The sequence below is a fragment of the Glycomyces sp. L485 genome, assembly GCF_022548875.1.
GTDB lineage: Bacteria > Actinomycetota > Actinomycetes > Mycobacteriales > Micromonosporaceae > Glycomyces.
In genome coordinates this window covers 1-57671 of record NZ_JAKZEW010000012.1, presented here as the reverse complement: position 1 = coordinate 57671, position 57671 = coordinate 1, and the positions used below count along the sequence as shown (strand labels likewise).

Here is a 57671-nt window from a genome sequence, read left to right as displayed (position 1 = left end):
GTGTATGTGGGCCTGGTGCCGTTCCGCCTCCTGCGCGCCGGCGTCTTCAGCGGCGTGTGCGTGGCGGTCTCGGCACTGCTCCACTTGGCTGCCGGCGGTCATGTGCACAGCGGACTCGAACTGTCGGCGGCGACCGGCGCGCTCTCCGGACCGGCGTTCCTCATCGCCGCGCGGCAGCGCGGCCTCGCGTTCATCCTCGCCGCCTGTGCTGTCGCACAGGTCCTGCTGCACTGCCTGTACAACCTCCACTCCCTCGCTCCGCTCACATTCCATCCAGGACACGCGGCCCCCACACCCGGCATGATCCCGGCCGTCGCGACCTCTGCAGTGTGGCTGCACCGCGGCGAAGCGGCACTGGCGGCATTCTGCGACCTGGTGTACGCCGCATCCGCGACCCTGTTGCGACTCACGGTCCTCGGCGGCCCGCTGCCGGCCCCCCGGCACGCCGCCCGCCGGCCTTGGCGCGAAATCCCCGATCTCCGCTCCGCGGCCCTGGCCTGGACCCGTCCGCTCCGCGGCCCGCCCGAGCACGCTGCAACCGCCCCCTGACCCGGCCGACGCCGGGCCGTTCAGCCACGCTCGTTTTTCGAACCGCAAGGAGTGCCAATGTCTTTGGCGTTGCCCAGAATGTCCACCCGCGTCGCCCTCGCCGGCGTGAGCCTGACCGCGCTCGTCGCGGCCGGGTGCTCGTCCGTCGACTCCGCCGATGCCGCAGGCGACACCGCGCAGGACCAGACCCGCGAAGCCGTCCTCAAATCCCTCGACGCCGAGATGAACGCCGGCGCGTCCGGCGAAGCCGTCGTCACCGTCGACGACGGGACCGGCGTCGAGCTCGCCGTGAGCGGGCTGATGCCCGAGACCGACTACACTTCGCACCTGCACGACGGGACCTGCAAGACCGACCCGCCCGGAGGCGGCCACTGGATGGCCGACCCCGAGGGCGAGATGTCGGAGTCCAACGAGATCCACCTGCACTTCACCACCGACGCCGACGGCAGCGGTTCCGTCACGGTCGCCAGCGATCTGGTCGCCGACGACCGGGTGAAGGCGATCGTCGTCCACGTCGTCGAACTCGAAAGCGAAGGCCACGACCACATGGCCTCCGACCGCGTCCTCTGCGGAGACTTCGACTGACGACACGGGCGATGCGGGTCGATCCCGCACCGGCATCGCCCGTTCGACGAATCCTCATCGCCACCGACCCCCCGGTGTCGCAGCATTGGGTTATGATCAGGTGCACAAAGCATCGTTATCCCCCAACAAGATCGAGCCGTTGCCCCATTTATGCAGGCCCGCGAACGCGCCTCAGACTCGACTATGTGGACGTCATGCCCGACCCGACGGCGGCGACAACAGGAACCTTGCCATGCCTCGAACCGCAATATCGCCAAAAGGACCACGCCCCGTGCCCCGCAGGGCCGCGAGCGACCAGGTGAGGAGATATCTCAAAGCCCCCGATTCGAACGCCGAACGAGCGCCGATCCTCAACTTCATAGGACCGTCCGGATTCGGCAAGACCACCACCCTCCGCCAGCTGGACGAGCGGTTCGGCCACAACCAGGAGCCCCCGCGGGCGCTCGTCGACTGCGCGAAGTACACCGACGACCCGATACGGGACCTGCTGGGCGAGATCAAGTTCCAGCTCGGCCGCCGCTACCCCGGCTACGGACGGATCCCGTTCCGGCGGCTCGAACTCGCGCTGGCGGTGACCCGGCGACGCATCGACTTCGACGACCAGGGGCGCGCCTATCGTGCCCTCAGGAGCCTGCGACGCCAGGAGTCCCGGTCGCGCCGGAGGGCCGTCGCCGAAGTCGGCGGAGGCGTCCTCGGCGACCTGTTCACGATGGTGGCTCTGGCGCCGATCGCGTTGCTGCGGGCGCCGTTCGAATGGATCGCGACAACCGCGATCTCCTACTTCCTGAGCCGTCCGCTGGCGCGCAGCCGCTTCCAGAAATGGTTCGGCCACCGCGACCGGAACCTTCCCGACGACCCCGTCGACGGACTCGCCGAGCTGAACCGGTGGGCGCACGACCCGGACCTGCACCGGAACCGGGACCAGTTCTTGATCGACGCGTTCTTGGCCGACCTCCGCGACGCTTACGGCCACGGCCGTCTGTCCAACCCGGGCTGGCTCAGCTGCGTCCTCCTTCTCGACAACGCCGACAGCGAGGCCGGACAGGCCTTTCTGGAACACGTGGCCGAACTCCGCGGGCAGTACGAGATCGCCGGCCTCCCCGCCGAGGCCGTCACCGTCGTCGCGAGCAGCGCCGAGGAGATCCCCCAGCCGGCCGAACTCTACGAGGTCCCCGCCTTCACCGAAGCCGACGTGGTCTGGCTGTCCACCAACCTCCCCGAGTCCGTGGACCAGAAGCGGCTCCCCAAACTGATCCACCTCACCACCGGGTACCCTGCCGCGGCCGCCGCCCTGGTCGACACCGCCTGCAGGCGACCGGAGACGGCCACCGGCATCGACACGCTCCTGACCGCGCCCGCCGCCGACGGCGAAGCGGACCGGACGGTCGAGGACCGGATGCGCGCCGAGCTGGTCGAGATCCTGCTCAGCCAACCGGAGTCGTCCCGGTTCTCCCGCGAGGTGCTGGACGCCTTCATCACGTGCTCGGCCGCCCGCCGCCAGGCCGAGGCGGACTGGCTCGTCCATAGCTACGCCGACACCTCCTTGGTCGGGCCCGCACTGCTCCTGCAGTCGGGCCTGTGGTCGGAGGAACGGAAGACCGCGGCGCACGACCTGCTGCGCTGGCTACTGCTGCGGCGATTCGCCGCGCGCGAGGCCGACGAACCGGACTGGAAGCGCGTGCACGGCGAACTTCGCGACTGGAACCGCGAGGAGGACGACCTCGCCGGCGAGCTGTACCACGCGCTCGCCCTCGGCGACTTGCCGACAGTCGCCGAACGGCTCACCGAGCGGCTCGCCGACCACGGCTCCGAAACACCTTGGAAGGACGTGCTGGAGGCCGTTACCCGGGCGCCGCGACCGAACCTGGTCGACGATGCCGCCTCGCCCTATGAACTGCAGATCGACCTGGCGAGGTCCATCGAGGATCCGCTCATGCCCGAGCTCGCCCCGGTCGCCCGCCTGGTGGCGGGCCTGTGGCTCGCGAACTCGCCGACCACGGGCTTGGAGCGGCGAGCGCTGCACCGGCAGATAGCCCTGGACTACCAGCAGATAGCGCCGAGTTCGCATCGGGCGGCGGAGCTGTTCGAGGAATCGGAACGGCACGACAGACTGGCGCAGGACTGGCGCTAGCGCCCGCAAGGCACCGACGTTGTGAGGAGAGAACATGTCCGAGTACCGGGACGATGAATCCACGGGCCGGAGGCGGCAGAGGAAACGGGTGCGGATTCTGATCGGAACCGGAATCGCCCTGTTCTCGCTGCTGCTGGTCTACTTCGTGGTGGTCGCCGTCCCCCAGATCCGGTGCGGCGGCCCCTTCGACAGGGTCCGGTTCCAGGACGGCGAGTGCGTCGGCGTCACCGACGGCTCCTACGTCTTCGATTCGCGGCTGGCCGAGATCCAGGCGGACATCAAGTCGGAGAACGACTGGGCCGCGGCCGAAGCCGAGGCGCAGGGCACTCCCATGGTGAAGATCGGGCTGCTGATGCCGCTGACGACGACCGAGACCAGCGCTGTCAACGTCGACACGGTCCGCAGTTCCCTCGAAGGCGCCTACGTGGCGCTCCACCGGGCCAACCGGACCAGGGAACTGGGCGATCCGCAGCCGCTGGTCCAGCTCCACCTCGCCAACGAGGGCAGCAGGCAGCAGGGCTGGGAGTTCGCCGTCGCCCAATTGGAGGAGATGACCGACGACGACGTCCCGCTGGTCGCGGTCATGGGCCCGGCCATCGGCACCGTGAGCACGCGGGACGCGGCCGCGCGGCTCTCCGACCACGGCATCCCGGTGATCACCGGGGCGACCACCGCCGACGACCTCGACAACGCGCACATCGGGAACCTGCTGCGGACCGCCCCGAGCAACTCCGACTTCGTCACCGCCATGCGCCACTACCTCGACGGCCGGCCGGAGGGCGACCTCGAATCGGGAATCCTGGTGTACGACGACGTCGGGCAGGACACCTTCGTCACCTCGCTGCGGGACGCGTACGAGGCACAGCTCGGGGGCTACATCCAGTTCTCCGACCAGCCGTTCCACGGACGCTCGGTGGAGCAGGGGGGCTCGGACGTCTTCTACCCGATCACCCAGAACATCTGCTCGGCCGAGCCGGACATGGTCTTCTTCGCGGGCCGCGCCCCCGACGCCGAGGTCTTCATCGAGGCGCTGAGCGAACGGGTCTGCCGCGACAGCCACCTGACGGTCCTGTTCGTGGAGATCGGGCTCTACCCCCGCGGCGAGGAGGTCATGGAACTGCTGGACACCGGCAACATCACGCTCCTGCACGCCACCGGCTACGACCCGGGCTGGGCCCGCGGCGAGAAGGCGGCGCCGGAGGGATTCGCGGACTTCCACGAGCACTACAGGGACCTGGTGAACCTCGACGCGGCCGCGCTCGACAACGGCTACGCCGTCACCTACCACGACTCGCTCGCGATCGCGGTCAGGGCCGTCCGGATCACCCTGCCGCAGAACGACGGCGTGCCGTCGGCGGACGAAGTCACCGAGAACCTGCTGCTGCTGAACACCGAGAACGTCGTGCGCGGCGCGACAGGGACGCTCAGCTTCAACCGCAACCGGAACGGCAACCCCGGCGGCAAGTACGTTCCGGTGATCCCACTCCCCTACTCCGAGGACTTCGCGGAGAGCGAAACCTACGTGACGCCCAGCGAATGAACTAGGTACGGGCCTCGCGGGCGGTTCTGCCGCCGATCTCCATGAAGAACTGCGCGGCGGCCATCTGCACTCCATACGTCCACGTGGGATACGCGGCGGTGGCCTGGGCGAGCCGGCCTGTGAACATGCCGGTGGCCATCGCGAGCGCGGGCATTTGGATCATCTCGCCGGCGCGGGAGGCGACGATGGTGGCGCCCAGGACCTTGCCGCCGCCGCGGTGGCCGAGGCCGAGACGAGGCCCGGCTATGAGCTTCACGAAACCGTCGGTCGCCCCGGCCGCGATGGCCCGGTCCATCTCGGACATCGGCAGGTAGGCGACGCGGCCGTCGCGTTCGACGGCGTCGGCCTCGGTGATGCCGACGCGGGCGACCTCGGGGTCGGTGAACGTGACCCAGGGGGTCGCCTCGGGTCGGTAGCGCTTTCGACTGCCGAGTGCGTTGTCGGCGGCGATGCGGCCCTGTTCGAAGGCGGCGTGGGTGAACGGCATCATCCCGGTGACGTCGCCCGCGGCCCACACGCCCTTGGCGGTGGTCGCGAGACGGTCGTCGACGACGATGTCTCCGCGTTCGTCGACGGCCACTCCCGGCTCCTCCAGGTCGAGCCCGTCGGTGACGGGCCGACGCCCGAGCGACGCGAGGATGCATTCGGCGTCGACGGTGCTCCCATCGGACAGGTGGAGGCGGGATACGGCGATGCCGGGCTCGACCTTGTCGGCGGTGACGCCGGTTCGCACGTCGATGCCCTCGCGTTCGAAGACCTCCTCGATCACGGCCGACGCCTCGGGTTCTTCGCGCGGCAGCAGGCGGGGCGCGGCCTCGACTACGGTCACCTGGACGTCGAGTCGGGCGAAGGCCTGGGCGAGTTCGCAGCCGATGGCGCCGCCGCCGAGGACCACCATCGACTCGGGCTTGGCGGGGAGGTCGAAGACGGTCTCGTTGGTGTGGACGCCCGCCTCGCTCAGGCCGGGGATCGGCGGAACTGCAGGGGACGCGCCGGTGGCGATGACGACGCCTTTCGCGCTCACCTCCTCACCGTCGACGGCGACGCGGCCGAGCCGGGTGAAGGCGGCCCGGCCCTGCCTGGTCTCGATGCCCTCGGCGGCCAAGGAGTCGGCGTCTTCGGTGGCCGCGATGGTCTCGATGGCGGACTGGACGCGGCGCATCGCTTCCGCGAACGGGAGTCCGGCGTGGGCGGCCTCGATGAGCGTCTTGGAAGGCACGCACCCCGTCCAGGTGCAATCGCCGCCGAGAGGACCTTCGGAGATCATGAGCACGCTCGCGCCGCGACGCCTGGCGGTTCTTGCGGCGCCCAGTCCGGCCGCGCCGCCGCCGATGACGATCAGGTCGAAATCCATGGGTGCCTTACTCTCCGGTGTCGACGCGTTCGGCCACGATGAGGCCGTATCCGAGTATGCCGTCGTCTATCGCCCGCCGAGCGGCTTTGAGCACTCCGGGCGCCGCGCCGAAGTCGAGGCCGAGGACCTCGGCCCGGTCCGGAGCGGTCATCTCGACCAGTTGGAGGCGGGCCTCGATCTGGGAGAGCATCTTCCGGATCGCGTCGTCATGGTGCTCGGTGGTCAGGATCCCGAATCCGGCCAGGCGCAGGATCCGCGTGTACTCGCTCAGCGGGCGGGCGTCGGCGACGCAGGCGATCCAGGCGCCCAGGCCGGTGAGCTCCGGCGGGAGCCGGTCGCGGTCGGCGGTGACGTCGGTGATGCCGAGCCTCCCGCCCGGGGCGATGACGCGGGCGAACTCGCGGGCGGCGGTGGCCTTGTCCGGGAAGGTGCACAGCGCGCACTCGCAGACCACGGCGGCGAAGGCGCCGTCCGCGAACGGCAGCGCCTCGGCGTCGCCGACTCGGAAGTCGAACTCGCCCTCCACTGCAGAGGCCGCCTCCGCGGCCGCGGCGATGTTCGCCTGCGACAGGTCGACGCCGCTCACCGGGCAGCCGTGTTCGGCCGCGATCGCCAGCGCGCTCGCGCCTCTCCCGCAAGCCACGTCGAGGACCGGTCCGTCCTTTCGCAGCGCGAGTCTGGAGGTGAGCCGCCGGGTCAGCCGGAGGCCGCCGGGGTGGTAGGACTCCCCCAGGAGCATCGCGACCGCGTCGGAGGAGTAGGCGGTGGCGCAGCAGGCTTTGGTCTCGGTGCTGCGCCGCGCGGGGCCCGGGTCCACGGTGGTCATCGCTCGACCGCCTTGCGTCCGACGTTGGTCGCGTCCTTCGCGATCGGCTTCGGCTCCTCGGTGAGCTTGAGCTGTTTGGAGCCGTATGGGGATTCGGTGATGACATCTTGGAGGGTGGTGGCGTTGGGGACGACGTCGGCGACCTCGACTCCTGACTGCTCGGCTCTGACCTGCTCGCGGTAGCCGACGGAGTTGTAGGCGCAGAAGGGGATCATGCGCCCGTCGGGGGTGATCTCCTCGACGCAGCACTTCATGAGCTGCTTGACGTTGAGCGTGTATGGGTCCTGGAAGTCTTGGATGACGATCATGAACGCCCGCGCGCCGAGGTCGGCCAGGGCGTCGGGGAGGTTCACTCCGCAGGCGTCGGCGCAGTCGAGTGCTTCGGCGGCGGTGCGCAGCCGGTCCTCGGTCAGGTCGGTGCCCATGGTGGCCGAGGCGCTCCACAGTCGTTCGAGGGCGGTTTGGACGTCGAGGTCGGGGAGGACGCGGTTGGAGACGTAGTCGAGGTAGTTCTCGACGTCGAGCATGCGTGGGATGGGGAGCACGCCGCCGTCGAAGGTCATCCTCTCGGATCCGTCGACTTCGACCGGTTCGCCCGGGCGGCCTTCGGTGAGGAGGTAGGTGATCGACCGGCAGGTCGGGAAGCAGCACGGGACCGGGAAGTAGTCGTCCTTGACGAACCACTGCGGACGCTGCTCGGCGAGTGCGGCGATGATGTCGGAGTTGGTGAGGCGCTTCATGGGGTCGAATTCGACGTGGCGCCCGGAGTGGGTGACCGGTTGGAACGAGACGGAGCGGACGGCGGGGTGGGCGAGGCCGTGTTCGACGATGTCGCCGAGTTCGTGTTCGTTGAGGCCGGCTTCGACGGCGGCGACGAGGGTGACGGTGAGTCCGGCGTCGGCGCAGTTGTCGAGGGCGCGCTGTTTGATCTCGCGCAGGTCGCGGTTTCGGACTTGGAGGTGGGTGTCGCGCTCGAATCCGTCGAATTGCAGGTAGATGTGGATCCGCTTGCCGGGGGTCTGGTTGCGTTCGCCGAGGGCTGCGACGAAGCGTTTGTCGGAGGCGAGGCGGATGCCGTTGGAGTTGAGGTTGACGGCCGCGATCGGGCGTTCGAGGGCCATGTCGATGAATTCGAGGATGTGCTTGTGGATGGTCGGCTCGCCGCCGGAGAACATGACGACTTCGGGTTCGCCCTCGGCGGCGACGAACGTGTCGAGCATCAGCTCGCACTGCTCTTTCGTGATCGAGTAGCCGTCGCTTTGGTGTCCGGAGTCGGCGAAGCAGATGGGGCAGTCGAGGTTGCAGCCGGTGTTGACCTCGATGATGCCGAGGCAGGCGTGCTGCTTGTGTTCGGGGCACAGCCCGCAGTCCGAGGGGCAGCCGTCCTTGACCTCCGTCTGGAACTCCCGGGGGATCGTTCCGGGCTTGTTGAACCGAGCGGAGTCGAGGTAGGCCTTCGCGTCGCCGTAGACGCGGGCCTCGAACTCGCCGTGATCCTTGCAGCGCTTGCGCAGGAAGACTTGATCCTCGCGGATGTTCACCTGGGCGTCGAGCACGGTCTTGCACACCGGGCAGATCGACTTGGTGTATTCGATGAAGATCTCGTCGCGGTCGCGCCTGGCCGGTCGGATTTCGGTCACGGGGCTGGTTCCTCTCAATGGTCGGTGAGGGTGCTGTGCCGGGCGCGGTTGCCCGGCACAGCTGGAGGGCAATCGGAGCGTCAGTGTCCGGCGGCGGCCCGCTTGAGCATCTTGCGGGCGGTGGTCCCGAAGAAGACGCCGAGGATCAGGCCGTAGATGAGATGGCCCATCAGGGACTTCCACTGCATCGTCTCGATGACGAAGACCATCTCGTTCATGCCCAGGAACAGCGGCATGAGGACGAGCGCTCCGAGCATCCACCAGACGACGCCCCAGATCAAGCCGGTGGCCAGGCCGGTGCCTACGTTCTTGACCATCGGGCCGACGATGACCACGTAGCCCAGGCCCAGCCCGGCGGAGATGACCAGGTGTACCGCCCAGCCCATGACGATCGACGTCTGGCCGATCAGCATCGCGACCATCGGGAGCATGTCCTCGATCTGCATGAGGATGCCGAAGGCCACGCCGCCGATGAGGCCTCCGACGATGCCGGGCACGGCACGGGCCATGACGGCTTGCATGCCGCGGACCTCATGTGTTGTAGAAGCCGAAGCCATAGCGGATCAACTCGCTTTCATCTATTCCGCCGATGGCGGATGACTGCCTTGTCGCCCACGACGCTAAAGGGCCGGGCCGGGGTAGTTCGGTGATCGCGGGCACATAGGCCTATGCCAAATTCGGCGGGTGGGCACGCGGGCCTGCCCGGGCGGCGGAGATTTACCGGGAATGCAAGTTTTTAGAATGCATAGGGGCCGAATCGACCCCATGCGACGATCGCGGCGAGGATCAGGATCATCATGGTCATCATGATCATCGACGTCTCCTTGCGGCGGCCGTGCGCCATGGACGCGAGGATCATGAGCACGACGATGCCCACCGCCGCCAGCGGTGTGAGCACGACGGCCACGCCGGTCACCGCGGGCAGGATCAACCCCGCCGCGGCGGCCAGTTCGGCGATGCCGATCAAGCGGATGGCCCTCGCCGAATAGGGTTCGAACACCGGCATCATGCCGGCGATCTTCTCCTTGGGCTGGAAGAGCTTCATCATGCCGACCATGAGGAGAATCGCGGCCAGCAGTCCTTGCAGGATCCATAGGAACACGTTCATCGGTGACCTCCTTGACTGGTGCTCCTGCCTCAGTCCGAGAGTAAGTCTCGCCCCGGCCAACTCTCGGTGAACGAGTGCACACTGCCGGATTCGGTCGCGATAGGTCGTGGTGCGGCGCGTAGACGCAAGCTCGAGCGGACCATGATGACCGCGTAGACGAGGAGCAGGCCGTCCTCGAGCAGGACCCACCAGCGCAGCGGCTGGACCAGGTATACGCCGAAGCAGCCGCAGTTGGCGATGTCGAGCCCGCGCGCGAACGCCTGAACGGCCAGGATGGTCCAGACCATCGACACTCCCGCGTACATCCAGACCGGGGTGAGGGACGTCGATCGCGGTCGGGCCAGCAGCCAGAGTCCGGTTACAGCCTCGGCGGCGATGAGCACGACGACGAACGGGATGAGCAGCGGTCCCGGAACGACGTCATAGGCGCCGATGATGCCGGGCATGGCCGCCGCCGAAAGGGTCTGGCCGACGGCCATGCCGAGGTAGATGATGCCGAGGATCAGACGAAGCCACATACCTGTCGACGGTAGCGGCGAACCTTGCCGGGCTCTGTGTCGTGCGACACAGAAGGGCGAAGGGCCTGAGCGTGGTCGGCTGACCTGGGCAGGACTGCTCGGAACCGTGCGGCAGGCCGCCTCCTCGTGTTGACTGTGCGGTGATCAGGTTGGTCCGGCCGGATCGGCGAGCCGTGCGTGGAGGCCGATGCCACGATGACGTTGGCGCTGCCCAAGACCGGGCTGGTCGACAGCCCGGTCACCGGCGCGCTCTACCTCGCCGATATCTCGGTGCCTCCGCAGTTGTACCGGCGCATAGGCCTCGACGTCGGTGCGGTGTTCACGAACGCCGAACCTCGCCTGCTGCGCGGCCCGGTTTGACGGCGAGGACTCTGCGGATCGGGATCGGCACAGCGGCGTGGAACTTCGCCGCGAGCCGGAGCCAGGCCCGCGCCGCGCGGGCGCGGCGCTCCGGCAGTTCGGGAAGGTAGAGCGAGGAGAACAGCGCGTCGGCCTCGACGGCGTCGTCGAGGCGAAAGGCGAACCGGCGGGCGACGTCGTCGACGGCGGAGAGACCGGCCGAGGCGAGCAGCTCCCCGAGGTGGCGCAGTCCCTCGTCGTTGGGATAGCCGACCCTTCTCCCGAGGGACAGCGCCAGTCCGGCAACGAGCGGGTAGTCGCGGGCCAGGAGCGGACTCGCGCACGGAAAAGTGACGGCGAGGCGGCCGTCCGGTGCCAGCACCCGACTGATCTCGTCCAGCACCTGGGGAAGCGGCCGGAGGATCTGGAGGGCCATGGAGCACGCCACGGTGCGCACCGATCCGTCGGGGAAGGGCAGCGCCGTTGCCGAGCCCTGCACCAGGTGCGGCGCGCCCCTCTGCGCCGCGAGCGCGAGTTCGGCCGAGGAGGAATCCAACCCGATGTACAGCCCCGCGTCGACCAGATCGTAGATCGGGGCGCTGCCGCAGGCGAGGTCGAGAACGGTCCCGTCGCGCGGAACGGCTTCGGCCAGCCAGTGGTAGGGATTCGTCTCGCCGTGCCGCGCCCGGGCGAGCAGCCGTTCGGTGATACCGGGACGGCGCAGGTGGAACTCGTCGAGGTAGTCGTTCCAACGTCGTTCCATGGTCGGCACCTTAGCGCTGTCCGCCTGTTCAGCGGCAGCCAATCAGGAATCACCGCGTCGTTCTGCGAGGGCGGCCTACCGGCCGCTCAATCGGGAGTGATGCGCGTGTCGGGCTGGAACGCGGCCCAAGCGAACCAGAACGTGTCGAGATGCTCGACGGCCTCGAGTTCGGTTCCTTCGAGCGGCCCGGCGGTCGCCTCGCCGAGGATGTTCCACGTCGAGCCGGTCTGCGCGTCGGTGAAGCCATCGCCGGCGGGCGTGAACGTCAAGGCCTCGCCTTCGACGACCGGGTCGAAGACGCCGACGCTGCCGATGTCGGCGCCTTCGGCGATCTGTCCGGAGTCCAGCGCCGAGGACTGGCCGCCGCTGTGCAGCACCACCGCTTCTTGGGCTCCGACCGTCACCGACAGCACCCCCGACTCGGCGACCGCGCTGCGCACCACCGCGACCGCGTCATCGCCGGTGCCGATGCCGACGACCCGCGCCATCAGCGCCAACCGGTCGTCGTCGGTCGAAGCACCGAAGCCCGGGGCGTCGGCGGAGTCGTATCCGGTGTAGGGGTTGCTCCCGTAGGCGCGATCGAACCCGGTGTCTCGCGAGAGCACCCACGTGTCCGGGTGGGCCTCGCGGTAGTCGCCCCAGGACACCGTCCCCATCGGAATCGAGACCAGCTCGGTGCCCGTCAGGTGGCCGATCGAGGCGACCCCGGTCAATTGCGGCCACAACGACTCGGTCTGGCGGTCGTACATGACCAGATTGGACTCGAACAGCATCCCCGAGGTGCCGAAAGTGAACACCTCGCCGTCCACGGTGCGCTCGAACGCGACTCCGGAGTTGCACAGCGGGCAGTACGTCACCGCCACCGGCACGTCGCCGACCGTTTCGTTGACGATCTCGTGCCACATCATGATCTGCAGCGGATAGGCGCGGGTCTCGTCGCCGACGGTCAAGCTCAGCACCGGTTCGGAGTCGGCCAGCCAGTCCACCTCGCCGGTCTTGACGAACTTAGGCTCGTCGATCGGCGGGATGCCGTCCGGGGGCGGCCCGCCCGAGAGCACCTGGTCCGGGTCGATGAGCGGCTCGGGGAAGTCTGGATGGTGCATGTCGTCCAGCGCCGAAGGCACATCGCGGGTCTCGGCGGCGCCGTCCTGCGGCAGCGCAGTCCCCTCGTCGTCGGCTCCAGTGCCCGAAGAACAGGAAGCCAGCGTCACGAGGGCCGCAGCGGCGGCGGCGGCGATCCAGATTCGATGTCGTGCCCGCATGATCGGCTCCTCGCGGTGGCGATGGAAACGCCTCCAGCATCGCCCGGTTCCGGCCCTCGGTCTGTAACCACGGTCACGGAAGCGTGCGGAGATGATGGTGCATGCTTGGACCAGGACTTTCAACCGAGGGGGCACTTTGCGATTGCGACGCGGCTTGACCGGAGCGGCGGCCTGCGTGCTGTTCGCGTTGAGCGCCTGCGGGGCCGGCGGGGAAGGCTCCGGCGACGGTGACCCGGCCGGGGCCGGTCAGGCTCAACAGGTCGACCTGGACTTCACCTCCACCACCATCGACGCCGAGCCTTTCGACGGCGCCTCGCTCGAAGGCGAGCCGGCGGTGCTGTGGTTCTGGGCCCCGTGGTGCCCCACCTGCGCCGCACAGGCCTCGGGGGTCAATGCGGCCTTCGAGAGCTACGGCGATCAGGTCAACATCATCGGCGTCGGCGGCCTGGGCATCGAGCGGGAGATGGAGAAGTTCATCGACCGGACCGACACCGGCGCGATCCCCCACCTGGTCGACGAGTCCGGCGAGGTCTGGGGGCACTTCGAGGTCACCGAACAGAGCGCCTTCGTGCTCATCGACGCGGACGGCAGCCTCGTGTTCTCGGGCTACCTCGACAATGAGGGCCTGGACGAGCGGATCGCCGCCATGCTGACCTGATTCACGGTGGGGACGGCAGCGACTCCGCAGTGAAGGGCGGGGCCGCTGCCTTATGCGGCACGCTACCGGGGGCACCGGCATCGCCTGCAGGTTGCCCGTGGACCACCGCGGATCCGCCGTCGTCCCCGTGCGGCTGCGAAGCGTGGCGGCGACCGGGAGAATCATGGGCAGCGTCGGGGAACCGCTATCAGGTGTTCAACCGTTTCAGGCTGGTCGGCACAGCCGCGACTCCACGGCGTCCGGCCGCGGTGTCGCATTGCGTGACAGCCGATACAGAGCGCGTCCTCTGGACGGCGATACGGTTCGACCATGAGAAGGGAACAGTTCGATGAGACCGTCGACGGCGAGGTGGCGACCGCACCGTACTGCGATATCGACAGCGGCGCGACCCTGGAGCGGCTCGTCGACGGCCGACTCCGGTCGCACGTTCCCCGTCCCCGCCCCGAGGAGTCGACGGTGAGCGACAACCCGGCCGACCAGATCAAGAACCGCTACCTCGCCGAGGTCGACATCTTCCGCGACCTCACCGAGGACGAGCTGCACACCATCGCCCAGCAGGCGCCGATGCGCACCTTCGATCGCGGGGAGCTGCTGTTCTCGCCGCGTCAGCGGGTCGAGACGCTGTTCATCCTCAAGACCGGCACCGTGCGGATCTTCCGCGTCAGCGCCGACGGCCGGGCCCTGACGACCGCCCTGCTGGAGCCGGGCACCGTGTTCGGCGAGATGGTCCTGCTCGGCCAGCACATGTACGACCAGTACGCCGAGGCCGTCGAGGACGCCACCTTGTGCCTGATGGACCGCGCCGACGTGCACAAGTACCTGATCGGCAATCCGAAGATCGCCATGCGGGTCACGGAGCTCTTGGGCGAGCGGCTCATCGAGGCCGAGCGGCGTTTGAGCGACACGGTCCTCAAGACCGCCCCCGAACGCATCGCCAGCACTCTGCACACCTTGGCCGGCAGGGAATACCGCAAGGGCGGCCTGCGCGGCTCCGAGCTGACCGTGAAGATCACCCACGAGCAACTCGCCGACCTGGTTGGCACCTCCCGCGAGACCGCCACCAAGGCCCTCGGCGCGCTCGCCGACGACGGCGTCATCAAGCTCGGCCGCGGCAAGATCACCGTCAAGAAGCCGCTGGCCCTCCGGGACGCCACCGGTTTAGCGGTTCGTCGTGCCGTCGGGCCAGTGGTTCATCGGCGTCCCGTGCCAGGGCGGGCGACCATCCGCCCTGCTGGCACGGTCACGTCGTCTACTCGTAGAGCACCGCTTGGATCTCTTCGTCGTCGATGTTCGTCGCGTCGTACCAGTAGAAGCCGGTGTCGATGCTCTCTGGCAGCTCCTCGCCGTTGATCGCCATGACAGCGGCCTTCACGGTCTCGTAGCCGATGCCGACGGGGTTCTGGGTGATCGCGCCGGCCATCAGGCCGCTTCTGATCGCGTCCATCTGGGCCTGGCCCGAGTCGAAGCCGATGATCTGGATCTCGCCGTCGCGGCCGAGTTCCTGGACGGCGTTGACGATGCCGATCGCCGAGCCCTCGTTGGAGCCGTAGAAGCCCGCCAGGTCGGGATTGCCCTCGATGATGGCCGTGGCGAGGTTGGTCGACTCGAGTTGGTCGCCGCCGCCGTACTGGATGGAGACGATCTCGATGTCCGGAGCGTTCTGCTCTATGTACTCGACGAAGCCGTCCCTGCGCTGGACCCCCGTCACGCTGGTCTGGTCGTGGACGACCAGGGCGATCTTGCCCGAGCCGCCGATCAGCTCGACCATGTGCTCCGCCGCCAGCGCGGCCGCGGCGAGGTTGTCGGTGGAGGCGGTGGCGAGCGGCACTTCGCTGTCGACGCCGGAGTCGAACGCGATGACCGGGATCCCCCGGGTTTCTGCTTCGGTCATGAGCGGCACCGCCGCCTGGCTGTCCAGCGCGGCGAACCCGATCGCGTCCGGGTTGCGGTCCATCGCGGTCTGGAGCATGTCGATCTGCTGGGCGACTTCGGACTCGGAGTCGGGCCCTTCGAAGGTGATGTCGACGTCGAACTCGGCCGCGGCCTGTTCGGCGCCGTCGTTCACCGCCTGCCAGAACTGGTGCTGGAATCCTTTGGAGATGAGGGCAATGGACAGCTTTCCGCCGTCCGACGCCGCGGTGCCGCTGCACCCTGCCAGGAGGAGTATCGCTCCGGGGGTTCCGGCCAGAATGGTTCTACGGTCGATCATGAGGTTCTCCGAATCGTGTAGGGGTTGTGCGATGTGAAAGGGATGTTGTTGCGGGCGATCAAGTCTGCTTGCGGCGGCGGAGGATGTCGGTGTAGACGGCCGCCAGGATGACCAGGCCGATGACGACGGTCTGCCACTCCTGCGGGATGGACATGATGCGCAGGCCGTTGGTCACCGTTCCGACGATGAGCGCGCCGATGAGGGTGCCGATGATGCTTCCCTTGCCGCCCTGCAGCGACGTGCCGCCGATGACGACGGCCGCGATGGCCTGCAGCTCGTAGCCGATGCCGAGCGACGGCTGCGCGGAGTTCAAGCGGGCCGCCAGCACGACGCCGGCGATGCCCATGAAGCAGCCGGAGAGGGTGTAGATGGCGATCTTCCACTTTCCGGTGTTGATCCCGGACAGGCCGGCGGCCTCTTCGTTGCTGCCGATCGCGAACGAGTAGCGTCCGAGGATCGACTTGCTCAGGATCACCGCGGCGATCGCGGTCAGCAGGAAGAGGATGAGCACGGCGTTGGGCAGCTGCACGCCGGGGATCAGCGAACCCAGCGAGATGTCGGTGAACCCGGGGGCGTCGGTGAAGTAGATCGGCGCCGTTCCCGAGATGACCAGTGCCAGTCCTTGGGCGATGAGCATCATCGCGAGCGTCGCGATGAACGGCGGGATCTTCAAGACGGCGACGTTGAAGCCGTTGATGAAGCCGATCAGGGCCCCGGTCAGGATGCCGACGACCACGCCGACGAGCAGCGGCAGTCCCCAGCTGGTGAGGACCACGCCGGTCATCACCGCCGCCAGCGTCATGCCGGTGCCCAGCGACAGTTCGATGCCCGCGGTGATGATGACGAAGGTGGTGCCGAGCGCCAAGATCCCGATGACGGCCGTGGACAGCAGGATGCCGCTCATGTTCGACCAGGTCAGGAAGTTGGGGTTGGCCACCCCGAAGAACGCCACCAGCACGATCAGGCTGGCGAATGCCAGGACCTGCTGGAGCTGCCGTCGCAGCAGGTTCCAGGACGCGCCGAGGGCACCGGAGGGGGCCGGCCTCAGCATCTCGTCCGGACTCGGTTCGACAGTGTCTGCCTGCTTCATGATGTTGCGATGCCTCCATGTGATCCGGATCGGGTGGCGTAGTCCATGACCATCTCCTGGTCGGCTTCGGCGCCGTCGAGGACGCCGGTGACGCGTCCTTCGCACATGACGACGATGCGGTGGGCCATGCGAAGGACCTCAGGTAGTTCCGAGGAGATCATGATGATCGATTTGCCCTCGTCGGCGAGCAGGTTGAGGAGCTCGTAGATCTCTTCTTTGGCGCCGACGTCGATGCCGCGGGTGGGTTCGTCGAAGATCAGGATGTCGCAGTTCTTCGCCAGCCATTTCGCGATGATGACCTTCTGCTGGTTGCCGCCGGAGAGCGCCTTGGTCTGCTGCCTGATCGACGGTGTCTTGATCTTCAGCGACTCGACGTACCGCTCTGATGTCAGCCTGCCCGGTTTGTCTCGTATCAGGCCGAACGGATTGACGTAGTCGGACAGCGATGAGGCGAGGATGTTGAAGTTGACGTCCTGGTCGAGCATCAGTCCGAGCCTCTTGCGGTCCTCGGAGAGGTAGCCGATGCGCAGCCGGGCGGCGTCCGTGGGGGTCTTGATCTTCACGGGGCGACCCCGCAGCAGGATGTGTCCGCGGTCGGCGCGGTCTGCGCCGCAGATGACTCGGGCGACCTCGGTCCGGCCGGCGCCCATCAGGCCCGCGAAACCGAGGATCTCGCCCTGCTTGAGGTCGAAGCTGACGTCCTTGATCCGGCTTCCCCGTTTCAGGCCGCTGACTTCGAGCACCGTGGGCTGTTCCGGGGAGGTGCTGCGCGTCGGCCCCGCCTCGCCGGAGATCTGGCGGCCCACCATCAGCGAGATGACGTGCCGCAGGTCGGCTTCGCCGGTCTGCAGGGTGTCGATGTACTCGCCGTCGCGCAGGACCGTGATGCGGTCCGAGATCTCCTTCAGTTCGGCCAGTCGGTGCGAGATGTAGATGACTCCGGTGCCCTGGTCCCTCAGGTCTCGGATGAGTCGGAACAGGTTCTCGGTCTCGGACTCGGTCAGCGCGGCGGTCGGCTCGTCCATGATCAGGACCCGGGCGTCGAACGAGAGCGCCTTGGCGATCTCCACGACCTGCTGTTGGGCGACGAGCAGGTCGCCGACCTTGGTCCGCGGGTCGAGGTCGATCCCGAGCCGTTCGAACAGGTCGGCGGCGCGACGGTTGAGGCGCCGGTCGTCGACCAGCATGCCGAAGCCGGTGTGCGGTTCCCTGCCGATGTAGATGTTCTCGGCGATGGTCAGGTCGGGCATCAGCGAGAACTCCTGGTGGATGATGCTGATGCCGAGTGACTGGGCGGTCTTGGGACCGTCGATGTCGACGGGCTGGCCGTCGATGTGGATCGTGCCGGTGTCCTGCTGGTGGATCCCGGCCAGCACCTTCATCAGGGTCGACTTGCCGGCGCCGTTCTCTCCGACCAGCGCGAGTACCTCGCCGGCCCGCAGATCCAGGTGGACATCGGACAGCGCTCTGACGCCGGGAAAGCTCTTGCTGATCCCATCGAGCCTCAGCAGCTGATCGTGCATGGCCCTCCCCGCTGTAATAGGAGGCCGTCGACGGGGGTCGAGACAGCCTCCTCGCTAAACATCTGATGTATTGGAAGAGTAATGAGGCATCAATCAAGTGTCAACGGCGGGAACAGCGTTATCTTTCGGTAACATTCCGTAGGACCGGAGCACTCCCGGACGCCGGTCGCGTCAGAGGACTTGGCGGAGCCACTGCTCCACGCCGGCGATGTGCACGGTCATCCACGACTTGGCGAGATCGGGCTGGCGAGCGACCAGCGCGTCGTAGATGGCCCGGTGTTCGCTGAGAGTGCGCTCCAGCGCGCCGTGCTCGGTGAGGCCGCGCCAGATCCTGACCCGCTGGGTCGGCGCCGACAGCCCGTCGACCAGCGAGCTCAGCACGTCGTTTCCGGACGCCTCGGCGACGCTCCGATGGAATTCCAGGTCGTTGGCGACCAATTCGTCCACAGAGGATGTCTCGTCGCCCACCTTGAGGAGGTGGGACAGGTGCTGGAGCTGCTCGTCGGCGATGCGCACCGCCGCCATCTCCGTGGCGGCCGGCTCGATGACTCGGCGCACCTCCAGCAGTTGCATCACCGAGTCGTCGCGGTGGAAGTCGACCACGAAGTTCAGCGCGTCGAGCAGCAGCCGCGAGTCGAGGCTGGTGACATAAGTGCCGTCGCCCTGCCGCACATGCAGAATGTTCATCAGCGCCAGGGCCCGCACCGCTTCCCGCAGGGAGCTCCGGGCGAGCCCCAGCCGGACCGCCAGGTCGGCCTCTCGCGGCAGCCGGGAGCCCGGACTGAGCTCACCGCTGACGATCATCTCCTTGATCTTGACGATCGCCTTGTCGGTTACGGCCATCGACGCACGCCCTTCAGAAAAACATCTGATGTATCCGAGACATTATGCCAACCGGACTACGGCAGCTCCCAGACCAGTGGCAGGCCCCGGTCGGCTCCGGAGTAGTCGTCGGGCACCTCCAGCAGCTCCGCCATCCGCTCCTGCCAGGGCACATTGGCCGGATGGTCTCGCAGGGCATGCCTCATGGCCTGGTAGTCCTCGACATCGACGAGATGGAACAGATCCCGGCCGTGCCGCCAGATCCGCCATCGCTTCACGCCCGCCTCGCGCAGAGCGGTGTCCAGTTCGGCCGGGATCGTCGCGTGGATCCGGTCGTAGTCGGCCTCGCGGCCCACCTTGAGCCTGGTGTGCAGTGCCACCTGTTCCATCGCGTCCTCCCCTGTCGTTTCGGAAACCGGAGGACCGCACCGCGCGGGTATCGCGCGGAGCGGTCTCAGTCGATCGAATGATCCCACGGTGCGGCCCCGTATCGCCGCCAGGTTCGATCCAGGCGAAGCCGCGGTGGTCAGGCGCCGAGTGATCGCAGTGCGGTGCCGGTGAGCCGGTAGCCGACCCACTCGTCCATCGCAACCGCGCCGAGCGATTCATAGAACGCGATCGAGGGCTCGTTCCACTTCAGCACCGACCAGTCGAGCCGCTGATAGCCGTTGGCGGCGCAGATCCGGGCGAGCTCTCGCAGGAGCGCGGCGCCGAAGCCCTTTCCACGGAAACCCGGGTCGACATAGAGGTCTTCGAGGTATATACCGTGCTTGCCGGTCCAGGTCGAGAAGTTCAGGAACCAGACGGCGATGCCGGCGATGCGGCCGCCGGCCTCGACGACGTGCGCGTAGACCTCCGGATTCGGCCCGAACAGGGCGGTGTCGAGACCTTCGACGGTCGCCTCGACCGCATCGGGCTCGCGCTCGTAGTCGGCGAGGTCCCTGATCAGTTGAAGGACCTCAGGCAGGTCGCGGGGCGCGGCGCGGCGCAGGACCGCGCCGTCGGAAAGGACGGTGTGCTCGTTCATCACACGCGAGTCTATGACCGGTGAACACGCGCCCTGCACCGACGCACGACACGGGCGGATGCCCCGCACCGGATCGGCCGATCGTCCGGAATTCTCAATCGAACGGACCACCGGAATGAATCGACCAGTGGCCCAATCGTGTCTCAGTAGGACTCAGAGGCCAGACCCCGTGGATCGCATCGGCTTGCGCGGTCGTCACCGCTTGCTTAGAATCGGTCACAATTACCGCTTCCAGCGCGGAATCCCCTGCTCTCCACCGAGAGCGCACCACAGGAGCGCCCATGCCCGAACCCTCGAAGTCCAACATCATCAAAGGCAACGCGCGCGGAGTCGTCCAGAACTCCGGCGATATGCGCGGCGACATCTCGATCGACGCACGCGGCGCAGACGGACTGAGCGAAGTCGACCGCAAAGCGGCCGAAGCACTCGAGGCCGTCCGGCGAGCGCTGACCGAAGCGAACGCCGCGGGCGAGCTCAGCGATGCCGAGACGGCCAGCGCGGCGGCGGTACTCGACACCGCCGCACCGGAGGCGGAGAACGAGCAGTCCCGATCGCGCCTGGCAGAGACGCTCGGCCACGTCAAGAACATCGTCGGCGGTTGCACGAGGGTAGTCCGGACGGTGAGCGGGGCGATCGAAACGATCAAGGGCCTCGGCTGATGGACGAGCAGCAGGCGCCACCGGGCGCGAACGCGATCGGCGGCGACGCGAGCGGAGTCCTCCAGAATTCGGGCACCTTCCACGGCGACTTCAACGTGTACATGTCGAAGTCCGACGACCCTGCCGAGCTGTTCGAGACCGGATTGCACCGCCTACGCGGGAACATGCCGCGAAGCGCGGAGAAGCTGTTCTCCGCGGCTTACGACGGCGGTATGCGCGAGAACCGCCTGTGGTTCTTCTGGGCGCTGGCCATTCTCAGCGGACGCTCGGACATCGACCTGGGCGCCGAGTCGTTCAACGAGCTTCGCGCATGTCTGCAGTCGTTCGACCGCAGGGCCGGTGACGCCTTCGCCGAATCGACGCTCGTCGTGGAGGGCCTGCTCGAGATCTCGAGCCTCACCCGGGAAGCCGCGTCGGAGACGATCTCGGTCGAGGACGTTGCGAGGGTCAAGGAAGTACTCGGTCGGCTGCGGAACCTGGACCCGGAGCGCAGGGACGACATCACGCGGCACTTGGACAGGGTCATCGACGGCACGGTCATGGACTTGTACTGGCAGGACCTCTACCAGGGGGCGAAGCAACGCCGGTTCGATCACGGCCGAGTCGGCCGCGTCGCCAAGTTCTTCATCACCGATCCCATTGAACCCGGACTCCGTTCGATTCCTCACTGGACTTCACCTGGTGCGTGGCCATTCGCATCGGCCGGAGCGGGCCTCGCTTCGCTGGTGGGGCTGCTGCTGTACTTCGGCTCCGATGCGGTCTCGTTCTGGCTCGTGGTCGCGGGCGCGGTCGGCGGCCTGGCCCTCATTGCGTGGTGCGCCCCGGCACTGATGCTGCGGCGCGAGCGGATCGAGTTGCGTGCCCGCCACTACCGCGGCGTCATGGCCGATGCGCTCTGGGTTCGCTGGCCGCAGGTCATGGAATTCCGAAACCAGGTCGCCGTCGCCCTGGAGCATGCCTTCAAGGAGTCTCCGCCGCAGGACCGCACTGCCGCGCAGTGGCTGCTGCAGACCGGCGAGGCCCGGCATTCTCTGGCCTGCAGAATCGCCGAACAGTACTTCGAGCAGGGCAACCGGCAAGTGACGGTCGACGTCGAGGGCGTCTACTGGTTGGCGTTCCACTACGCGGACCAGTTCGCCGAAGCGGCGACCTCCGGCACCCTCCACCACAAGGAGGCCGGTGTGGCTCCCGCTCCGGCGCATGCGAAACCGGGCCTGGTGGGCGCTGGGGCGCTCATGGTGTCGGCGACCGTCGCCGCGACCGCCCTGTCCGACGGTTTGGAGGCCGCCGCGGCGGCCTTCGGCGGTCTGGCCGCCGCGGTCGCGGTCGCGATCCTCGGCTACAACGGCCTTCGCCTCGCAATGCGCTCGCGGTTCGACGCCGAGCGCCGGGCATGGGCCGAAGAACTGCTCGCTTCCGAAATGGTGCGCTACGACAGTTGGAGGAACTGGCTGAGCGACAGGCCCAGCGACTGGGAGATGGCCGAATGGCTCGACGCCGACCTGAGCTGGCTGCGCATGCAGGCCATGAACGAGATCCATTTGACCCACCGCGATGTCCTGGCGCACTTCGCCATCACTGAGCCCGACCCGGACGCGCGGGCGGCGCGGGTGCCGGGAGGCCCGATCCGCTATTCGACCTATCAGCTTCGGATCTTCCTGCTGACGAACAACGGGGTGCGGATCTACGGTGCGAAACTCGACTTCGAGGACGGTTCGCAGATCGCCCCGTCGATGGACAACTTCCGCTACGAGATGATCATCTCGGCGATGCTGGTCGAGCTCGGCGTCCGCTACGGCGACAACGGGGCCACCCTCGTCGACCGCGATCAGCTGCGACCGAACGGCAACAGCACCCTCGCGCATGCGATGGATCTGAGGCTGCACGGGCGGGTGATCAAGATCGTCATCGACAACCAGCGCTATCGGAATCTGGCCGCCAAGACCCATGAGGAGTCGAAGGAGCTCCTGGAGCTCGCCATGGAGACGTCCGGCGCGTCCGAAGGCCTCCGCATTCTGCAGTCGATCGCGGGAGAGGGCAAGGACTGGATCCTCACCGAGCGGTCCCGGCAGCGCCGGTTCTTCCAGCGAGAGTCGTTCAACGGTGGAAATGAGCTCGAGAGCCGAGAAAGGCCCGCTCTGCCCGGACCGCGCCGGCCGCCGGACCACCCGGTCTCCGACCACTGACTACCAGTCCATCAGCGACGCAGGACACGGTCTGGCAGCGGGCTTTCGCGAAGTAGCGCGTCCCACCCCAAGGCCCGAGTGACCGTCCGCCACCACCGCCGACCTGACCGGCAGACTCGGGGCCCGTCCCGCACCGCGTCGTCACCATGGACGACCCGCCGATCGAGCGTGTAGTCATCCGTGCCCATGGAAGAGGCCGGATACTGCGCTGTCGGAATCGGGAGCGCTCGATTTCGCGGCGCGCCCGCTGCGGGGGCTGACGTCGGAAGGCCGCAGTGGCGGAGTCTGCTCAGTGGACGGCGCTCGAGTGTTCGTGGTCGTGGAGGCCGCCGGTCTCCCAGGGCTCGAACGGGTCGGTCATCGCCTCGATGTCCGCGCCGGGTTCTGCCAGGCATTCGCGTAGGGCGTGTTCGAGTTCGGCGTGGCGGAGGTCGACGCCGATGAAGACCAGCTCCTGGCCCTGGCCGTCGTCTCGCGCGGCGAAGGGATCGAAGCGGGCCACGGCCCCGGCCTGCGACCACAGGGCGGTAACGTGCGGGCGGGTGGCCAGGTGGAAGAAGCCCTTGGACCGCAGCACGTTCCCGAATCGCCCCGAGTCCAGCCGCTCGACGAGGCTCCACAGCCGCTCGGGATGGAAGGCGGCCTGGTCTCGGAACAGCAGGCTGGAGATGCCGTACTCCTCAGTCTCCGGCACGTGGTCGCCGTTGATCTCCTTGGCCCAGCCGGGCGCGCCCTGGGCCCGGTCGAGGTCGAACAGGCCGGTCCCGAGCACCCGCTCGGCCGGGATCCGCCCGTGCTCGGCGCGGACCAGGCGCGCCTCGGGGTTGAGCCGCCGCACGACCGCCTCGATGCGGTCGGCGTCCGCCGGCGAGACCAGGTCGGTCTTGTTGACCACGATGACGTCGGCGAATTCGATCTGGTCGATCAGGAGGTCGGCGACGGTGCGGTCGTCGTCCTCATAGGCGTCGAGCCCGCGCGAGACCAGTTCGTCGGCGCGGCCGAGCTCGATCAGGAAGTTGGCGGCGTCGACCACGGTGGCCATGGTGTCGAGCTCGGTGAGATCCGAGAGCGGTCCCCGATCCGACTCGCCGAAGGCGAACGTCGCCGCGACGGGCATGGGCTCGGAGATGCCGCTCGATTCGATGAGCAGGTAGTCGAAGCGGTCCTCCCGGGCGAGCCGGGCGACCTCTTCGAGGAGGTCGTCGCGAAGCGTGCAGCAGATGCAGCCGTTGCTCAGCTCGACCAGGCGCTCCTCGGTGCGCGACAGGCTCCCTCCGTCCCGGACGATGCCGGCGTCGATGTTGACCTCGCTCATGTCGTTCACGATGACCGCGACCCGGATGCCGCGGCGATTGTGCAGCACGTGGTTGAGGAGCGTGGTCTTCCCCGCGCCGAGGAAGCCCGATAGCACCGTCACCGGCAGTTTCTTCACTGGTACCCCCATTTTATTGAAAATGGTTACCAGTATAGAGGTCGATCAGCGCCCGGCCTGCCAGGGCCGGGCGCGTGACGACAACGAGGTTCACCTCATGCCGGACATCGCCTCGGCCGCCCGCTTCTCCATCTCGGCGGGCGGCACGTCCTCGACATGCGTGGCGACGTACCAGGAGTGGCCCCAGGGGTCCTCGAATCCGCCGGTACGGTCGCCGTAGAACTCGTCCGTGACTTCGCTGAGCTGCTTGGCCCCGGAGGCCAGCGCCGAGGCGAACACGGAGTCGACGTCCTCGACGTAGACGTGGATCGCCACCGGGGTGCCGCCGACGCTCTTCGGGCTGCGCGAGCCCATCTCGGGGAACTCGTCGGCCACCATGATGAGCGATTCACCGATCTTCAGTTCGGCGTGGCCGACCTTGCCGTCCGGCCCGTCCATGCGCGCCTTCTCGTCGGCCGCGAGCACCGTCTTGTAGAACTCGATGGCGTCTGCGGCGCCGTCGACGAACAGGTAGGGCGTGACCCGCGGGTATCCGGCGGGAATCGGTTGCACGTCGGTCATGACAGATCCTCTCTGATCGGTAGGGCGGGGGGCGGCGAAGGCCGCGTCGCGAACCCCGCGTTTCGCTCCCAGACAATCACCGACCTCCGACATTTTGCGGCGAACGGGGAAATCGACGCCGAGGCCGCACCTCGACGCGAATAGTCCGCTGTTCGGAGGGTTACCGGCGAGTTCTGAAACTGGTAGATTCGCGAAAGTCACTCACTGTCGCTTTCGGAGGTGCCCATGGGCGCAATGCCGAGTCTGCCCGGCGGGTTCGCCTGGGGCGTTTCCACTTCCGCCTTCCAGATCGAAGGGGCCACCGGCGAGGAAGGCCGCGGTCAGTCCATATGGGATACGTTCGTCCACTCCCACGAGAAGATCCGCGACGGCCACACCGCCGACACCGCCTGCGATCACTACCACCGGTATCCCGAGGACATCGCACTGATGCGGCGCCTCGGCGTCGACGTGTACCGGTTCTCCGTGTCGTGGCCCCGGATCCTGCCCGCCGGCGTCGGCGCCGTCAACGCGGCCGGCCTCGACTTCTACGACCGACTGGTCGACGCCCTGCTGGCCGCCGAGATCACGCCCATGGCGACACTGTTCCACTGGGACCTGCCACAGGCGCTGGAAGACGTCGGAGGCTGGCTCGACCGCGACACCGCCGGCCGGTTCGGCGAGTACGCCGGCGTCGTGGCCGCGCGGCTCGGCGACCGGGTGCGGCACTGGATCACCCTCAACGAGCCATTCGAGCACATGGCGCTCGGCTACGCGCTCGGCCGACACGCCCCCGGACACTCCCTGCTGCTCGACGCGCTCCCGGCGGCCCATCACCAACTGCTCGGACACGGACTGGCCGTCGAGGCGCTGCGAGCGTCCGGCGCCGGGCACGTCATGCTGACGAACAGCTACTCCCCCGCCGTGCCGGCCGGCGGATCCGAAGAAGACGTCGCCGCGTCGCGGGCCTACGACACGCTGCACCGCGGGATGTTCACCGACCCTGTGCTGCTGGGCCGGTACCCCGACCTGGCGGCGTTCGGCGTCGACGGCGATGCGCTGCCGTTCGTCGAGGACGGCGACCTGGCGACCATCGCCGCGCCGCTCGACGGCCTGGGCGTCAACTACTACAACCCGACGCGACTGGCGGCACCCGTTCCGGGCTCCCCGCTGCCGTTCGAGACGACCGAGTTCGAGGGTGTGGACACGACCGACTTCGGCTGGCCGGTCCTGCCGTCCGGCCTCACCCGAACACTGACCGACCTCACCGAGGACTACGGCGACGCCCTGCCGCCGCTGTGGATCACCGAGAACGGCTGCTCCTACTTCACCGCACCCGACGCGGACGGCGCCATCGCCGACCGGGCCCGGATCGACTACCTGGAGGCGCACGTGCGGGCCGTGGCGGAAGCTATCGACCAGGGCGCCGACGTCCGCGGCTACCTGGTGTGGTCCCTGCTGGACAACTTCGAATGGGCCGAGGGCTACCACCAGCGGTTCGGACTGGTCCATGTGGACCCCGAATCGCGGAACCGGACCCCGAAGGCGTCCTTCGACTGGTATCGCGAACTGATCGCAGGGCAGCGCCGATGACCACCACCCCGATCCAGCCGCCCGCCGCCCTCGCAGAACCGCAGCGCAATGTCGGTCCGGTCTGGATCGGCGGGATCACCACCGGGATGCTCGGCCTCTACATGGCCTTCTTCACCCCGATCCAGGTGCTCCTGCCCCTCCAGCTCGCCGCCATCGCCCCCGACTCGAAGGTCGCCGCATTCGGCCTGGTCACCGGTGCCGGCGCACTTGTCGCGGTGATCGCCAACCCGCTGGCCGGAGCGCTGTCCGACCGCACCACCGGCCGGTTCGGCCGACGCCACCCCTGGACGCTCGGCGGGGTCGCCGTCGGCGCCGCGGCACTGTGGCTCCTCGGGATGCAGACCACCGTCGCGGGAGTGCTGCTCCTCTGGTGCGTGGCACAGGCCGCGCTCAACGCCGGCTACGCCAGCCTCAACGCCGCCGTTCCCGACCACGTCCCGGTGCGGCAGCGCGCGACCGTTTCAGGATGGATCGGGTTCCCGCAGGCCTTGGGGCTGGTCGTCGGCGCCGTCATCGTCACGATGCTGGTCACCGGCCTGGCCACCGGATACCTGGTGATCGGCCTGGCCGCCGCGGCGATGGTGCTGCCGTTCGTGCTGTCCACACCCGACCCTCCGCTGCCGCGGGCCGCCCGCAAGCCCGTCTCGTGGCGGCCGATGCTCGCGGGGCTGTGGATCTCCCCGCGCGCCCACCCCGACTTCGCCTGGGCCTGGTTCACGCGCTTCCTGGTGATGCTCGGCAATGCGACCGGCACCCTGTACCTCCTGTTCTTCCTGCAGGACGCCGTCGGCTACGAGCAGCTGTTCCCCGGGCACAGCGCCGACGAGGGCGTCTTGATCCTCACGCTGATCTACACCACCGGGGTGATCGCCACCGCCGTCGCCGGAGGCGTCCTGTCGGACCGGATCGGCCGCCGCAAGGCGCCGGTTACCGTGTCCGCCGCCGTCATGGCGTTCGCCGCGGTGCTGCTGACGTTCTGGCACACCTGGCCCATGTCCATGGCGGCCGCCGCGATCATGGGTGCGGGATTCGGCGTGTACCTCTCCGTGGACCAGGCGCTCATCACACAGGTCCTTCCCGAAGCGGCGGACCGGGGCAAGGACCTGGGCGTCATCAATATCGCCAACTCCGCTCCGCAGGTGCTCGGGCCGGCGCTGGCCGCGCCGATCGTCGCGGGCCTTGGCGGCTACACGGGCCTGTACGCCCTGACGGCCGTCGTGACCCTCCTCGGCGGCGCCCTCGTATGGAAGATCAAATCGGTTCCCTGACCGTCGGGCGAAGAAATCCCCGAACCGCTGACACCCGCATCGGCGCCGTGTGTGATGGAGGCGTCGCGGGGCTCGGGAGCACGACAGGCGTGCTCGGCCGACGCGGCGTCAGGAGGATGGTGCGATGCGCGTTTGTCTCAAGGTGCAGATCCCCGTCGAGGCCGGGAACAAGGCGATCATGAACGGGGACATGTCAAAGACGCTCAAGGCCACGCTGGACAAGCTCAACCCCGAGGCGACTTACTTCTTCCCGCAGGACGGGATGCGGAGCATGATGGTGTTCTTCGACCTGAAGGACCCTTCGCAGATGCCGGTGATCTCCGAGCCCCTGTTCGAGGAACTTCATGCCGAGACCTACCTCACGCCCGTCATGAACATCGACGACCTCATGAAGGGGCTGAAGACGCTCCAAGAGAACCGGTGACCGCGCGGTTCCCGAGACCGGGTACCAATGGCGGCGTCTAACGGGTCCAGCGGTGCCTATTCGGAAGACGCGGCCTGGAGGAACCGGTCGGCGAAGGTCTTGGTACGGGAGAGGTCTCCGAGACTCCGGCCGGTTCCTTCTGCTTCGCAGAGGCGTTCGAGGACCGGAGCGAGGGAGCAGACCAGTTGCTCGACTCTGGCTCGGTCCCACACGGTCTCGAGGATCTGTTCGCAGTGGGCCTTTGCCTTGCGGGGATTGGAAGGCAGGCGCCGTCCGCCCGAGAGCCGCTGTCCCAGGGCCGCCATCAGCAGGAACCGCATGGGCTTCCACTTGCGGTCGAGCCGCTGGTTGCGCAGCAGCCACTCCACCTGGTACCAGATCGCGGCCGCCGTGTAATAGGCGATCGGATGGTGGTCGTCGCGGTAGAGCCTGATCTTCTTGTCTCGGAGCAGCTCGGTGGGGCGGGTAGCCCGGTGCGGGAGGCCGAGGAAGACCGCCGCGTACGACTGGGTGAGTCGTCCTTGCTTGATGATCCTGGTCTTGGTGATCGACGTGTCAGTGTCGAACTGGTTCGAGCGTCGCTCGTAGTACAGGTCTCTCGGGGTCTTGGTGGTCTTGAAGTAGTCCTCGATGTCACGATGGATCGTCTCGTTCGCCGCGAGGTTCTCGCGGGTGATGTCGGTCTGCTTGTTCGTGGCGACGACGATCCGGCTCACGATGTCCTCGCCTTCGGGTTCGATCACCGTCAGTTTGACGTGGACGTCGTCGGTCAAGAGGTTGCGGCATTCGAAGAGCACATGCCCGGTCTGGCAGCCGTTGACGATCTGGAAGTCGGTCATGTGGCACTCGTGGCCCGAGGAGGTGAAGCTCTGGGCGATGACGGTGATCCCATTGTTGAGCACGGCGAACCTACCGCGCCCTACCGGGTCCTCCAGCGACTGCCTGATCCCGGTGTTCACCTCGTTGGTCATGCCGAGGAACGGTCGCAGATTGTCCTGGAAGAGGAAGTTGCGGATGCTCCCGCCCTCATCGGCGAGTATGTCTCCGACGAACACCTTCGCGGGCAGCATCCCGATCCAAGCCTGCTTCACCCCCTTCATCGGCGGCATCGCCGACTTGTTGGCCCACAGGTAGTTCACGCGGACCTTCCGGTTCGCCAGCGCGTACAGTCGCTGCAGGCGCCTGGCTCCGATGCATTCGAACCGCACCCGGTCGAACCGCCCGAGCGCGTCGACGGTGCGTTCCGCCGATCGGCACTTCTCCTCCAGGTACTCGTTCGGATCACCCCCGCAGGTCACGTATCGGACCTCAAGTCGAGGGCTGCCCGCGGCGTTGTACTGGTGCCTGTCGTAGATCGCCCGCAGCGCCTGCTGCAGCTCGCGGATCTCGGGAGAGGCGGTGTAAACGATCTCGTCGCGGTCGCAGACCTGCCTGAGATTGTCGGCCAAGTCGGCGATGACCTTGCCTTCCATGGATGCGCTGGTCTTGGCCTGCACGATGATGACGACTGCGTTGAACTCGCGTTCGCGTTCGAGGGCCTCTTTGACTCCGTCGAGATCGTGGTGCAGGTCGCCGTTGACGACGATGCCCCACGCGTCGATGCCCAGATCATTGCCGCCGCCGACGCGATGGGCGTCGGGGGCGAAGCTCTCCTCGTGGAACTGATGCAGGACGCAGTGCGCCGCGAACGACTCGAACAGTTCGTCGCCGGCCAGGTCGGCCAGTTCGTGTCGCTCGCGGAACGACGCGAGCAGTTCCTCGATGACCTGGTCCATGGTCAGCCTCCGGTATCGGTCTCGGCTCTGACGGCCGCCAGGATCTCCTCGCTGGTCGGCGCGGTCGACGGATGGTGACTCAGGCACATCGGCACGTCGACCTGCTGGGTGGACAGTCCAGGGGTCACCACATAGAACTGGCCGGTCGAGAGATGGGCGAGGTCGACGGGGGTGCCGCCTTTGTCCTCGGCGATCGCGGCGGCGGCCGCGATCTGGGCGGGGGCGTTGAGTCTGCCGTAGGCGTGGGTGGCGCTGTTGCCGACGATGCGGTTGTGGACGCCCTTGGGCGCCTGGGTGGCGAAGACCATGCCGAGGCCGTATTTGCGCGCTTGGGAGACCAGCGCCAGAGTCGAGTCGGTGCAAGGGGTGGAACCGACGGCGGGGGCGAAGGTCTGAGCCTCGTCGAGGACGAGCAGGCCGCCGAGCGGACGTCCAGCGGCCGGATTGCTCTTGAGCCAGGAGAACAGGGCCATTTGGAGCTGGTTGACGAAGCCTTGGCGTTGCTCTTCTGAGGGGAGGCCCATGAAGTTCACGACCGAGACTCGGGCCCGGCGGCCGGGTTTCGGTGTGAGGAGCACCCCGGGGTCGAGACCTTCACCGTCGCCGGCGAACAGGCGGTCGTTGACACGCACCGCTCGGAGGGTGGCGGCGATGTCTGCGGCGGTCTTCGGAGCGTCTTCGAACAGGCTCGATTCGGGCGGCAGTTGCGAGAGGTGATCGAGGAATGTATCGAAATGTCCCCCGCCTGAGTAGGTGAACGACCGCAGCGCCTCTCGCAGGACGGCGCGTTGGCGTTCGTCCTTCGCCGTGGAGCGGTTGATCCTCGCCCGTGGGGCGAGTGCCGATACGACGGTGTCGAGGGCGATTTCGAAGTCGTCGGGGTCGTCGGCGACCGCGCACAGGTCGGGCAGCGGTTGAAAACTCAACGGCCGCCCGGATGTTCGCCCCGGCGTCCACACCACCACCTCGGTGTCGGAGAGGTATCGCTCGGCGGCTCCGTCGTCGCCGTCGAGCCAGTTGTCCGGCGGCTCGGGCCAGGCCCGGCCGAGTCTCGACAAGTCGTTGTTGGGGTCGAGGACGATCGAGGACACACCCTCCAGGGCGCAGGCTTCGACGATGCGTTTGATGAGCACGGTCTTGCCGGAGCCCGAACCGGCGAAGATCGCGGTGTGTTTGGCGAGTGTGGCGAGCTCGATGGTGAGGACGCCTCCCCCGGCGCGGCTGCCGAAGGCCACGCCTGAGCCCGGAGGCACCGGGCCCGGCCGGTTCTCGGGGCGCGGCAGCGGGATGTCGATCGAGGTGACCGGCCGGGTCGGAGCGTCGGGTTCCGGATCCGGCGGCGGCTCCGGGGGCTCTGCGGCGCTGCTCGGATTCGGGGGGCCGAACACGGCGCTCAGCAGCCGGGTGCGGCCCGCCGGTCGGTGCTTGCGCAGCCACTCCTCCCAGCCGGGGTGGTGTTCGGCCTCCAGGCGGTGCAACGCGACGATGCTCTTCAGGTCCTCGCTGTCGGCGGGGATGACCAGCCCCTCGGCTTCGAAGCTGGAGACGATGCGGCGGGCCTGGGTGTTCGGTCCCCATCGGCCCCATTCCTGGGCGGGCGCGGTCACCCACAGGATGCCGTGGCAGTGTTCGACGGGGTTGTCGCGGCCGATCCCGGCATAGTCGAACAGCTTGCTCACCCGGTTGCCCACAGCCCGGGCGTTCGTACTGGCCACGGCGCGGAACGTCCAGCGCTCGCCGGGCCCTTCGGAGCTCTTCAGCAGGATTTCCGCATGGGCACTCGGGCGTGCCCCGGCCGGAGGGCGCACTTCGTAATGGCGACCGTCCTGTTCGAGGATCCATGCGCGGAGCACCGCGCACATCAGCTGCGGCATGCGCGAGTCCTCGGTCTCGGCGTCGACGGCCGTGCTGATTTCGGCGGTGGATCGGTAGCGCTCGAAACGGGCGCTCAGGTCATCGGTTGCGGCCGGAGGCGTCGCCGCGGGCCGCGGGGCGGAGTCGAGGGCGGTGGCCTCGGTGACGATTCCCGCTGCCAGGCATGCGCGGATGTGCGCGCTGGCGGCGTTGAGCAGCCGCCGGGGGGTGTACCGGTCGGCACCGGCCAAGCCGGAGGGCGGGAAGGGGTACGACGGGTAGCGAGGGTCGAAACCCGCTTCCTTGTAGGCCGGTTCGACCATCGACGCCAGAAGCCTGGCCGCGGTTTCGACGTCGGGGAGTCGGTTGTCGAGCATGACCGGTTCGGTGAACCGCTGCAGCACGGTGCTGGTCGTGTTGTCCCGGAACTCCTCCCAGATGTGCGGAAGGCAGGACAGGACGACGGTGGTGCGGCGAGTCTGGTCGCGCAGATCGGTGAGTCCGATCCCGAGCATGTCGAGCAGCTCTCCGGTGTGGGAGCCGCCGGCCGTGCCGGTGGCTCGCCTGGACGCCCGGACGATGTCGTCGATCTGGTCGACGGCGATGAGTGTCGGCCCGGTCAACGCCATCAGGTGAGAGAGTTCCCGGGCGCGTTCCAGCGCGGACTTCGGTACGGGCCGGTGCGGCCCGAAGCGGCCTTCGGGGTCGAACTCGCCGCCGTTGAGGTAGATGTCGCCGATGTCGGCGAGGTTCCCGTCGGCGGCGAACAGGAGCAGCAGCCCTTGCAGCGTGTGCCTGGTTCCCGCCAGGGTCGCTTCGTCGAGCGACCTGACCGCGTCGGAGAACCGGTAGACCGATTGTCGGTCGGGCAGCCGGCGGACCAGCAGGGTTTCGCGTGTGGCGGCGTCGAGCCCGGCCTTGTCGGCCAGCGCGTTCAGCAGGACTTCCAGCCCGCTGCCGCCTCGCCGGTGCCTGACGTTGAGCGCGTGGAGATAGCTGGAGGCGAGGTTCGACCAGAAGTCGTCGACTCTGACGATGTTGAGTCGGACGAAGTGGCCGCCGGCGTCTTGGACCGTCTGGCGGCCGAGGCCGAGCAGGTGGGTCTTGCCGGTACCGCCCTGGCCGACGACGGGCAGCCCGCGGACGCTGGCCTGGGAGCTGTTCTTCGCGGCATCGATCCGCTCTCGGATCGCTTCGAACGCGACGTCGTTGATACCGACGACATGGGGGCGGGCGTCGTCGTCCCACATTTCGTCCGGGGTCAAGGCGAACTCGGTGGGAACCTTCCGCAGGGCGTCAAGCTCGCCGGTCATCGCGCCTCAATGGACATGAAATGCTTGTACTCCCCGCCGAGCCACAGTGCGCAGTCCCGGTCTTCAGCTCTGAGCGCCTTCTGATTCTCCTCGGGCATCAACTGAATCTCGTGCTTGTCGAACAGGTCGGTGAGCGCGAGGTCCAGTGCCGAACGCTCGAGATGGGCGAGGTGTCGGCGTAGTTCGCGCAGTGGAAGCCATGCTCCGGGTTTGTCGCCGAGTTCGCCGTACGCCTGGATGACGAGGTCGGCCGGTTCCGACGACGACACGGAACGCGGCGAATCCTCAGGTGAGGGCACAGGCACGGCGTAGATGTCGGCCAGTTCAGTTCCGGTTCGCTCCATATAGGCTGACACGTCCCGAAGCACGGCCCACAGGATTCTGGCGGTGCGCGACGAGAGTCCTTGCGGAGGAGCGGTCCCGAGGATCTGACGTGCGGCGAGCCATCCGGCATCGGTGAGTTCGTATACGAACGAGCGACCCTCTTTGCGGTACGCGAGGAGACCGCGCTCGGAGAGGACCTTCCTCACGTCGGTCTCGACCTTCCTGAATCCGAACGTCTCGTCGAATTCGGCGGTGGTCGCCGGGTCGCGCAGGTGTAGGAGTGCCAGGAGGAGATTGCTTTGGGGGACGGTGAAGGGAGCAACAGGCATGGGAGTCCGTTCCGTAGCGGAAGACATCGGGGTTGCTGGAACTACCGCACGATAACGCACCGGCTCGCCGTGCGCCACCCCCGAGAACGAGTCGGTCACGGACGGTGTGGTGGCAGGTTCGTCCTCGCGGTAGGACCGAGCATTGAGGCTACATCGGAGGGTCGGCCGCCGGGTTCTCCGGGGATTCGAGGAGGGCGGCGTAGGCGGTGAGGCCCGGGCCGAAGGCCAGTGCCACGATCGGCCCGGGCGGCGCACCGGCGCTCAGGAGTTCGCGCAGGACCAGCAGCACCGTAGCCGAGGAGCAGTTGCCGTACTCGGCCAGGACCTTGCGTGAGGCCGCCAGCGCGTCCGGGGCGAGCCCCAGGCCGTGCTCGACGGTGTCGAGGATGCGCGGGCCGCCGGGATGCACGGCCCAGCCCCGCACGTCGGTCAGGTCGAGCCCGTGCGGGGCCAGCAGGTCCTTCACCAGGGGGCCGAGGTGTTCGGCGAGCGCGTCGGGCACTTGCGGGGACAGCCCCATGCGGAATCCGAGATCGGTGACGTCCCAGGTCATGTGGCCGCTGCGGTCGGTGTCGGTGCGCGCCGCGATGTCGACGACTCGGAGTCCGGTCTCGGCGGGGCGCACGACCAGGGCGGCGGCCGCGTCGCCGAACAGGGCGTGCGTGACCACCTGCTCGGGGTCTGCCGAGGCGGGCTGGAGGTGCAGGGTGGTCAGTTCCAGGCAGAGCAGCACGGCGGGCCGGTCGTGGGCGGCGACGTAGTCGGCGACCGCGCCGAGCGCGGGCACGGCGGCGTGGCAGCCGAGGTGTCCGACGAGGAGCCGCCGGGCGTCCACGCTGAGCGGCAGCGAGGCGGCCAGTTGGATGTCGAGGCCGGGGGTGCTGTAGCCGGTGCATGTGGCGACGGCCAGCATGCCGATCTCGTCGGCGTCCATGCCGGCCTCGGCCAGGGCCTCGGTCACGGCGCGGTGGCCGAGCGGCGGCGCGAGCCGGCCGAAACGGCGCATGCGCTCCCCTGTAGACCATGTGGAGATGTTCTCGCGGGGGTCGATCACGACGTGCCTGCGGCGCACGCCCGCGCCGTGGAATATCCGCTCGGCCACGGCGCTCCCGGCGAAGTGCTCGCGGAAGAACCCGGTCCACAGTGCTTCTTGGTCGTAGGCGTTGGGCAGCGCGGTGCCGATTCCGGCGATCGCGACGCTCACCACCGCGGCACCTCGGCGTCATGGTCGGGGTCGTCGCCGACGGCGGCCACGCCGAGCCAGTCGGCGCAGACGTCGGACGTGGCCGGTTGCAGTGCCCCGCAGCGGGAATCGCGGAAGATCCGCTCGAGTGGATGCCCGCGCCGCGTCGCGGACGCGCCCGCCGCTTCGAGCAGGGACGTGGCGACTTCGGCGGCGGTGTCACCGGCGACGAGCTTGGCGCGCCACACCCAGCGGTTCGTCTCGGGAGTGCCCGGCTCGTCGTCGATCCTGGCGGCGGTCTCGGCGACGACGAGTTCCGCGGCGGTGACGGCGGCGTCCGCCCGCCCCAGGCGGGCCCGCACGGTCGGGAGCCCCCCGAGCCCACGCTCGCGGACGTGGTCGACGGCGGCGTCGACGGCGGACCGCGCGACACCGACGTACACGGCGGCGTAGGAGGCGACCAGCCACTGCGGCATCACCTCGGCCAGCATCAGCGTCAGCCCCTCCATGCCGCCGAGCAGCGCCTCGGGGCCGACCTCGACATCGAAGTGGACGTCGTGGCTCCCGGTGGCCCGCATGCCGAGCGAATCCCATGTCTGCTCGACGCGGATGCCGTCGCCGGCCGGGACCAGGAAGTACGACACCTGCGGTTCCTCGGATTCGGCGTCGCGCGCGGTCACCAGGTAGGCGTCGGCGTGTCCGGCGCCGGACACGAACGCCTTGTCACCGGTGATCCGGAAGCCCGTGCCGGTCCTGCGGTAGGCGGTGGAGGTGCGCGACAGCCGCGATCCGCTCCCCCGCTCGCTCATGGCCACCCCGTAGAGCGCGCCGTCGGCGGCCGCGGCCAGCGCCCGGTCTCGCGCTTCGAAGGAGCTCTCGGGCGCGCCGAGCTGTCGGACCAGTTCGTCGGGGGTGTGCGCCAAGGCGCCGGTCACCGAGGCGTGCATGTTGAAGATCAGAGCCGTGGCGCCCGCGCCTCGGGCGAGTTCGGCGGCCACTTCGGAGTATTCGGCGAACGAGGCTCCGAGCCCGCCGAGCCGGGTCGGGGCCATCAAACCGAGCAGTCCCGCCGCGCGCAGGTCCGCGAAGTCGTCGGCGGGGAAGCGGCCCCGCTCGTCGTGCGCGGCGGCGCGTTCGGCGAGCCGCGGCGCGAGCTTCTGGGCTGCGGCGAGCGCCCCAGTGCCTTCGAAGTTCGGATCTCCTGTCACCAGCGCTCACTCCTCGGGTTCGACGCGGGCCCGGCATCGGGGCAGGGTCCGACGACGGGTGCCCCGCCGCGCGGATCCCAAACCCCGCCAGGCGACTTTAACCGGTCGAGACTCCGGTTTGGAGCATTAGCGCGACATCGACGAGGGCCACGAGCATTACGGCCCGGAATGCGGCGCGCGAGCGCGGCCTCCGGTCCAGGAACAGCCCGGCGGCGAGCACGCCGACCGCGAAGGGCACCGCCGCCAGGGTGAGCGGGGGCGACGCTCCGGGCGGGCCGAAGGCCAGCAGCACCGAGGCGGCCAGCACGAGCGCGGCGGCGAGCAGTCGACTCGCGTTCGGGCCCAAGCGGTGCGGCAGGCCCCGCACGCCGGTGGCGGCGTCGTCGGCGAGGTCGGGCAGGACGTTCACGAAGTGCGCGGCGCTACCCAGGAACGCGGCGGCGGCCACGAGCCACGCGGGCGGCAGGGGCGCGCCCGCCTGCCCCAGGGACACGAACGCGGGCAGCAGCGCGAACGAGACCGCGTACGGCACCACCGACAGTGCGGTGGCCTTGACGCCGAGATCGTAGGCCCACGCCGAGATGAGTGCGGCGACGTGCGCGGCGGTCGCCGCCGGGCCCGACGGCAGCGAGAGGGCCACGGCGAGGGCCGCCGCGACCGCCACGCCGCCGCGCACGGCGACGGGACTGATCTCGCCTGCGGCCAAGGGCTTGTCCACGCGCCCGACTCGGGCGTCTCTCGGCGCGTCGACCAGATCGTTGAGCCACCCGACGGACAACTGGCCGGCGAGCACCGCGGCGATCACCGTCAGGGACGCTCCCGCCGTGCGGTCGGTGCCGAGGGTCAGGCCGGCGGCGACGGCGGTGACGGCCAGCGCCGGAAGCGGGTGACACGCCCGGGCGAGCGCCCATGTCGCCGTCGCGATCTGCTTCACGGCCGCCAGTGTGCCACCCTGGTGACATGCGCGGTCCCAAGGCACGGTCACCAGGACGTCTGGAGCGCAACGATCCGGCGATGTACGACGAGCTCGCCGACCAGTGGTGGCGACCGCGCGGGAAGTTCGCGATGCTGCACTGGCTCGCCGCGGCGCGCGCGGAGCTCGTCCCGCCGGCCTCGCGGCCCGACGCGGTGCTGGTGGATCTGGGCTGCGGGGCAGGGCTGCTGGCACCGCACCTGGCCGGGAAGGGCTACCGGCACATCGGCGTCGACCTCTCGCTGAACGCGCTGCGGCAGGGCGCCGAGCACGGTGTCCAAGGTGTACGCGCCGATGTCCTCGCGGTGCCGTTGGCCGACGGCTGCGCGGACGTGGTGGCGGCCGGGGAGATCCTCGAACACGTGGCGGACCTGCGCGGGGCGGTGTCGGAGGCGTGCCGGCTGCTGCGTCCGGGCGGGCTGCTGGTGATCGACACGCTCGCGGCCACGGCGCTGTGCCGGTGGCTCGCGATCGGCCTCGCCGAGCGGGTGCCGCGCATGGCGCCGCGCGGCGTCCACGACCCTGCGCTCCTGGTCGACCGGGCGGTGCTGTTCGCCGAGTGCGCCCGGCACGGTGTGGTCCTGTCGCTGCGGGGAATCCGCCCGTCGATGACCGACCTGCTGCTGTGGACGGTCCGGCGCCGGGAGGCGGTGCGGATGCTGCCGGTCCCGACGACGGCCGTGCTGTTCCAGGCGTGGGGTCGCAAGCGGTCCCGTTAGCGCGGGTCGGCCGAGCCTCCGGTCGCCAGACGCATGAGGTCGGAGCCCAGGTCGATGTCGAGCTCGGTGCCGCCGGCGCTGCCGTATTCGTGCTGGTAGCTCTTCCACGACTCGCTTCGGACCTTGTCGGCGAAGCCGCTCTCCATCAGCAGGAGCACTTCGACGGCGGCCCGGTCGATGCGTCGGCCCAGGTCGTTGTCGCTCCAGTCCTCGCCGGCGGCGAAGACGGACGTCGGCACCGTCAACGCGCGCAGGTAGGCGAAGAGCGATCGCATCTGCTCGTCGACGACCAGGGCGTGCCGCGCGGTGCCCGCGGTCGCGGCCAGGACCACGGGCTTGGCGATCAGGAGGTCGTTGTCGAGGACGTGGAAGAACGAGCTGAACAGGCCGCTCGGCGCGGCCTTGTAGACCGGGGCGCTGGCGACGACGCCGTCGGCTTCGCCGAGCAGCTCGATCGCCTTCGTCATCTTCGGGCCCATGAGCTGGGAGACGAGCGCGGTGGCGATCTCGGTGGCCAGTTCGCGCAGGTCGATGACGCTCACGGCGACGTTCTCGCCGCGCTGGTCGGCCAGGTCTGCGGTGCGGCCGGCGATGCGGTCGGCGAGCATGCGGGTGGAGGACGGGTCGCTGGTGCCGCCGCTGACGATGACCAGCTTGAACTTGTCGTTCGTTTCGCTCATTGCTCGGGCTCCTGGTTGTGCTTGTCGGGGTCTCGGATCGGGTCTCTGCCGGCGAGCTTGCGGCAGAGCGACTCCAGCTGCCGCATCTCCTCGTCGTCGAGGCGGGCGGTGACCGCCCGGGAGACGCCGACGGCGTGGCGGCCGCCGATGCGGCGCTGCCGCTCGCGTCCGGCCTCGGTGAGGGAGAGTCGGCGGCCGCGGCCGTCGTCGGGGTCGGCGGTCCGTTCGATGAGGCCGCGCTCGGCGAGCCGTTCGACCAGCCGCGACAGCGCCGGCTGGCTGAGCAGGACGTTGCGGTTGAGCTCGCCGAGGCGGACCGGTTCGTCGCATTTGGACAGGGTGTAGAGCACGTCGTACTCGCGCATGGACACCTCGCCCCAGACGTCTTCGGCGGCGAACCGCTTCATCAGCACCGCGTGGGCGGTGAGCAGCGCTTCCCACGAGTCGTTGGCCAGTCGGGCACCGGTGCGGGTCATGGTCGTCCTCCCTCAGCCCAGGCTCGGGTACTCGGCTTCGACGTCGCTGTCCTGGTAGGGCGAGGCGCCGGTGACGTTGTCGCCGCGGTTGGCGTTCGGCCGCGGCTGGCGGGCGGGCCGGTCGCCGTATTTGGCCTCTACCAGGCCGGCGTGCGTCGGCGCCGCGGCCGATTCGGGGTCGCGTCGGGACTCGAGTTCCTTGCGGAGCACCGGGACGACCTCCTCGCCGAGCAGGTCGAGCTGATTGAGGACCGTCTTGAGCGGCAGGCCGGCGTGGTCGATGAGGAACAGCTGGCGCTGGTAGTCGCCGAACGCGTCGTGGAAGGTCAGGGTCTTCTCGATGACCTCCTGCGGGCTGCCGACCGACAGCGGCGTCATCGTGCTGAAGTCCTCGAGCGACGGGCCGTGCCCGTAGACCGGCGCCTCGTCGAAGTACGGGCGGAACTCCTTGTAGGCGTCCTGCGATCGCTTGGCGATGTAGGCGTGGCCGCCCAGTCCGACGACGGCCTGCTTCTTGGTGCCGTGGCCGTAGTGCTCGAACCGCTGGCGGTAGAACTCGATGAGCCGCAGCGAGTGCGAGGTGGGCCAGAAGATGTGGTTGGCGAAGAAGCCGTTGCCGTAGAACGCGGCCTGCTCGGCGATCTCCGGGGTCCTGATCGAGCCGTGCCACACGAACGGCGGCACGTCGTCGAGGGGCCTCGGCGTCGAGGTGAAACCTTGGAGCGGCGTGCGGAACTGGCCCTCCCAGTCCACGACGTCCTCGCGCCACAGCCGGTGCAGGAGGTTGTAGTTGTCCAGCGCCAAGGGCAGGCCCTTGCGGATGTCCTGGCCGAACCACGGGTAGACGGGCGCGGTGTTGCCGCGACCGAGCATGAGGTCCATGCGGCCCTTCGACAGGTGCTGGAGCATCGCGTACTCCTCGGCGATGCGGACGGGGTCGTTGGTGGTGATCAGGGTGGTGGAGGTCGTGACGATCAGCCGCTCGGTGAGGGCGGCGATGTGGGACAGCAGCGTGGTCGGCGAGGAGGAGAAGAACGGCGGGTTGTGGTGCTCGCCGATGGCGAAGACGTCCAACCCGACCTCTTCGGTCTTCCGTGCGATCTGGACGATCGCCTCGATCCGCTCCGCCTCGCTCGGCGTCGCGCCGGACACGGGGTCGCGCGTGATGTCGCTGACCGAGAAGATGCCGAACTGCATCGTGGCTCCTGTTCTCCCGCCGAGGCGGTACGGGTTCATGCGTTTGCATCTACCTCAACCGAGGGGAACGGTGAGCTATTCCGGTCTTGGGCGTGACGCCCGCCATGGCGCTACCGGTCTTACGGAGAGGGCTCCGTCCTTTGATCGGGCCCGAGGTGGGGATGACGGCGGCCTGGGTGCCACTGGGCGAGACCGCCACAGTCCCCGAGGCGGCAGGCGGCTTCCTGGTCGAAAGCGGCTCGGGAGCGCCCGTTTCAGCGGCGGCGGAAGGGCGCGGAGGCCAGGTCGAATATCAGCATCGCCAGTACCAGCGGCCAGATGAGCCCGATGAGTACGGCGGTGAAGTGGTGTATCGCATCCGGGCCGTCCTTGGTCACGCTGTCGCTGGTAGTGAAGTTCCAGGTGAGTCCATAGGTGATGAAGGCGACGAGGATGTATCCGATGGCATAGGTCGACACGGGCCCATCCAATCGCAGCGTCTCGCGGGCCGGACCGGCAGGACTCGGCGTCGGGCCGTGCGGCCGGGCGGTTCGCCACCGTCGACTCGGTATGGCTACCTATGTAGGGCTGATTTGCATTACTGATCCCTTGTGACATGTTGGTGGCGTTTGACTTACTTGTCGGTAATAAGACGTTCTCAGTGATATAGACCATCTTTTATTGACATTGGATGTCACCTAACTTGAAAGTTAAAGCAACACGGCACCTTTTGAGGTGCTTACCCCGGCTTGAGAGGAAACCCTCTGATGCGTTCCGCGACAATGCCGTCACCGACCTCCGCACCGTCCGGCGGTGGTGTACGCCGATTGCCTCCGAGCTGATCGCAGTCGTCCGCGAGGAAGGAGAAGACCGCGCGGACCGGCGCGGCAGTGATCTTGGTCGGGACTGTCGCGCCCTCCACCATTTAGTTCGAGTTCCCCTGCCTCGCAGTGCAGTCGTGCCTGCCGCCGCGCGCGTTCACCTCCTGAACCTGCACCGGCGCGGCGGCAGGCCGCCATCTCGCCGCTCCGGCGGCGATCCACCTCCGCGCGAAAGGAAATCCTCCCGTGAAATCCACGCACCCACAGCGGGCCGCCGATCTTCGGCGGCGCGTCGCTGCGGCGTTCGGCATCACCGTCGTCGCCGCGACGACGGTCACCGCCCTCGCCTCCCCGGCCGCCGCCGACCCGGCACCGGCGTCACCGCCATCCTTCAAGGACGGCCGCTACATCGTCCAGTTCGCCGACGAACCGGTCGCCGTCTACGACGGCGGCGCCTCCGGTTTCAAAGGCACCTCGCCCGACGAGGGTGAGACCATCGACTTCTCATCCACCGAGGTCCGGGCCTACCGCGATCACCTGGCGGAAGTCCGCGACGACGTGCTCGACGAGGTGGCCGGGGTCGAGGCCGCCGCCGAGTACGACACCGTCTTCAACGGGGTGGCCGCCGAACTGACCGGTGAGCAGGCGGCCCGGCTCGCGCGCGACGAGCACGTCGCCGCGATCGTCCCCGACAAGCGGCTCGAGCCCCAGCTGGACACCTCGAGCGAATTCCTCGGCCTGTCCGGTTCGGACGGCTCCTGGCAGACGGAGTTCGGCGGCGGCGAGCACGCCGGCGAGGGCGTCGTCATCGGCGTCATCGACGGCGGCTTCACCCCCGAGAACCCGATGTTCGCGCCCCTGCCCGAGCCGCGCCCCGACCAGGACGTCATCGACGCCAAGTGGAAGGGCGAGTGCGAGGAGGGCGAGGACGTCCGTGAGAACAGCGTCGTCTGCAACAACAAGGTGATCGGGGCCCGCTGGTTCGACTCCAACGGCCACAGCGACGTCGCCGGCTTCAAGTCGCCGCGCGAGGAGTACAACCACGGCACCCACGTGGCGACCACGGCCGCCGGCAACCTCGACACCGAGGCCGTCATCGACGGCACCTCGCTCGGCCCGGTCTCGGGCATGGCCCCGGCGGCGCGGCTCGCCGTCTACAAGGTCTGCTGGATCGCCATCGACGGATGGTGCGAGACCTCCGACATCCTGGCCGCGATCGACGCCGCGGTCAACGACGGCGTGGACGTGATCAACATGTCCCTCGGCGGCTCGGCCGACACGATCACCGACCCGGTGTCGATGGCCTACTTCGGCGCCGCCGAAGCTGGCGTGTTCGTGGCCAACGCCGCCGGCAATGCGGGTCTGAACGGCGCGAGCACGGTCGAGCACAACTCCCCTTGGGTCACCACCGTCGCCGCAAGCACCCATCCCCGCACGTTCAAGTCCGAGTTCACCCTCGGCGACGGCCAGACCTTCGCCTTCGGCGCGAACACCCCCAGGTTCACCGACACCGAGGCCGGTCTGGCCCTGGCCGGGGAGGTCGCCCGGGACGAGGCGGATCCGGCCGAGGCGCGGCTGTGCGCGCCCGGCACGCTGGACGCGGCCAAGGTGGCCGGGCGGGCCGTCGCCTGCGCCCGCGGCGCCCACGGTTTCGACGTGAATGCCCGGGAAGTGGCCGACGCGGGCGGTGCCTTCGCCATCGTCTACAACGTCGACCCTGCCTCGCCCGACGAGCTCAAAAACGGCTGGGGAGGCCCCTTTTGGACCATCCACACCGCTCGGGCCGCGGGCCGCGCCATCGAGGCTTACGCCGCGGGCAACGACGCGGCGACCGTGACCATGCGCGCCGCCGCAGCGGCCGAGCAGACCGCGCCGGCCTCGACCGGATGGTCCTCGCAGGGCCCGGCCGTCGCCGGAGGTGGCGACCTGCTCAAACCCGACATCACCGCGCCCGGCAGCGAGATCCTCGCCGGATACATGCCGTCCGAGACCTCCGACGGCGGCCACTTCGGGCTCTTCGGCGGCACTTCGATGGCCAGCCCGCACATCGCCGGGCTCGGCGCGCTCCTCAAGAGCGCCAACCCCGACTGGTCGCCGATGGCGGTCAAGTCGGCGATCATGACCACCGCCTACCAGACGAACACCGAGGGCGACCCGATCGGACGGGTCCCCGAGGACGAGGCGGCCACGCCGTTCCACATCGGCGCCGGGCATGTCGACGGCCGGGCCATGTTCGACCCGGGCCTGGTCTACGACTCCGGTGCGACCGACTGGACCCTCTACGGGTGCGCCATCGGCCAGTTCCAGGAACTGGAGCCCGCCGACACCTGTGAGACCGTCGAGGCCGAGCACGGCGCGGTCGACCCGAGCGACCTGAACTACCCGTCGGTCGCGATCGGCGACCTGGCCGGGGTGCAGACGGTCACCCGCACCGTCACCAACGTCGACGACACGATCGGTATGTACCGCCCGCACCTCGAGGCCCCGCCGGGCTTCGAGGTGAAGGTGGACCAAGAGCTCCTGATCGTGCGCCCGGGCGAGACGGCGACCTACTCCCTCACCGTCACCCGGACCGACGCGACCGCCGGCGAATGGTCGTTCGGGTCGCTGACCTGGTGCGACTGGAACGGGCACGAGGTCCGCAGTCCGATCACGGTCCGCGCGCTGGACATCGCCGCCCCGAGCGAGATCACCGGCGAGGGCACCGACGACTCGGCCGAGTTCGACGTGACGAGCGGCTTCGACGGCGGCCTCGAACTCGCCGTCTCCGGGCTCGCCGCCTCCGAGAGCCGGGAGCTGTCGCTGTCGAATCCGGACGAATCGAATTTCCCGATCGATGACCCGATCGAGCGCGACCAGACCGAGGCCTTCGAGCTGGCGGTCCCGGCCGACGCCGTTATGGGTCGCGTCGCCATCTTCGACGACGACCACGCGGCCGGAACCGACCTCGATCTCGTCGTCTACGAGCGGCGGGACGACGGCTCGCTCGCACTGGTCGACGCGCCGTTCCTGGAGGGCTCCCAAGAGGACATCGACCTGGAGGCCGGCGCGACGTACGTGATCTACGTCGACCTCTGGACGGCGGAGACCGACACCGTCGAGGCCCTCGTCCACACCTGGGTCGTAACCGGCGACGCTCAAGGAAACCTGACCGTCGACCCCGAATCGATGGAGACGAGCACCGGCAGCGTCCACACCGTGACCGCCGCCTGGTCGAGCCTGGATCCGGACCGCCGCTACCTCGGGACGGTCGACTACATCAGGGACGGCGCCACGATCGGACGGACGATCGTGGCCGTCAACCACTGATACGCGAATCGGCCCGCCGCCACGCCTCAAGGGCGCGGCGGCGGGCCTTGATATTCGTCCTTTTAGGACTGGGAGGAAGTCAACGCAACGCGTCCCATGGGAACGAGGGCTGTTCGAGGTAGAAGCGGGTGATCTCCAGCAGCCGGTTGCCGCGTTGCGCGGGCCAGTGGGGTGCGCCCGGCTCGGGGTCGGCGGCGAGCCGGAAGACGGCCCAGACCAGGTGGTGCCAGAGAATCCTGGCCGCCCAGTCGAGGCGCTCATCGGGATCGGCGTCGGCTCCTAGGTAGCCCTCGAGTGCGTAGGGCACGGCGCGCAGCGGGAGCTCGGCGAACTCCACCGCCGGGTCGGTGAGGGTCGCATCGCCCCAGTCGATCAGGGCGTTGAGCGCGAGCGTGTCGGGGTCGGCGAGGAGGTTGGTCGGGCTGGCGTCGCCGTGGACGAGGCGGGGCGCGGGCGATGAGGGGCGGCGGCCGTCGAGCCGGTCGAGCCAGCCGCGGACCCATGCCGCGGTCTCCTCCCCCAGGTATCCGGCCCCGACCAGCCTCGCCAGGCCGGGGCGCGGATCGTCGTCGGATTCGACCGGCACGCCCAGGATCACCTCCGGGCCGAGACCGGCGGCGTGGAGCTTGGCCAGTTCGGCGCCGAGTTCGATGTAGGTTCGCGCCCACGGGCTTCCGGTGTGGCGCTCGGGGGTCTGCGGGGCGATGCCGACGGCCCGCCGCAGGACCATGAAGGGCGCGTCGAGCAGGGTCCGGTCTTCGTCGAACGCGACCATCTCGGGGGTGCGGATTCCCGCGGCGGTGACGGCGGGGATCACCTGGGCCTCCTTGCGCAGGTCGGCCTCGAGGCCGGGATGCGGCCGCGCCACACGGAGGACCAGTTCGTCGCCGAGCAGGTAGGTGTGGTTGGCGACGCCCTGAGCCGGTGCGGCCCTGATCGACTCGGGCGTCGCGCCGAATCGGGAGGCGACCGCGGCCGCGACGTCGGGCGCGAGGCGCGGCGGCGGCATAACGACGTTCCCGTCAGGTACAGCCACAGTCCGTCGAGCCGGACGAACTCGCTGACCTCGCTCTGCGTGCCCGGCCCGTCGGGGTCGAGGAAGTGCGCCCGGAACGCCACGGTGCCTTCGGCGTGGAAGGCGGTGCCCCCGGTCGTCTCCAGGATCTCCAGCCCGGTCCACCGCCGCTCGTCGGACAGGTCGAGTTCGGAGGGCCGCGTGTCCGGGTGCCAGGTGCGCAGCAGGTACGCCGCATCGCCGACCGCGAATGCGCAGTAACGCGAGCGCATCAGCGCTTCGGCGGTGTCGGCTTTCGCCGAGCCCGCGTGCAGGCGCCCGCAGCATTCGCCGTAGTCGCGGCCGCTCCCGCACGGGCACGCCTGCTCGGTGGTGCGCCGCGTCTGCGGTCGCCGTGGTCGTCGAGAGCGTCGAGGCATTGGGTGATTGTCCCCCACGGCGTCTCAGCCCTCTCGCAGGCGATGCGCTCCGCACGTCGCAAGGACTGACCGCCGCGCTTTCATCGCATTCACTCGCGTACGATGCTGGCGAACAGCATGATGTCAGTCCGCAGTCGCCATGGCGGCACCGTGGACTCACCGAGGATCGGGACGCGCGCCGCGGAGTCGTCGGCGCCGTCCCGAGTTGCCTGTCGGTGAACGGACGAACCGGAGGAAGGAATGCTCGATATCAACGCGGTCACATGGGCCGGCACGATCGGCCTGATCGTGGTGCTCTTGGCGGTCGACCTGATCTTGGCGGCGGCGCGACCGCACAAGGTCGGGTTCAAGGAGGCGACCGCCTGGTCGGTGTTCTACATCCTCGTGGCGGTGGCGTTCGGCGTCTGGTTCGGCGCGCAGTACGGCGGCGACTTCGGCACCGAGTACTTCGCCGGCTACATCATCGAGAAGAGCCTCTCGGTCGACAACCTCTTCGTGTTCGTCATCATCATGACCACCTTCGCCGTCCCCTCGGAGCACCAGCACAAGGTGCTCACCTTCGGGATCGTGCTGGCACTGGTCATGCGGGCGATCTTCATCGCCGCCGGCGCCGCCCTGCTGAACCTGTTCTCGTTCATGTTCCTGCTGTTCGGCCTGCTGCTGATCTACACGGCGGTGCAGCTGTTCCGGCACCGCGACGAAGATCCCGACATCGAGAACAACATCATGGTCAAGGGCGCGCAGCGCCTGCTGCCGGTCAGCACCGAGTACGACGGCGGGAAGCTGTTCACACGCGCCGACGGGCGCCGGCTCGTGACGCCGCTGTTCGTGGTGCTCATCGCGATCGGCAGCGTCGACCTGCTGTTCGCGCTCGACTCGATCCCGGCGGTCTTCGGCGTCACCGAGGAGCCCTACATCGTCTTCACCGCCAACGCCTTCGCGCTGCTGGGCCTGCGGGCGCTGTACTTCCTCGTAAAGGGCCTGCTCGACCGGCTCGTGTACCTCTCGACGGGCCTGGCGATCATCCTGGCGTTCATCGGCTTCAAGCTCATGCTTCACTGGGCGCACGTCGACATCGACGACCGAGTCCCCGAGATCCCGACCGGGATCAGCCTCGGCGTGGTCATCGGCGTCCTCATAGTCGTCACCGTCGCGAGCCTGGTCAAGACCCGCCGCGACCCGACGATCAAGGCGCACGCCGGCTCGCTCGGCGGCGGCCGCCGAAACAAGGAGGAGTAGGTCCCGCGCCGGTTCACGGCTCGGTCAGGTCGACGACGGTCTTGACGTCGCCGGGGCCGGCCCTGAAGGCCTGCCCGAAGTGGCGCAGCCGGACCCTGCGGGTGATGAGGCGCTTGAGCCAGTCGCGGTCGGACTCGGCGATGAGGCGCCCGGCCTGCGCGTAGTGGTCGAGATTGGCGTTGACCGAGCCGATGATCGCGTCGTTCTCCAGCACGAGCTCGCGGTTCAGAGCCCCGGCGTCGACGTGCAGGAGCCGGCCGGTCGGTGAGACGCCGGTCAGGCACACGATCCCGTACGGGGCGGTGGAGGCGATCGCGTCGAACACGACCGAGCTGGCGCCGGTGGCTTCAATGACGATGTCCGGCTGGGTCTCGGCCACCGCGGCCGCCACGCCGTCGTGGTGGTAAGTAGCCCCGAGGTCGGCGACGAGGCCCGGCTTGGGCCCGTCTGCGACGCGGTCGAGGACGTGGACGTCCAGGCCGCGCCGGGCTCCGATGAGCGCGGCGAGCAGCCCGACGGGGCCGGCGCCGGTGACCAGGACCGAGCGCGGCTCGAACCAGGATCGGGCGCCGACCTTGTCGACCTGCTCCCAGGCCTTGGCGACCACGCTCATCGGCTCCAGGAGGACGCCCACTTCGGACAATTCAGGGTCGAGCTTGACGGCGTACTCGGGTTCGACCGTCCAGACCTCGCTGCCGTAGCCGTCGAGCTGTTTGATGCCGCGTTCGACATAGCCGCCGTTGCGGCACGAGTCGAACTGGCCGCGGGCGCAGGCGCCGCACGGGACCGGGTCGGGGCGTCGCACCACCCCGACGACGAGGTCGCCGGGCGAGAAACCGGCGCCTTCGGGGGCGCGGCGCACCCTGCCGAGCGATTCATGGCCGATGACCAGGCAGTCTGCGTCCGGCGGCGCCCAGCCGTACTCGCCGGCGACGAGGTCCTTGTCGGTGCCGCACACCCCGAGCGCGAGCCCGTCCACTAGCAGTTCGTTCTCCCCCGGCCGCGGCTCGTCGACCTCGGTGAGGGCGAGCGAGTGCTTGCGCCCGGGGATGACGGTCAAAGCCCGCATGGACGATCAATCTCCCTTGTCGACTGTCTGCCGTCCGTTCTCGGTGCGCACGGCGGTCGCCGGATGTGTGCCGCTGAGGTGGCGGGCGGAGTTCACCAGTCCCACATGGCTGTAGGCCTGCGGAGTGTTGCCGATCTGGCGGCCGGCGCCGGAGTCGTATTCCTCGCTGAGCAGGCCGAGGTCGTTGCGCACGTCCAGCAGCCGCTCGAACAGGCCTCTCGCCTCACGCTCCCGGCCGGTGCCCTGCAGTGCGTCGACCAGCCAGAACGTGCAGGCCAGGAACGCGCCCTCGTGGCCGGGGAGCCCGTCCACGCCGCCGTCGGCCGCCGGGTCGTAGCGCCGGATGAACCCGTCGTGCGCCAACTCCCGGCGCACCGCCTCCACGGTGCCGATCACCCGCGAATCGCTCCACGGCAGGAAGCCGACCTGCGGGATGAGCAGCAGCGCCGCGTCGAGCCCCTGCGAGCCGTAGAACTGCGTGAACGTTCCGCGTTCGGCGTCGAAACCGCGATCGCACACCTCGTCGTGGATCTGGGCGCAGAGTGCCTTCCACTTGTCGACCGGCCCGTCCAGGCCGAACCGTTCGACCGCCCGGATGCCCCGGTTGAGCCCGGCCCACGCCATGACCTTGGAATGCACGAAGTGGTGGCGGTCGCCGCGGATCTCCCAGAGGCCCTCGTCGGGTCGGTCCCAGTTGCCTTCGAGGTAATCCAGCAGCGCCTTCTGGAGGTCCCAGGCGTCCTCGTCGACCTGGAGCCCGGCGGCGCGGGCCAGGTGCAGACCGTCGAGGATCTCGCCCCACACGTCGAGTTGGAACTGCCCGCTGGCGGCGTTGCCGATGCGTACCGGCGCCGAGCCCTCGTATCCGGTGAGCCAGTCGAGCGTGAGCTCGGGCAGCCAGCGCCGCCCGTCGAGGCCGTACATGATCTGGAGTTCGGCGGGGTCGCCGGCGGCGGCGCGCAGGAGCCACTCGCGCCACTGCCGCGCCTCTTCGATATAGCCGGTGCCGAGCAGGGCCTGGAGACTGTAGGTGGCGTCGCGCAGCCAGCAGAACCGGTAGTCCCAGTTCCGGACGCCGCCGAGGTCCTCGGGCAGGGAGGTCGTGGCGGCGGCGAGGATGCCGCCGGTCGGGGCGTAAGTGAGGGCCTTGAGGGTGATGAGCGACCGGCAGACGGCGTCGCGCCATTCGCCCTCGTAGTCGAGTCGTTCGAGCCATTCGGCCCAGAACGCCTCGGCTCCGGCGATGCCGGCCTCGGGATCGACCGTCTGCGGGCGTTCCTCGTGGGACGGCTGGTAGGTGAGCACGAAGGACACCCGCCGGCCCGCCGGTACGGCGAACTCGGCGTGTGCGGCGCCGTCGGCGACCTCGAGCGGCACGTCCGAGTCGAGCCAGGCCGCGTCGGGCCCGGCGATCGCGGCGAGGTGGCCGTCGTGGCAGCGGATCCACGGCTCGTTGCGCCCGTATCCGAAGCGCAGCCGCATCATGGTGCGCATGGGGACGCGGCCGCTGAGGCCCTCGACGACGCGTACGATGTCGGCTGCGCCCCGGTGGGGCGGCATCGCGTCGGTGACGCGGACGCTCCCGTCTGGCGTGTCCCACTCGGTCTCCAGGACGAGCGTGTCGCCGCGGTAGCGGCGCCGCGCGCAGCGGCCGCCGGAGGCGGGCTCGAGGCGCCAGCATCCGTTTCGCTCGTCGCCGAGCAAGGACGCGAAGCAGGCAGGGGAGTCGAACCGCGGCAGGCACAGCCAGTCGATGGAGCCGTCCGTGCCGACCAAAGCGGCGGTGTGGAGGTCGCCGATCATGCCGTAGTCCTCGATTCGCAAAGCCACACCTCACCTTCCCACAGCGGTTTCTCGCCCGCCGGAGGTTGATCCTTTGCCCACGCACGGCATGTGTGCCCGGACCGGGCGGCCCCGAGACGCGGACCGGCCCGCGGCGGTGCCGCGGGCCGGTCGGGATAGTGCGCCTTACACGTGGGGCAGCACCGCTTCGGTGTAGCCGTCTCGCGCCATTATCAGGCAAATCCACTGCGTGACAACGAAACAGAACGTCATCGGACGCGTGCGCGGGGCGCGTGCAAGCGTTCGCATAGGATCGGGTCCGACGAATCGAGGAGGAGGCTGGCATGGCTCGACGATTTGCGCTCCACGAGCGGCGCGCGGTCAGGGATCTCAGCGGCGTGTGGGACTTCGCGTTCCTCGGAGAGGCCGATCCCGAGGCGGTGGAAGTGGATTCGATCCCGTTCGAGGACGTCATGGCCGTGCCCGGATCGTTCGACGCCACGCCGGCCTACGCCGGCAGGCGTGGGCTCGCCGCCTACCGCACCCGAGTGCGCGTCGAGAAGGCCGGACGACACCGCCTCGTGTTCGACGCGGTGCACCACTGGTGCCGGGTCTTCTGGGACGGCACCCCGATCCGCGACCATGCCGGGGGCTTCACACGATTCACCGCCGACGTCGATCATGCCGAAGCCGGGACGGTCGAGGTGGTCGTGCTGGTGGACAACCTGTTCGGCGAACGCTCTCCGCTGCACCTGGAGTACTTCGACTGGTACCACTTCGGGGGCATCTCCAGGCCGGTCGAACTCCAGCGCCTCGGCGAGACCTGGATCGAGGGCCTGCGGTGCGTCACCGACGACGTCGAGGCACGGCGCGTGTCGCTGAGCGTCGACTACCGGGGCGAGGGCCGGTCGGTGCCGTTCACGGTCGAATGCGGCGGCGAGACGGTCCTGGAGGAGACGGTCGACCTGGACTCATCCGGACGGATCGAACGGACGTTCACACTGCCCGGGGTCGAACTCTGGTCGCCGTCGAACCCGGCGCTGCACCTGCTTCGGGTCCGGCTCGGCGACGACGACATGTGCGAACGGATCGGGCTGCGGCAGGTCACCGTCGAAGACGGGCGCCTCGCCGTCAACGGCGAGGCGCTGACGCTCTGGGGCGTCAACCGGCACGAGTCGCACCCGCAGTTCGGACACTCCCAGCCGGACGGGCTGCTCGTCGCCGACGTGCAGCAGATCCGGGACCTCGGCTGCAATTTCGTTCGCGGAAGCCACTATCCGCAGGACCCGCTGTTCCTGGACCTGTGCGACGAGGCAGGAATCTGCGTCTGGAGCGAGTCCATCGCCTGGCAGTACCCGGCCGAGCTTCTCACCGACCCCGAATTCGTCGCCGCGCAGCTCGACCACGTCGACGAGATGGTGGCCTCGGCGTTCAACCACCCGTCGGTGATCATGTGGGGCGTGCTCAACGAGAGCCCCAGCCACGAGCCCGCGGTCCGGCCCGCCTACGAAGAGCTGCTCGGGCGGCTGCGGGAGCTGGACGCGTTCAGGCCGGTCACATACGCCTCCAACCACATCTACGAGGACGGGTGCCTCGACTTGGCCGACGTCGTCTCGGTCAACTGCTACCCGGGCTGGTACGGGGGCGGCATCGCCGACATCCCCGCCGAACTCGACCGGATCGCGGCCCACGTCGACAAGTCCGGGCACGCCGACAAGCCGCTCATCATCTCCGAGATCGGCGCCGGGGCCGTCCCCGGCTGGCGCGACCAGCACCACGGCATGTGGACCGAGGAGTACCAGGCCGAACTGCTGGAGACCGTGGTCGGCCACCTCGCGGCCCAGGACCGGATCTCCGGACTCAGCATCTGGGTCCTCGGCGACTTCCGCACCACCGACGCCAAGCACATGCTGCTGGGCCGCCCGCGCAGCGTCAACGACAAGGGCGTCCTCGACGAGTACCGGCGCCCCAAGCAGGCGTACGGTGCCGTGCGACGGCTGTACCGCCGCGCGCGCGAAAGCCGTTGACTTTGGGGCCGTTGACGATTCGCTGACCCCTCCGGGGTGCACGCGCTTGGTACCGTGGAGCCCGGTTGCCCTTTCGAACCACTCGGAGATGGTCTTCATGCGCGAAATCGTTCCGGTCAGAGTAGGCGAAGCCGACTTCCTCGTCGAGACCGTCGCCGAGGCGGCTGCCGCAGACGGGGCACTGACGCCGGTGAGCGGCACCCTCGACTTCACGCCCGACGAGCCCGAATCGCTCGACCGGATCCGCGACATGATCACCGCGATCAGCGGGGAGCTGGTCACCGCCTGGGAGAAGGTCCAGCCCCAGGAGGCGACCGTCGAGTTCGGCATCGCCGCGGACGTCAAGGCGGGCAAGCTGACCGGTCTGCTCGTCGGCGGCGGCGCCGCCGCGACGCTCAAGATCACGCTGAAGTGGACCTCCGAGCCCCGCACCTGACAGGGGAGATCCGATGTCACCGATGGCCATCGACGACCGGCGGCTGTTCCCGTACGTCGTCAAGATCGAGGCCCCCTCGTTTCGCGGCTCGGGCTTCCTCGCGGCCCCAGGCTTCGTGCTCACCTGCGCCCACGTGGTCGACGGGATCGCCGACGGGGAAGCCGTCCGACTCTCCCGGATCACCCCGTACCCGCAACTGCGAGGCGTCGTCCGGGCGCGGACCCCGCGCCGCGCAGGCCCCGACGGACTCTGGACCTGGCCCGACCTGGCCGTCATCGAACTGGTCGACGAACACGGACGTTCCACCGACCACTCCAGCCCCAGGCTCGACACCGCCTCGCCGGATCCCGCTGAGCCCGAACGGATGCGGGCCGTCGTCGCCGTCCGGCCCGACCCGGGCAATCCACGCTCCGAGCCGCGGCTGCGCGGCGTCGACTTCGCCTGGGAAAGCCTCGACGACCGGGGCTTCTGGTGGCTCACCGGCGGGCAGGCACTGCGCGGCATGTCCGGAGGCATGCTCGTCGACGCCGAACGCGGCACGATCGTCGGCGTCGTCAACAACAGCCGAGGCACCAGCGGCGCCGTCGCCACTCCCCTGACCGCGCTCCGCGACGCGACGCTGCCCGACGCCTTCGCCGAGCTGTACGAGGCCGCCGGAGCGTCGACGCTCGCCGGCAGGGCCGACTGGGACGGCGCGTTCACGCGGCGCCTCGACTTCGACTGGCGCGACTACTGGGCTCCCGACACGAGCGGCGCCCACTTCGTCGGACGCCGCGAGGAGCTCGAGAAGCTCAAGGTGAACCTGGACGAATCCGGCGGGCTGGCCGTCGTCCAGTCCATCGGCGGGTTCGGCGGAGTGGGAAAGACCGCGCTGGCCGTCGCTTTCGGCAACCACTACCGCGAGCGCTTCCCCGGAGGCAGGGTCTTCCACGATTTCCGCTCCTACCGCGGCGGCCGGTCCGACACCGCGTCCGACGCGCTCGGCTCGATCCTCAAGGCCATCGGCGCGGCCACGCCCGACGAGGTCGGCCGACTCGACCACCGCGGGCGCGCCGACCGCTGGCAGGCCGTCGCCTCCGGCAGGCGCCTGCTCATGATCTGGGACAATGTGGATAGCGCCGAGCAACTCGACGGCCTCACCGTCCGCGGCGACGGCTGCGCCACCATCGTGACCAGCCGCGACATCATCCGCGTCGAGCCGGGAGTCAAGCCGCTGCGCCTCGACGTGCTCGACGAGGCCGACGCGATCGACATGTTCAAGGCGATCGCCGGCGACCACCCGGAAGAGCTCGTCGCCGAGCTGATGCGCAGGGACCTGTACGTGCCGGTGCTCATCAGCACCCACGCAGAAGAGGTCGCGAACGAGGAGATCGCCCTGGAGGAGATCATCGACGACCTCCCCGACCCGAGCACCGCGCGGCACACCACCCACGCCGACCACCAGAGCGACCTCTTCGAGCGCCTCGAAGGCTCGTATCGCCGCCTCAACGACGACGCCCGCTTCGCGTTCAGGGTCCTCGGCGCTCACCCCGGCTACGCCCCGACCCTCGGGAGCCTCGCGGCAGGCATGGGCTGCGACGTGAGCGAAGCAGAGCGGCGCATGCGCAGACTCGTCAAGGCAGGTCTGGCAGAGCGCCATCTGACCGACGGCCCGCGGCGCGAACGCGAGCTGCGCGCCTACCGCTCGCACGACCTGATCCGCGCCTACGGCGCGCACCTGGCGGAGCTGGAGCCGCCCGCATGGGACGAGGGCGAAAAGGCCGACGAGCGCACCCGCACCCGTTCGGCGCTGAGCGAGTACTACCTCCGGATGCTCATCGACCAGGGCTTCAACGACCAGAAGGCCTGGTTCAGCATCGAGGCGGACTCCATCCGGGACCTCGCGCTGACCGGGACGAGCGAGGTCCATGCGCGTCTGGCGCGGTACACGGGTTACCGGGCGCTCGTGTTCAATCGCTACGACGCGGCCGATGTCGTCTTCCACCACGGGAAAGCGATCGCCGAGCAGGTGGGCGACACACAGCGAACCGCCCACATGTTCTGGGGCCTGGGCGAAGTGGCGCGACTGCGCGGCGAGCTCGATTCCGCCGCCGACCGTTACCGGAAGGCCTTGGACAATTCGCGGACCGTCGACGACGCGGGCGGGATCGGCAACGCCGAGCGCGGACTCGGCGAGGTGGCCCAGCTGCTGCGCCGGGCCGATCAGGCCGAGGAGCACTACTCGAAGGCCATGGAGGCATATCTGTCCATCGGAGACCGACGCAGGGCGGCCTACGTGCAGCGGGGCCTGGCGCGGGTGGCGGAGCTCCAGGAGGAGTACGGCGTGGCGGAGGAGCGTTTCCTCGCCGCGCTGAAGACTTCGAGGTCTCTGGACGACCAGGTCGCCGTGGGGTACGCGCAGCGCGGGCTGGGCGATGTCGCGCTCGCCGCCGACGATCCCGGGCGGGCCGAGACGCGTTATCGGGAGGCGATCGCGACGTTCGAGTCGGTCGGCGACATGGTGGGCGCGGCGAACGGCCTGCACGGCCTCGGCAGAGTGGCCTTGGCGCGGGGCGATATGGGACTCGCCCGTGACCAGTTCGAAGCCGCCCTGGAGGTCTACAAGCGATTCGATGCGACGGTCTGGGTCGAGCGGGTCCGAGCCGATCTGACCGTCCTCGATTAACCGCTTGAAACACTATGGTTTCTGTGGCACGGTCGCCTGATGCTGAAACTCACCGACTTCATCATCGACTGCCCGGACCCGATGAAACTGGCGGCCTTCTACGCCGAGGTGACGGGCCGCGAAGTCCTCGACAAGAGCGACGACGAGTGGGCCGGCATCCAATACGGCGAGGTCGAGCTGGCCTTCCAGCGGGTGGACGACTACCGACCCCCGCGCTGGCCCGGCAACGAACACCCCAAGCAGTACCACCTCGACTTCGAAGTGGACGAGATCGAGCCCGAACGGCGTCGCGTCGTCGAACTGGGCGCGACACCGCAGAGGGACTTCATCGGCCCCGAGGGCTACGGCTGGCAGGTCTACACCGACCCGGTCGGGCATCCCTTCTGTCTGTGCCGCAACAAAGGCGTGGTGTGGCGCGACGATGAGATCGTGTGGCCCTAGCAACCTCGATGGCCTTACGCCCTCAGGTAGGCGATCGAGTCTTCCTTGGCCTTCCACACGATCTCCCGCACGGCAGAGCTGTCTGACGCACCGCGACCGTCGGCCAGGGCCCGGCCTCCACGCACTGACCGCCGTTATCGGGGCTGCGGGTGCTGATGTGCCAGCGAATTCCAGCCACTTCCGCTTGCGAGAGCCGCTACTCGGTGCTCATGCGGCCGACCGCTCTTGGTCAAGCGCTCTCTCCTCCAAGCCCTCCCACACACGCCTGATCCGATGAACCTTCGGTTCTTCGACGAACAGGCCGCCGTCGTGGGTGTCAAGGTGGGCGACTCGGGTCGCTGAGGTCGAACCGCGTGCCGTGATTTTCAGTCTCTCGGTTTTTAGATTTCTGGGGATCTTGTTTAGATTTTCAGCGAACCGGGCTTGAGGGGATCCAGCACGGCCCCTCTCGTGCGCAATCGCTTGCACTGTCTCCCTTGACGCTCGCGAGATCCCGTCCCAAAGTTGTTGAAGCCGCAACTATTTTGATTTCTTAAGGGAGACACATGATTCAGCGAAGCAAAGTGAGGGTGGCGGCAGTGGCCGGGTTGACCGGTTCGGTCGTCATCGCCGCGACGCTGTTCGTGATGAACGGGGCGAGCGCGGGCCAGGCCCGCTACGAGACCGAGGGCCCGACCGCCACCTGCGACGGCGCGATCGAGTCGGAGCACTCGGGGTTCTCGGGAAGCGGCTACTGCAACACCGCCAACACCGCCGGCGCGGCGGCGCAGTTCACGTTCGGCACCGACCGACCCAGCCCCGCGACCCTTGGCTTCCGGTACGCCAACGGCGGCACGAGCGACCGGACCGCCCAGGTGGTGGTGCACGGCTCGATAGTGGAATCGATGACCTTCGCGGTCACGGGCGACTGGGACAGCTGGGAAACCCAGAGCCTGACGGTGCCGCTGATCAAAGGCAGCAACACGATCAAACTCGTGTCCACCGGTCCCGACGGTCTGCCGAACATCGACTTTCTCGACGTCTCATTGGACGCTACGACTCGGCCGCAGCCGTCTCCGGTGCCGAACGCCCTGTTCGTGGCGCCGACCGGCACCGACGACGCGGCCGGAACCGAGTCGGACCCGACGACGCTCATTTCGGCGATCGACCGCATCACCCCCGGCAGGGCGATCTACATGCGCGGCGGGACGTACGAGTTCTCGCAGACGGTCGTGATCGAACTGGGCAACAACGGCACCGCACAGGGCCGCAACCTGCTCTCGGCCTATCCCGGTGAGATCCCGGTGCTGGACTTCTCGGCGCAGGCCGAGGACTCGGCGAACCGCGGGCTCGCCGTGAACGCCGACTACTGGCACATCTACGGCATCGTCGTCGAGCGCGCCGGTGACAACGGGATCTTCGTAAGCGGCAGCGACAACATCTTCGAGCGCACGGTGACGCGTTTCAACCGCGACACCGGGCTCCAGCTCTCGCGGAGGCTCCCCACGACCCCCGACCACCTGTGGCCGTCCGACAACCTGATCCTGAGCGCGCTGTCGCACGACAACGCCGACTCCGATGGCGAGGACGCCGACGGCTTCGCCGCGAAGCTCACTTCCGGACCGGGCAACGTCTTCCGGTACTCGGTGGCCCACAACAACATCGACGACGGCTGGGACCTCTTCACCAGGCCCGGCAACGGAGCCATCGGCGAGGTGACCATCGAGGACTCGCTCGCGTACGGGAACGGCACTCTCTCGGACGGCACGCAGAACCCGGAGGGCGACCGCAACGGCTTCAAGCTCGGCGGCTCGGACATCCCGGTCGGCCACACCATCCGGCGCAACATCGCCTACGACAACGGCCAGGACGGGTTCACCTACAACAGCAACCCCGGCACGATGACGATCGCGAACAACCTCAGCATCGGGAGCGCCGAGCGCAACTTCGCGTTCGACGTCGGCGCCTCGGTGTTCCGGGACAACACCTCGTGCGACGGCGGGGCCGACGACGAGATCTCCGGCGACGCCGACGACTCGAACCAGTTCTGGACCGGCTCCAACGGGTCCCGGTGCGGTTCGTACACGGGCGAACTGGACTGGTCCTTCAACGCGGACGGCCGCCTCGTCGTCACCTTCGGCGCTGCGCCGGGGAGGCGGTAGCCGACTGCGTCCCACCGAGCAGGCGTGGCCCCGGAGCAGAGCTCCGGGGCCACGGCGTTTCACGTGCTAGCGGATGCCGTAGAGGTGTTCGAGGGCGAGCTGGTCGAGCCGCTCGAAGCCCATCCCCTTCGCCGCCAGGCCCTCGACGTCGACCTCGACGTTCCTCACATCCGCCCAGGTCTCACCCTCGGCCATGGTCGGGACCGCCAACTGGTCGACCCGCGCCGCGACCAGCGCCTCCTGGACCTCGG

50 protein-coding genes and 2 pseudogenes are annotated in these 57671 nt (G+C 68.7%); 20 read left to right on the top strand and 32 right to left on the bottom strand.

The features are described from left to right. Positions 1-15 precede the first annotated feature (15 nt). The 4 genes from L0U85_RS08665 to L0U85_RS08650 all read left to right on the top strand — a co-directional run bounded on the left by L0U85_RS08665 (position 16) and on the right by L0U85_RS08650 (position 4805). Positions 16-549 (top strand): hypothetical protein, encoded by a 534-nt coding sequence (locus tag L0U85_RS08665; protein WP_241377356.1) that lies wholly within the window; start codon positions 16-18, stop codon positions 547-549. Positions 550-606: 57 nt separating this feature from the next. Next, positions 607-1134, top strand: a complete 528-nt coding sequence (locus tag L0U85_RS08660; RefSeq protein WP_241377355.1) for a hypothetical protein — start codon at positions 607-609, stop codon at positions 1132-1134. A 271-nt stretch (positions 1135-1405) separates the two neighbouring features. Further along, positions 1406-3265 (top strand): ATP-binding protein, encoded by a 1860-nt coding sequence (locus L0U85_RS08655; RefSeq protein ID WP_241377354.1) that lies wholly within the window; start codon positions 1406-1408, stop codon positions 3263-3265. An 88-nt stretch (positions 3266-3353) separates the two neighbouring features. After that, complete coding sequence (locus L0U85_RS08650) at positions 3354-4805, top strand: ABC transporter substrate-binding protein (RefSeq protein WP_241377353.1); 1452 nt, start codon at positions 3354-3356, stop codon at positions 4803-4805. A 1-nt stretch (position 4806) separates the two neighbouring features. On the opposite strand, the gene L0U85_RS08645 is transcribed toward L0U85_RS08650, so the two are convergent. From L0U85_RS08645 to L0U85_RS08620, 6 genes are all read right to left on the bottom strand, one after another. Next, on the bottom strand, positions 4807-6159 hold the full coding sequence (locus L0U85_RS08645) for an FAD-dependent oxidoreductase (protein WP_241377352.1): 1353 nt from the start codon (positions 6157-6159) through the stop codon (positions 4807-4809). 7 nt (positions 6160-6166) lie between these two features. Next, entirely contained in the window at positions 6167-6985 is an 819-nt protein-coding gene (locus tag L0U85_RS08640) for a methyltransferase domain-containing protein (RefSeq protein ID WP_241377351.1), read from the bottom strand. Beyond that, positions 6982-8616 carry a radical SAM protein gene (locus L0U85_RS08635; protein WP_347177400.1) on the bottom strand — a complete coding sequence of 545 codons (1635 nt, stop codon included), beginning with the start codon at positions 8614-8616 and terminating at the stop codon, positions 6982-6984. The genes L0U85_RS08640 and L0U85_RS08635 overlap by 4 nt, the downstream gene beginning before the upstream one ends. A gap of 89 nt (positions 8617-8705) precedes the next feature. Continuing rightward, positions 8706-9146, bottom strand: a complete 441-nt coding sequence (locus L0U85_RS08630; RefSeq protein ID WP_241377349.1) for a hypothetical protein — start codon at positions 9144-9146, stop codon at positions 8706-8708. Positions 9147-9361: 215 nt separating this feature from the next. Next, entirely contained in the window at positions 9362-9733 is a 372-nt protein-coding gene (locus L0U85_RS08625; protein WP_241377348.1) for a DoxX family protein, read from the bottom strand. A 29-nt stretch (positions 9734-9762) separates the two neighbouring features. Then, positions 9763-10251: a MauE/DoxX family redox-associated membrane protein gene (locus tag L0U85_RS08620; protein WP_241377347.1), complete on the bottom strand. Its 489-nt coding sequence runs from the start codon at positions 10249-10251 to the stop codon at positions 9763-9765. A 195-nt stretch (positions 10252-10446) separates the two neighbouring features. Between L0U85_RS08620 and L0U85_RS08615 the strand changes: the two genes are divergently transcribed. Continuing rightward, positions 10447-10611, top strand: coding sequence for a hypothetical protein (locus L0U85_RS08615; protein ID WP_241377346.1), 165 nt, complete (start codon positions 10447-10449; stop codon positions 10609-10611). On the opposite strand, the gene L0U85_RS08610 is transcribed toward L0U85_RS08615, so the two are convergent. Next, on the bottom strand, positions 10571-11353 hold the full coding sequence (locus L0U85_RS08610) for a class I SAM-dependent methyltransferase (protein ID WP_241377345.1): 783 nt from the start codon (positions 11351-11353) through the stop codon (positions 10571-10573). The two genes, L0U85_RS08615 and L0U85_RS08610, sit on opposite strands and share 41 nt — an antisense overlap. A gap of 86 nt (positions 11354-11439) precedes the next feature. Further along, positions 11440-12615 (bottom strand): DUF3179 domain-containing protein, encoded by a 1176-nt coding sequence (locus L0U85_RS08605; protein WP_241377344.1) that lies wholly within the window; start codon positions 12613-12615, stop codon positions 11440-11442. A 136-nt stretch (positions 12616-12751) separates the two neighbouring features. On the opposite strand from L0U85_RS08605, the gene L0U85_RS08600 reads away from it, so the two are divergent. Together L0U85_RS08600 and L0U85_RS08595 are read left to right on the top strand one after the other, a co-directional pair. Then, positions 12752-13273, top strand: coding sequence for a redoxin domain-containing protein (locus L0U85_RS08600; RefSeq protein ID WP_241377343.1), 522 nt, complete (start codon positions 12752-12754; stop codon positions 13271-13273). 309 nt (positions 13274-13582) lie between these two features. After that, positions 13583-14623, top strand: a complete 1041-nt coding sequence (locus L0U85_RS08595; protein WP_241377342.1) for a Crp/Fnr family transcriptional regulator — start codon at positions 13583-13585, stop codon at positions 14621-14623. Here L0U85_RS08595 and L0U85_RS08590 read toward each other — a convergent pair. The 6 genes from L0U85_RS08590 to L0U85_RS08565 all read right to left on the bottom strand — a co-directional run bounded on the left by L0U85_RS08590 (position 14523) and on the right by L0U85_RS08565 (position 19944). Further along, complete coding sequence (locus L0U85_RS08590) at positions 14523-15482, bottom strand: ABC transporter substrate-binding protein (protein ID WP_241377341.1); 960 nt, start codon at positions 15480-15482, stop codon at positions 14523-14525. The two genes, L0U85_RS08595 and L0U85_RS08590, sit on opposite strands and share 101 nt — an antisense overlap. Positions 15483-15540: 58 nt before the next feature. Continuing rightward, positions 15541-16533: an ABC transporter permease gene (locus tag L0U85_RS08585; protein ID WP_347177399.1), complete on the bottom strand. Its 993-nt coding sequence runs from the start codon at positions 16531-16533 to the stop codon at positions 15541-15543. 35 nt (positions 16534-16568) lie between these two features. Next, positions 16569-18095, bottom strand: coding sequence for a sugar ABC transporter ATP-binding protein (locus L0U85_RS08580; protein WP_241377339.1), 1527 nt, complete (start codon positions 18093-18095; stop codon positions 16569-16571). Positions 18096-18266: 171 nt separating this feature from the next. Next, positions 18267-18938 carry a FadR/GntR family transcriptional regulator gene (locus tag L0U85_RS08575; protein WP_241377338.1) on the bottom strand — a complete coding sequence of 224 codons (672 nt, stop codon included), beginning with the start codon at positions 18936-18938 and terminating at the stop codon, positions 18267-18269. Positions 18939-18994: 56 nt separating this feature from the next. Beyond that, on the bottom strand, positions 18995-19306 hold the full coding sequence (locus L0U85_RS08570; RefSeq protein ID WP_241377337.1) for an L-rhamnose mutarotase: 312 nt from the start codon (positions 19304-19306) through the stop codon (positions 18995-18997). A 137-nt stretch (positions 19307-19443) separates the two neighbouring features. Beyond that, positions 19444-19944 carry a GNAT family N-acetyltransferase gene (locus L0U85_RS08565; protein WP_241377336.1) on the bottom strand — a complete coding sequence of 167 codons (501 nt, stop codon included), beginning with the start codon at positions 19942-19944 and terminating at the stop codon, positions 19444-19446. 281 nt (positions 19945-20225) lie between these two features. On the opposite strand from L0U85_RS08565, the gene L0U85_RS08560 reads away from it, so the two are divergent. Then, positions 20226-20603 (top strand): hypothetical protein, encoded by a 378-nt coding sequence (locus tag L0U85_RS08560; RefSeq protein WP_241377335.1) that lies wholly within the window; start codon positions 20226-20228, stop codon positions 20601-20603. Further along, entirely contained in the window at positions 20603-22789 is a 2187-nt protein-coding gene (locus tag L0U85_RS08555; RefSeq protein ID WP_241377334.1) for a hypothetical protein, read from the top strand. Before L0U85_RS08560 ends, L0U85_RS08555 begins: the two co-directional genes overlap by 1 nt. A gap of 289 nt (positions 22790-23078) precedes the next feature. Here L0U85_RS08555 and L0U85_RS08550 read toward each other — a convergent pair whose 3' ends face one another. After that, on the bottom strand, positions 23079-24233 hold the full coding sequence (locus L0U85_RS08550; RefSeq protein WP_241377333.1) for a GTP-binding protein: 1155 nt from the start codon (positions 24231-24233) through the stop codon (positions 23079-23081). Positions 24234-24311: 78 nt separating this feature from the next. Beyond that, the gene (locus L0U85_RS08545) at positions 24312-24782 is read right to left on the bottom strand and encodes a VOC family protein (RefSeq protein ID WP_241377332.1); all 471 of its coding nucleotides are present in this window, start codon (positions 24780-24782) and stop codon (positions 24312-24314) included. 234 nt (positions 24783-25016) lie between these two features. On the opposite strand from L0U85_RS08545, the gene L0U85_RS08540 reads away from it, so the two are divergent. The 3 genes from L0U85_RS08540 (at position 25017) to L0U85_RS08530 (ending at position 28046) form a co-directional block, all read left to right on the top strand. Next, positions 25017-26354: a GH1 family beta-glucosidase gene (locus L0U85_RS08540; protein ID WP_347177398.1), complete on the top strand. Its 1338-nt coding sequence runs from the start codon at positions 25017-25019 to the stop codon at positions 26352-26354. Further along, the gene (locus L0U85_RS08535; RefSeq protein ID WP_241377330.1) at positions 26351-27622 is read left to right on the top strand and encodes an MFS transporter; all 1272 of its coding nucleotides are present in this window, start codon (positions 26351-26353) and stop codon (positions 27620-27622) included. Before L0U85_RS08540 ends, L0U85_RS08535 begins: the two co-directional genes overlap by 4 nt. 124 nt (positions 27623-27746) lie before the next feature. Beyond that, a complete protein-coding gene (locus L0U85_RS08530; RefSeq protein WP_241377329.1) occupies positions 27747-28046 on the top strand; it encodes a hypothetical protein in 300 nt (99 codons plus the stop codon). 56 nt (positions 28047-28102) lie between these two features. On the opposite strand, the gene L0U85_RS08525 is transcribed toward L0U85_RS08530, so the two are convergent. The 6 genes from L0U85_RS08525 to L0U85_RS08500 all read right to left on the bottom strand — a co-directional run bounded on the left by L0U85_RS08525 (position 28103) and on the right by L0U85_RS08500 (position 36966). After that, a complete protein-coding gene (locus L0U85_RS08525) occupies positions 28103-29821 on the bottom strand; it encodes an AIPR family protein (protein WP_241377328.1) in 1719 nt (572 codons plus the stop codon). A gap of 2 nt (positions 29822-29823) precedes the next feature. Beyond that, positions 29824-32988 carry a DUF87 domain-containing protein gene (locus L0U85_RS08520; protein ID WP_241377327.1) on the bottom strand — a complete coding sequence of 1055 codons (3165 nt, stop codon included), beginning with the start codon at positions 32986-32988 and terminating at the stop codon, positions 29824-29826. Next, positions 32985-33641: a hypothetical protein gene (locus L0U85_RS08515; RefSeq protein ID WP_241377326.1), complete on the bottom strand. Its 657-nt coding sequence runs from the start codon at positions 33639-33641 to the stop codon at positions 32985-32987. The genes L0U85_RS08520 and L0U85_RS08515 overlap by 4 nt, the downstream gene beginning before the upstream one ends. Before the next feature lie 148 nt (positions 33642-33789). Next, a complete protein-coding gene (locus tag L0U85_RS21245) occupies positions 33790-34845 on the bottom strand; it encodes a type III polyketide synthase (RefSeq protein ID WP_241377325.1) in 1056 nt (351 codons plus the stop codon). Next, positions 34842-36032 (bottom strand): acyl-CoA dehydrogenase family protein, encoded by a 1191-nt coding sequence (locus L0U85_RS08505; protein ID WP_241377324.1) that lies wholly within the window; start codon positions 36030-36032, stop codon positions 34842-34844. The genes L0U85_RS21245 and L0U85_RS08505 overlap by 4 nt, the downstream gene beginning before the upstream one ends. Positions 36033-36129: 97 nt before the next feature. Continuing rightward, the gene (locus L0U85_RS08500) at positions 36130-36966 is read right to left on the bottom strand and encodes a UbiA family prenyltransferase (RefSeq protein ID WP_241377323.1); all 837 of its coding nucleotides are present in this window, start codon (positions 36964-36966) and stop codon (positions 36130-36132) included. A 26-nt stretch (positions 36967-36992) separates the two neighbouring features. Between L0U85_RS08500 and L0U85_RS08495 the strand changes: the two genes are divergently transcribed. Further along, positions 36993-37724, top strand: coding sequence for a methyltransferase domain-containing protein (locus L0U85_RS08495; protein WP_241377322.1), 732 nt, complete (start codon positions 36993-36995; stop codon positions 37722-37724). Here the strand turns inward: L0U85_RS08495 and L0U85_RS08490 are convergent. The 4 genes from L0U85_RS08490 to L0U85_RS08475 all read right to left on the bottom strand — a co-directional run bounded on the left by L0U85_RS08490 (position 37721) and on the right by L0U85_RS08475 (position 40535). Further along, entirely contained in the window at positions 37721-38404 is a 684-nt protein-coding gene (locus L0U85_RS08490; RefSeq protein ID WP_241377321.1) for a CE1759 family FMN reductase, read from the bottom strand. The two genes, L0U85_RS08495 and L0U85_RS08490, sit on opposite strands and share 4 nt — an antisense overlap. Then, positions 38401-38880, bottom strand: a complete 480-nt coding sequence (locus tag L0U85_RS08485; protein WP_241377320.1) for a MarR family transcriptional regulator — start codon at positions 38878-38880, stop codon at positions 38401-38403. The genes L0U85_RS08490 and L0U85_RS08485 overlap by 4 nt, the downstream gene beginning before the upstream one ends. Before the next feature lie 12 nt (positions 38881-38892). Beyond that, positions 38893-40077 carry an LLM class flavin-dependent oxidoreductase gene (locus L0U85_RS08480; protein WP_241377319.1) on the bottom strand — a complete coding sequence of 395 codons (1185 nt, stop codon included), beginning with the start codon at positions 40075-40077 and terminating at the stop codon, positions 38893-38895. Positions 40078-40331: 254 nt separating this feature from the next. Next, the gene (locus tag L0U85_RS08475) at positions 40332-40535 is read right to left on the bottom strand and encodes a hypothetical protein (RefSeq protein ID WP_241377318.1); all 204 of its coding nucleotides are present in this window, start codon (positions 40533-40535) and stop codon (positions 40332-40334) included. Between the two features lie 588 nt (positions 40536-41123). On the opposite strand from L0U85_RS08475, the gene L0U85_RS21240 reads away from it, so the two are divergent. Then, positions 41124-44186, top strand: coding sequence for a S8 family serine peptidase (locus tag L0U85_RS21240; RefSeq protein WP_347177395.1), 3063 nt, complete (start codon positions 41124-41126; stop codon positions 44184-44186). A 79-nt stretch (positions 44187-44265) separates the two neighbouring features. Here L0U85_RS21240 and L0U85_RS08455 read toward each other — a convergent pair whose 3' ends face one another. Together L0U85_RS08455 and L0U85_RS08450 are read right to left on the bottom strand one after the other, a co-directional pair. Further along, entirely contained in the window at positions 44266-45195 is a 930-nt protein-coding gene (locus tag L0U85_RS08455; RefSeq protein ID WP_347177394.1) for a phosphotransferase, read from the bottom strand. 8 nt (positions 45196-45203) lie between these two features. Beyond that, positions 45204-45620: pseudogene (locus tag L0U85_RS08450) on the bottom strand (YchJ family protein); the annotation flags it as partial. Positions 45621-45860: 240 nt separating this feature from the next. Here L0U85_RS08450 and L0U85_RS08445 point away from each other — a divergent pair. Next, positions 45861-46859: a TerC family protein gene (locus tag L0U85_RS08445; RefSeq protein WP_241377316.1), complete on the top strand. Its 999-nt coding sequence runs from the start codon at positions 45861-45863 to the stop codon at positions 46857-46859. A 13-nt stretch (positions 46860-46872) separates the two neighbouring features. On the opposite strand, the gene L0U85_RS08440 is transcribed toward L0U85_RS08445, so the two are convergent. Together L0U85_RS08440 and L0U85_RS08435 are read right to left on the bottom strand one after the other, a co-directional pair. Further along, on the bottom strand, positions 46873-47928 hold the full coding sequence (locus tag L0U85_RS08440; RefSeq protein ID WP_241377315.1) for a glucose 1-dehydrogenase: 1056 nt from the start codon (positions 47926-47928) through the stop codon (positions 46873-46875). A gap of 6 nt (positions 47929-47934) precedes the next feature. Then, entirely contained in the window at positions 47935-49758 is a 1824-nt protein-coding gene (locus tag L0U85_RS08435) for a glycoside hydrolase family 15 protein (RefSeq protein ID WP_241377314.1), read from the bottom strand. Positions 49759-50054: 296 nt separating this feature from the next. Between L0U85_RS08435 and L0U85_RS08430 the strand changes: the two genes are divergently transcribed. The 4 genes from L0U85_RS08430 (at position 50055) to L0U85_RS08415 (ending at position 55279) form a co-directional block, all read left to right on the top strand. Next, the gene (locus tag L0U85_RS08430) at positions 50055-51737 is read left to right on the top strand and encodes a glycoside hydrolase family 2 TIM barrel-domain containing protein (protein ID WP_241377313.1); all 1683 of its coding nucleotides are present in this window, start codon (positions 50055-50057) and stop codon (positions 51735-51737) included. A gap of 97 nt (positions 51738-51834) precedes the next feature. Continuing rightward, positions 51835-52173 (top strand): CU044_2847 family protein, encoded by a 339-nt coding sequence (locus L0U85_RS08425; protein WP_241377312.1) that lies wholly within the window; start codon positions 51835-51837, stop codon positions 52171-52173. Positions 52174-52186: 13 nt separating this feature from the next. Continuing rightward, positions 52187-54838: a tetratricopeptide repeat protein gene (locus L0U85_RS08420; protein ID WP_241377311.1), complete on the top strand. Its 2652-nt coding sequence runs from the start codon at positions 52187-52189 to the stop codon at positions 54836-54838. Between the two features lie 39 nt (positions 54839-54877). After that, the gene (locus L0U85_RS08415) at positions 54878-55279 is read left to right on the top strand and encodes a VOC family protein (protein WP_241377310.1); all 402 of its coding nucleotides are present in this window, start codon (positions 54878-54880) and stop codon (positions 55277-55279) included. A 22-nt stretch (positions 55280-55301) separates the two neighbouring features. On the opposite strand, the gene L0U85_RS21235 is transcribed toward L0U85_RS08415, so the two are convergent. After that, positions 55302-55457 carry a DUF397 domain-containing protein gene (locus tag L0U85_RS21235; protein ID WP_347177393.1) on the bottom strand — a complete coding sequence of 52 codons (156 nt, stop codon included), beginning with the start codon at positions 55455-55457 and terminating at the stop codon, positions 55302-55304. A gap of 367 nt (positions 55458-55824) precedes the next feature. Between L0U85_RS21235 and L0U85_RS08410 the strand changes: the two genes are divergently transcribed. Beyond that, entirely contained in the window at positions 55825-57420 is a 1596-nt protein-coding gene (locus L0U85_RS08410) for a carbohydrate-binding protein (protein WP_241377309.1), read from the top strand. 66 nt (positions 57421-57486) lie between these two features. Here L0U85_RS08410 and L0U85_RS08405 read toward each other — a convergent pair. After that, positions 57487-57671, bottom strand: a pseudogene (locus L0U85_RS08405) (xylose isomerase); the annotation flags it as partial.

Coding starts and splice junctions, on each gene's coding strand:
- L0U85_RS08490 (WP_241377321.1), bottom strand. CDS start 38,404: ATGAGCGAAACGAACGACAAGTTCAAGCTGGTCATCGTCAGCGGCGGC.
- L0U85_RS08585 (WP_347177399.1), bottom strand. CDS start 16,533: ATGCTGAGGCCGGCCCCCTCCGGTGCCCTCGGCGCGTCCTGGAACCTG.
- L0U85_RS08495 (WP_241377322.1), top strand. CDS start 36,993: ATGCGCGGTCCCAAGGCACGGTCACCAGGACGTCTGGAGCGCAACGAT.
- L0U85_RS08535 (WP_241377330.1), top strand. CDS start 26,351: ATGACCACCACCCCGATCCAGCCGCCCGCCGCCCTCGCAGAACCGCAG.
- L0U85_RS08605 (WP_241377344.1), bottom strand. CDS start 12,615: ATGCGGGCACGACATCGAATCTGGATCGCCGCCGCCGCCGCTGCGGCC.
- L0U85_RS08455 (WP_347177394.1), bottom strand. CDS start 45,195: ATGCCGCCGCCGCGCCTCGCGCCCGACGTCGCGGCCGCGGTCGCCTCC.
- L0U85_RS08630 (WP_241377349.1), bottom strand. CDS start 9,146: ATGCAAGCCGTCATGGCCCGTGCCGTGCCCGGCATCGTCGGAGGCCTC.
- L0U85_RS08530 (WP_241377329.1), top strand. CDS start 27,747: ATGCGCGTTTGTCTCAAGGTGCAGATCCCCGTCGAGGCCGGGAACAAG.
- L0U85_RS08610 (WP_241377345.1), bottom strand. CDS start 11,353: ATGGAACGACGTTGGAACGACTACCTCGACGAGTTCCACCTGCGCCGT.
- L0U85_RS08560 (WP_241377335.1), top strand. CDS start 20,226: ATGCCCGAACCCTCGAAGTCCAACATCATCAAAGGCAACGCGCGCGGA.
- L0U85_RS08590 (WP_241377341.1), bottom strand. CDS start 15,482: ATGATCGACCGTAGAACCATTCTGGCCGGAACCCCCGGAGCGATACTC.
- L0U85_RS08640 (WP_241377351.1), bottom strand. CDS start 6,985: ATGACCACCGTGGACCCGGGCCCCGCGCGGCGCAGCACCGAGACCAAA.
- L0U85_RS08480 (WP_241377319.1), bottom strand. CDS start 40,077: ATGCAGTTCGGCATCTTCTCGGTCAGCGACATCACGCGCGACCCCGTG.
- L0U85_RS08565 (WP_241377336.1), bottom strand. CDS start 19,944: ATGAACGAGCACACCGTCCTTTCCGACGGCGCGGTCCTGCGCCGCGCC.
- L0U85_RS08420 (WP_241377311.1), top strand. CDS start 52,187: ATGTCACCGATGGCCATCGACGACCGGCGGCTGTTCCCGTACGTCGTC.
- L0U85_RS08545 (WP_241377332.1), bottom strand. CDS start 24,782: ATGACCGACGTGCAACCGATTCCCGCCGGATACCCGCGGGTCACGCCC.
- L0U85_RS08625 (WP_241377348.1), bottom strand. CDS start 9,733: ATGAACGTGTTCCTATGGATCCTGCAAGGACTGCTGGCCGCGATTCTC.
- L0U85_RS08550 (WP_241377333.1), bottom strand. CDS start 24,233: ATGGGGGTACCAGTGAAGAAACTGCCGGTGACGGTGCTATCGGGCTTC.
- L0U85_RS08410 (WP_241377309.1), top strand. CDS start 55,825: ATGATTCAGCGAAGCAAAGTGAGGGTGGCGGCAGTGGCCGGGTTGACC.
- L0U85_RS08430 (WP_241377313.1), top strand. CDS start 50,055: ATGGCTCGACGATTTGCGCTCCACGAGCGGCGCGCGGTCAGGGATCTC.
- L0U85_RS08440 (WP_241377315.1), bottom strand. CDS start 47,928: ATGCGGGCTTTGACCGTCATCCCCGGGCGCAAGCACTCGCTCGCCCTC.
- L0U85_RS08525 (WP_241377328.1), bottom strand. CDS start 29,821: ATGGACCAGGTCATCGAGGAACTGCTCGCGTCGTTCCGCGAGCGACAC.
- L0U85_RS08575 (WP_241377338.1), bottom strand. CDS start 18,938: ATGGCCGTAACCGACAAGGCGATCGTCAAGATCAAGGAGATGATCGTC.
- L0U85_RS08540 (WP_347177398.1), top strand. CDS start 25,017: ATGCCGAGTCTGCCCGGCGGGTTCGCCTGGGGCGTTTCCACTTCCGCC.
- L0U85_RS08570 (WP_241377337.1), bottom strand. CDS start 19,306: ATGGAACAGGTGGCACTGCACACCAGGCTCAAGGTGGGCCGCGAGGCC.
- L0U85_RS08520 (WP_241377327.1), bottom strand. CDS start 32,988: ATGACCGGCGAGCTTGACGCCCTGCGGAAGGTTCCCACCGAGTTCGCC.
- L0U85_RS08555 (WP_241377334.1), top strand. CDS start 20,603: ATGGACGAGCAGCAGGCGCCACCGGGCGCGAACGCGATCGGCGGCGAC.
- L0U85_RS08615 (WP_241377346.1), top strand. CDS start 10,447: ATGACGTTGGCGCTGCCCAAGACCGGGCTGGTCGACAGCCCGGTCACC.
- L0U85_RS08485 (WP_241377320.1), bottom strand. CDS start 38,880: ATGACCCGCACCGGTGCCCGACTGGCCAACGACTCGTGGGAAGCGCTG.
- L0U85_RS08515 (WP_241377326.1), bottom strand. CDS start 33,641: ATGCCTGTTGCTCCCTTCACCGTCCCCCAAAGCAATCTCCTCCTGGCA.
- L0U85_RS08415 (WP_241377310.1), top strand. CDS start 54,878: ATGCTGAAACTCACCGACTTCATCATCGACTGCCCGGACCCGATGAAA.
- L0U85_RS08660 (WP_241377355.1), top strand. CDS start 607: ATGTCTTTGGCGTTGCCCAGAATGTCCACCCGCGTCGCCCTCGCCGGC.
- L0U85_RS08645 (WP_241377352.1), bottom strand. CDS start 6,159: ATGGATTTCGACCTGATCGTCATCGGCGGCGGCGCGGCCGGACTGGGC.
- L0U85_RS08445 (WP_241377316.1), top strand. CDS start 45,861: ATGCTCGATATCAACGCGGTCACATGGGCCGGCACGATCGGCCTGATC.
- L0U85_RS08620 (WP_241377347.1), bottom strand. CDS start 10,251: ATGTGGCTTCGTCTGATCCTCGGCATCATCTACCTCGGCATGGCCGTC.
- L0U85_RS08425 (WP_241377312.1), top strand. CDS start 51,835: ATGCGCGAAATCGTTCCGGTCAGAGTAGGCGAAGCCGACTTCCTCGTC.
- L0U85_RS08580 (WP_241377339.1), bottom strand. CDS start 18,095: ATGCACGATCAGCTGCTGAGGCTCGATGGGATCAGCAAGAGCTTTCCC.
- L0U85_RS08595 (WP_241377342.1), top strand. CDS start 13,583: ATGAGAAGGGAACAGTTCGATGAGACCGTCGACGGCGAGGTGGCGACC.